The 40,713-nt window shown below is 71.4% G+C and carries 43 protein-coding genes; 19 read left to right on the top strand and 24 right to left on the bottom strand.

What is annotated here, in order from left to right; all coding sequences use genetic code 11:
- Nucleotides 1-249 precede the first annotated feature (249 nt).
- The gene (locus DVH02_RS04570; RefSeq protein WP_114622372.1) at nucleotides 250-1,902 is read right to left on the bottom strand and encodes an HtaA domain-containing protein; all 1,653 of its coding nucleotides are present in this window, start codon (nucleotides 1,900-1,902) and stop codon (nucleotides 250-252) included.
- A 223-nt stretch (nucleotides 1,903-2,125) separates the two neighbouring features.
- Between DVH02_RS04570 and DVH02_RS04565 the strand changes: the two genes are divergently transcribed.
- The 7 genes from DVH02_RS04565 to DVH02_RS04535 all read left to right on the top strand — a co-directional run bounded on the left by DVH02_RS04565 (nucleotide 2,126) and on the right by DVH02_RS04535 (nucleotide 10,054).
- A complete protein-coding gene (locus DVH02_RS04565; RefSeq protein ID WP_114622371.1) occupies nucleotides 2,126-3,196 on the top strand; it encodes a heme/hemin ABC transporter substrate-binding protein in 1,071 nt (356 codons plus the stop codon).
- Nucleotides 3,197-3,476: 280 nt separating this feature from the next.
- Nucleotides 3,477-4,490, top strand: a complete 1,014-nt coding sequence (locus tag DVH02_RS04560) for a FecCD family ABC transporter permease (protein WP_233518036.1) — start codon at nucleotides 3,477-3,479, stop codon at nucleotides 4,488-4,490.
- 50 nt (nucleotides 4,491-4,540) lie between these two features.
- A complete protein-coding gene (locus DVH02_RS04555) occupies nucleotides 4,541-5,395 on the top strand; it encodes a heme ABC transporter ATP-binding protein (protein WP_114622370.1) in 855 nt (284 codons plus the stop codon).
- A gap of 208 nt (nucleotides 5,396-5,603) precedes the next feature.
- Entirely contained in the window at nucleotides 5,604-6,758 is a 1,155-nt protein-coding gene (gene efeO, locus DVH02_RS04550) for an iron uptake system protein EfeO (RefSeq protein WP_114622369.1), read from the top strand.
- 20 nt (nucleotides 6,759-6,778) lie between these two features.
- Nucleotides 6,779-8,155 carry a Dyp-type peroxidase gene (locus DVH02_RS04545; RefSeq protein ID WP_114622368.1) on the top strand — a complete coding sequence of 459 codons (1,377 nt, stop codon included), beginning with the start codon at nucleotides 6,779-6,781 and terminating at the stop codon, nucleotides 8,153-8,155.
- A gap of 47 nt (nucleotides 8,156-8,202) precedes the next feature.
- The gene (efeU, locus tag DVH02_RS04540) at nucleotides 8,203-9,183 is read left to right on the top strand and encodes an iron uptake transporter permease EfeU (protein WP_114622367.1); all 981 of its coding nucleotides are present in this window, start codon (nucleotides 8,203-8,205) and stop codon (nucleotides 9,181-9,183) included.
- Nucleotides 9,101-10,054, top strand: a complete 954-nt coding sequence (locus DVH02_RS04535; RefSeq protein ID WP_114622366.1) for a hypothetical protein — start codon at nucleotides 9,101-9,103, stop codon at nucleotides 10,052-10,054. The genes efeU and DVH02_RS04535 overlap by 83 nt, the downstream gene beginning before the upstream one ends.
- A 164-nt stretch (nucleotides 10,055-10,218) precedes the next feature.
- Here DVH02_RS04535 and DVH02_RS04530 read toward each other — a convergent pair whose 3' ends face one another.
- Nucleotides 10,219-10,974, bottom strand: coding sequence for a bifunctional DNA primase/polymerase (locus DVH02_RS04530; protein ID WP_114622365.1), 756 nt, complete (start codon nucleotides 10,972-10,974; stop codon nucleotides 10,219-10,221).
- Between the two features lie 314 nt (nucleotides 10,975-11,288).
- A complete protein-coding gene (locus DVH02_RS04525; protein ID WP_114622364.1) occupies nucleotides 11,289-11,945 on the bottom strand; it encodes a TetR/AcrR family transcriptional regulator in 657 nt (218 codons plus the stop codon).
- A 148-nt stretch (nucleotides 11,946-12,093) separates the two neighbouring features.
- Here DVH02_RS04525 and DVH02_RS04520 point away from each other — a divergent pair, with 148 nt between their 5' ends.
- Together DVH02_RS04520 and DVH02_RS04515 are read left to right on the top strand one after the other, a co-directional pair.
- Entirely contained in the window at nucleotides 12,094-12,627 is a 534-nt protein-coding gene (locus DVH02_RS04520; protein WP_114622363.1) for a helix-turn-helix domain-containing protein, read from the top strand.
- Nucleotides 12,620-12,991 (top strand): DUF4180 domain-containing protein, encoded by a 372-nt coding sequence (locus DVH02_RS04515; RefSeq protein ID WP_114622362.1) that lies wholly within the window; start codon nucleotides 12,620-12,622, stop codon nucleotides 12,989-12,991. Before DVH02_RS04520 ends, DVH02_RS04515 begins: the two co-directional genes overlap by 8 nt.
- A gap of 21 nt (nucleotides 12,992-13,012) precedes the next feature.
- Here the strand turns inward: DVH02_RS04515 and DVH02_RS04510 are convergent, their stop codons facing one another.
- Genes DVH02_RS04510 through DVH02_RS04495 form a run of 4 tightly spaced genes read right to left on the bottom strand, consistent with a single transcriptional unit; the run spans nucleotide 13,013 to nucleotide 13,860 of the window.
- Nucleotides 13,013-13,273, bottom strand: a complete 261-nt coding sequence (locus tag DVH02_RS04510) for a hypothetical protein (protein ID WP_233518035.1) — start codon at nucleotides 13,271-13,273, stop codon at nucleotides 13,013-13,015.
- Nucleotides 13,270-13,458, bottom strand: coding sequence for a hypothetical protein (locus DVH02_RS04505; RefSeq protein ID WP_114622360.1), 189 nt, complete (start codon nucleotides 13,456-13,458; stop codon nucleotides 13,270-13,272). The genes DVH02_RS04510 and DVH02_RS04505 overlap by 4 nt, the downstream gene beginning before the upstream one ends.
- Nucleotides 13,455-13,676: a hypothetical protein gene (locus DVH02_RS04500; RefSeq protein ID WP_114622359.1), complete on the bottom strand. Its 222-nt coding sequence runs from the start codon at nucleotides 13,674-13,676 to the stop codon at nucleotides 13,455-13,457. Before DVH02_RS04500 ends, DVH02_RS04505 begins: the two co-directional genes overlap by 4 nt.
- 1 nt (nucleotide 13,677) lies before the next feature.
- On the bottom strand, nucleotides 13,678-13,860 hold the full coding sequence (locus tag DVH02_RS04495; protein ID WP_114622358.1) for a hypothetical protein: 183 nt from the start codon (nucleotides 13,858-13,860) through the stop codon (nucleotides 13,678-13,680).
- A 118-nt stretch (nucleotides 13,861-13,978) separates the two neighbouring features.
- On the opposite strand from DVH02_RS04495, the gene DVH02_RS04490 reads away from it, so the two are divergent.
- Both DVH02_RS04490 and DVH02_RS04485 read left to right on the top strand, forming a co-directional pair.
- Nucleotides 13,979-14,818, top strand: coding sequence for a helix-turn-helix domain-containing protein (locus DVH02_RS04490; RefSeq protein ID WP_114622357.1), 840 nt, complete (start codon nucleotides 13,979-13,981; stop codon nucleotides 14,816-14,818).
- On the top strand, nucleotides 14,815-15,018 hold the full coding sequence (locus DVH02_RS04485) for a DUF397 domain-containing protein (RefSeq protein ID WP_114622356.1): 204 nt from the start codon (nucleotides 14,815-14,817) through the stop codon (nucleotides 15,016-15,018). The genes DVH02_RS04490 and DVH02_RS04485 overlap by 4 nt, the downstream gene beginning before the upstream one ends.
- 87 nt (nucleotides 15,019-15,105) lie before the next feature.
- Here DVH02_RS04485 and DVH02_RS04480 read toward each other — a convergent pair whose 3' ends face one another.
- From DVH02_RS04480 to DVH02_RS04470, 4 genes are all read right to left on the bottom strand, one after another.
- Nucleotides 15,106-16,221 (bottom strand): methyltransferase domain-containing protein, encoded by a 1,116-nt coding sequence (locus tag DVH02_RS04480; protein ID WP_114622355.1) that lies wholly within the window; start codon nucleotides 16,219-16,221, stop codon nucleotides 15,106-15,108.
- A 74-nt stretch (nucleotides 16,222-16,295) separates the two neighbouring features.
- On the bottom strand, nucleotides 16,296-16,448 hold the full coding sequence (locus DVH02_RS35500; RefSeq protein WP_199566167.1) for a hypothetical protein: 153 nt from the start codon (nucleotides 16,446-16,448) through the stop codon (nucleotides 16,296-16,298).
- Between the two features lie 214 nt (nucleotides 16,449-16,662).
- The gene (locus DVH02_RS04475) at nucleotides 16,663-17,796 is read right to left on the bottom strand and encodes a Fic family protein (RefSeq protein ID WP_114622354.1); all 1,134 of its coding nucleotides are present in this window, start codon (nucleotides 17,794-17,796) and stop codon (nucleotides 16,663-16,665) included.
- Between the two features lie 98 nt (nucleotides 17,797-17,894).
- Nucleotides 17,895-18,902, bottom strand: a complete 1,008-nt coding sequence (locus tag DVH02_RS04470; protein ID WP_114622376.1) for a small ribosomal subunit Rsm22 family protein — start codon at nucleotides 18,900-18,902, stop codon at nucleotides 17,895-17,897.
- 178 nt (nucleotides 18,903-19,080) lie between these two features.
- Here DVH02_RS04470 and DVH02_RS04465 point away from each other — a divergent pair, with 178 nt between their 5' ends.
- The gene (locus tag DVH02_RS04465) at nucleotides 19,081-20,412 is read left to right on the top strand and encodes a hypothetical protein (protein ID WP_199566166.1); all 1,332 of its coding nucleotides are present in this window, start codon (nucleotides 19,081-19,083) and stop codon (nucleotides 20,410-20,412) included.
- Nucleotides 20,413-20,590: 178 nt separating this feature from the next.
- Here DVH02_RS04465 and DVH02_RS04460 read toward each other — a convergent pair whose 3' ends face one another.
- The 3 genes from DVH02_RS04460 to DVH02_RS04450 form a co-directional block, all read right to left on the bottom strand.
- Nucleotides 20,591-21,760 (bottom strand): hypothetical protein, encoded by a 1,170-nt coding sequence (locus DVH02_RS04460; protein WP_114622353.1) that lies wholly within the window; start codon nucleotides 21,758-21,760, stop codon nucleotides 20,591-20,593.
- A gap of 737 nt (nucleotides 21,761-22,497) precedes the next feature.
- The gene (locus DVH02_RS04455) at nucleotides 22,498-22,758 is read right to left on the bottom strand and encodes a hypothetical protein (RefSeq protein WP_114622352.1); all 261 of its coding nucleotides are present in this window, start codon (nucleotides 22,756-22,758) and stop codon (nucleotides 22,498-22,500) included.
- Nucleotides 22,759-22,963: 205 nt separating this feature from the next.
- The gene (locus DVH02_RS04450) at nucleotides 22,964-23,311 is read right to left on the bottom strand and encodes a helix-turn-helix domain-containing protein (RefSeq protein ID WP_114622374.1); all 348 of its coding nucleotides are present in this window, start codon (nucleotides 23,309-23,311) and stop codon (nucleotides 22,964-22,966) included.
- Nucleotides 23,312-23,535: 224 nt separating this feature from the next.
- Here DVH02_RS04450 and DVH02_RS04445 point away from each other — a divergent pair, with 224 nt between their 5' ends.
- Nucleotides 23,536-24,477: a TIGR01777 family oxidoreductase gene (locus DVH02_RS04445; protein WP_114622351.1), complete on the top strand. Its 942-nt coding sequence runs from the start codon at nucleotides 23,536-23,538 to the stop codon at nucleotides 24,475-24,477.
- Between the two features lie 138 nt (nucleotides 24,478-24,615).
- On the opposite strand, the gene DVH02_RS04440 is transcribed toward DVH02_RS04445, so the two are convergent.
- Nucleotides 24,616-26,082 (bottom strand): multidrug effflux MFS transporter, encoded by a 1,467-nt coding sequence (locus tag DVH02_RS04440; RefSeq protein WP_114622350.1) that lies wholly within the window; start codon nucleotides 26,080-26,082, stop codon nucleotides 24,616-24,618.
- Between the two features lie 82 nt (nucleotides 26,083-26,164).
- Here DVH02_RS04440 and DVH02_RS04435 point away from each other — a divergent pair, with 82 nt between their 5' ends.
- Complete coding sequence (locus DVH02_RS04435; RefSeq protein WP_114622349.1) at nucleotides 26,165-27,184, top strand: Gfo/Idh/MocA family protein; 1,020 nt, start codon at nucleotides 26,165-26,167, stop codon at nucleotides 27,182-27,184.
- Between the two features lie 104 nt (nucleotides 27,185-27,288).
- A complete protein-coding gene (locus DVH02_RS04430) occupies nucleotides 27,289-28,104 on the top strand; it encodes an SDR family oxidoreductase (protein WP_407697588.1) in 816 nt (271 codons plus the stop codon).
- 78 nt (nucleotides 28,105-28,182) lie between these two features.
- On the opposite strand, the gene DVH02_RS04425 is transcribed toward DVH02_RS04430, so the two are convergent.
- Entirely contained in the window at nucleotides 28,183-28,671 is a 489-nt protein-coding gene (locus DVH02_RS04425; protein ID WP_114622347.1) for an FBP domain-containing protein, read from the bottom strand.
- A gap of 71 nt (nucleotides 28,672-28,742) precedes the next feature.
- On the opposite strand from DVH02_RS04425, the gene DVH02_RS04420 reads away from it, so the two are divergent.
- The 4 genes from DVH02_RS04420 (at nucleotide 28,743) to DVH02_RS04400 (ending at nucleotide 32,653) form a co-directional block, all read left to right on the top strand.
- A complete protein-coding gene (locus DVH02_RS04420) occupies nucleotides 28,743-29,324 on the top strand; it encodes a TetR/AcrR family transcriptional regulator (RefSeq protein ID WP_114622346.1) in 582 nt (193 codons plus the stop codon).
- Nucleotides 29,325-29,498: 174 nt separating this feature from the next.
- On the top strand, nucleotides 29,499-30,701 hold the full coding sequence (locus DVH02_RS04410; protein WP_114622345.1) for a GDSL-type esterase/lipase family protein: 1,203 nt from the start codon (nucleotides 29,499-29,501) through the stop codon (nucleotides 30,699-30,701).
- Nucleotides 30,702-30,851: 150 nt separating this feature from the next.
- Nucleotides 30,852-31,244: a hypothetical protein gene (locus tag DVH02_RS04405; RefSeq protein ID WP_147285996.1), complete on the top strand. Its 393-nt coding sequence runs from the start codon at nucleotides 30,852-30,854 to the stop codon at nucleotides 31,242-31,244.
- Between the two features lie 47 nt (nucleotides 31,245-31,291).
- Complete coding sequence (locus DVH02_RS04400; protein ID WP_233518034.1) at nucleotides 31,292-32,653, top strand: M23 family metallopeptidase; 1,362 nt, start codon at nucleotides 31,292-31,294, stop codon at nucleotides 32,651-32,653.
- Nucleotides 32,654-32,731: 78 nt separating this feature from the next.
- On the opposite strand, the gene DVH02_RS04395 is transcribed toward DVH02_RS04400, so the two are convergent.
- The 8 genes from DVH02_RS04395 to DVH02_RS35045 all read right to left on the bottom strand — a co-directional run bounded on the left by DVH02_RS04395 (nucleotide 32,732) and on the right by DVH02_RS35045 (nucleotide 40,661).
- Entirely contained in the window at nucleotides 32,732-34,153 is a 1,422-nt protein-coding gene (locus DVH02_RS04395) for an NADase-type glycan-binding domain-containing protein (protein WP_114622342.1), read from the bottom strand.
- Complete coding sequence (locus DVH02_RS04390; protein WP_114622373.1) at nucleotides 34,150-34,749, bottom strand: phage tail protein; 600 nt, start codon at nucleotides 34,747-34,749, stop codon at nucleotides 34,150-34,152. Before DVH02_RS04390 ends, DVH02_RS04395 begins: the two co-directional genes overlap by 4 nt.
- A 104-nt stretch (nucleotides 34,750-34,853) precedes the next feature.
- On the bottom strand, nucleotides 34,854-36,812 hold the full coding sequence (locus DVH02_RS04385) for a putative baseplate assembly protein (RefSeq protein WP_114622341.1): 1,959 nt from the start codon (nucleotides 36,810-36,812) through the stop codon (nucleotides 34,854-34,856).
- A complete protein-coding gene (locus DVH02_RS04380) occupies nucleotides 36,812-37,255 on the bottom strand; it encodes a GPW/gp25 family protein (protein WP_114622340.1) in 444 nt (147 codons plus the stop codon). The genes DVH02_RS04385 and DVH02_RS04380 overlap by 1 nt, the downstream gene beginning before the upstream one ends.
- Nucleotides 37,255-39,153: a VgrG-related protein gene (locus DVH02_RS04375; protein ID WP_114622339.1), complete on the bottom strand. Its 1,899-nt coding sequence runs from the start codon at nucleotides 39,151-39,153 to the stop codon at nucleotides 37,255-37,257. Before DVH02_RS04375 ends, DVH02_RS04380 begins: the two co-directional genes overlap by 1 nt.
- Complete coding sequence (locus DVH02_RS04370) at nucleotides 39,153-39,875, bottom strand: CIS tube protein (RefSeq protein WP_114622338.1); 723 nt, start codon at nucleotides 39,873-39,875, stop codon at nucleotides 39,153-39,155. The genes DVH02_RS04375 and DVH02_RS04370 overlap by 1 nt, the downstream gene beginning before the upstream one ends.
- 3 nt (nucleotides 39,876-39,878) lie before the next feature.
- Nucleotides 39,879-40,316 (bottom strand): phage tail protein, encoded by a 438-nt coding sequence (locus tag DVH02_RS04365; protein WP_114622337.1) that lies wholly within the window; start codon nucleotides 40,314-40,316, stop codon nucleotides 39,879-39,881.
- A gap of 195 nt (nucleotides 40,317-40,511) precedes the next feature.
- Nucleotides 40,512-40,661, bottom strand: coding sequence for a hypothetical protein (locus DVH02_RS35045; RefSeq protein ID WP_158575839.1), 150 nt, complete (start codon nucleotides 40,659-40,661; stop codon nucleotides 40,512-40,514).
- Nucleotides 40,662-40,713: the final 52 nt, after the last annotated feature.

Here is a 40,713-nt window from a genome sequence, read left to right as displayed (position 1 = left end):
GCCCTTCCCGCGGGCGCGGCGGCACGGGGGGTGCCCGCCGCGAGCGCGGGAAGGGCGAACGCGGTCGCGCCGAGGGTGGCCGCCGTGGCGATGGCGGCGGCGAGAGTTATGGGGCGGCGAGTGGCTGCCATGGTGGGTGTTCTCCTCGTATGCGGATGTCGAGAGGGCTGGATGCACGTGTCGTGGGCCACGGATGGCCGGTGACGTGCGATGCGTGTGGGGGGAGGCTGAACGGAAGGGTCGTACGGTTCAGGTGGTGTCGGTCCCCGTGGCGCCAGGCCCCGCACCCGGTCCCGTGGCACCAGGCCCCGTGCCGCCCGGCCCTGTGGCGCCGCGCCGCCTGCGGATCAGGAAGAACGCGGCCCCGGCGGCTGCCAGCACGCCCGCGCCGATCGCGCCGTACGTGCCGGCGCCCACGGACGACGACGAGGCGGCGGCCTCGGTGGCAGGGGCGGCCGGTCCGGTCGCGGTGGCGGACGGGGCGGCGGAGGGCGACGCGGAGGCCGCAGCGGCCGTGTCGCTGCCGAGGTCCGGAAGGGCGGGCAGCTGGGCCTTCTCGGCGGTGGTGACGGCGAGTGAGACGGGGTCCATCTCCGTCCCGGCCGGGTAGAGCGAACCGAACGCCTTGGCACCCTGCGCGGTCAGCGTGGCCGGGGCCTCGGTGAGGGCTGCCAGCCCGTCCTTCGGCGTGAAGTCCTCGGCGGGGAAGGTGACCAGCGGTACGGCGGCCTCGCCGGAGGCGGTGGCCTTCGCGGCGCCGTCGGCCTTCGCGGAGTCGTCGGCCTTCCCCGCGCCGTCGGCCTTCGCGGCGCCGTCGGCCTTCGCGGAGTCGGTGGCCTTCCCCGCGCCGTCGGCCTTCCCCGCGCTGTCGGCCTTCCCCGCGCCGTCGGCCTTCGCGTCGGTCACCTTCGCGTACAGCGTGCCCTTGTCGTCCTTCACCTTGACGGCGACCTCGCTCAGCGTCAGGTCGAGCCCGGTGCCCGTGAAGCGGATCCGGCCCGCGAACGCGGCGTCGAGCGTGCCCTTCTTGGCGTCGTACGCGCCCTTGCCCTTCGGGAAGCGGAAGAGCGCGCCGCCGTCCTCGGCTCCGCCGGACAGCGTCCACTCCCCCTGCGCGATGGAGCCGGTGACGTACTCGCGGTAGGTACGGCGGACCCCCCAGTCGACGGCCGCGGCCTGGAAGGAGGCCGCCTTCTCCGTCGCCGAGACCGAGGGCGACGGCGCGGACGGCGCCGTGGCGGTGGCCTTCGGCTCGGCCGACCGCGGCGGTTGCTTCGCCGCCTCGACGTCCACGGAGAGACTCACCGGGTCCAGCTCCGTACCCGCCGTGTAGTACCCGGCGAAGGCGGCGGCGCCCTGCGAAGTGAGCGTAGCCGGTACGTTGTTGAGGGCGATGGGGCTGCCGCCGCCCCGCATGTCGATCCCGGACAGATTGAGCGAGGCGAACGCGACCTGGGTGGACGTGGTGACCTTGCCGGTCCCCCGCGCCTTGCTGACCATGTCCGCGTGGAGCGTGCCGCTGCCGCCGGAGATCCGCACGGTCGGGTTGGAGATGGTCAGGTCGAGTTCACTCGTACCGTCGGACTTCTTGTGGCCGGTGAAATGGACCCCGCCGGAGAAGCCGGAGCGGAACGCGCCGCTCGCCGGGTCGTAGGTCCCGCTCGCCGAGTGGAACCGGAATTGGCTGCCGCCGACCGTGGCGGCGCCGCCCGTGAGCGTCCAACTCCCTTGGGCGATAGGCCCGGTGATATAGCTCTGGAACGAGGATTTGATTCCCCAGTCCAGTCGGCCGCCCCGCACCGTACGGTCCGCCGCGTGCGCGCCCGTGGCGGGGAGCAGAGCCACCGGCAGCGCCAGCAGAAGCGCGACGACGAACGCGCGCACGGGTCTGAACGACAGCATGAAAGTCACTCCCACGGTGTGTACGTCTGAACGCGCCCGGCCGAAACGACGAAACGACGTATCGGCGAAACAGCGATGCGGCGATGCGGCGATGCGGCAAAACAGCGACGCAGGGAAAACGGGAATCCGAAAAGACCCCCCGGGCCTGGAAAGCGAGGTAAGGCTAACCTAAGCTACATCCGTCCCCTGCTGGAACCCCCTCCGGCACTGGAAACAGAACAGGATGGTGCGCTCCGTGCGCGGATCACGTCTGGCGGGTGCGCTCCTCTCCGTACTCGCCCTCACCCTGACCGCCTCCGGCTGCGGAGGCGGAGGCGGGGACGGGGGCGGGGGCAGCGGCGGAGGCGGCACGGACGCGGAACGGACGCATCAGGACAAGCGGGCCGGAGCCGCCAGCGGCGCGGGCGCCGACCGGGTGGAGCCGCTGGCGGCCGTCCCGAAGCCCGAGTTGCCGGCCACCGTCGCCTCGGCGGACGGCCGGAAGGTCACCGTCACCTCTGCCGACCGCGTCGTGCCGCTCACCGGATCGCTGAGCGAGATCGTCTTCACGCTCGGTCTCGGGAAGCAGGTGGTGGCGCGCGACATCACCGCCACGTTCGAGCAGGCCGAGAAGTTGCCGGTCATCACCCGCGCCCACGACGTCTCCGCCGAGGGCGTGCTCTCGCTCAGGCCGACGCTCGTCATCGCGGACACCACCACGGGACCGGCCGAGGCCATCGGCCAGATCCGTGACGCGGGCATCCCCCTCGTCGTGGTGGAACCGGCGAAGAGCCTCGCCGACGTCGGGAAGCGGATCGACACGGTCGCCGCCATGCTGGGCGTCAAGGCGGCGGGCGACGAGCTGCGGCGGCGTACGGAGGACCGGATCGCCGCCGTACAGAAGGACATTCCCGAGCCAGAGGCGGGCAAGAGGCCCCGGGTCGCCTTCCTCTACCTGCGCGGGTCGGCCGCCGTCTACCTGCTGGGCGGCGCCCGGTCCGGGGCGAGTTCGCTGCTGGAGGCGGCGGGCGCAGTCGACGCGGGGAAGGAGTCGGGGCTCTCCAAGGACTTCACCCCCATCACCAGCGAGGCCCTGGTCAAGGCGGCGCCCGACGCGATTCTGGTGATGACCAAGGGGCTGGAGTCGGTGGGCGGGATCGACGGCCTGGTGAAGATCCCCGGGGTCGCCGAGACACCGGCCGGAATGGACCGGAAGGTCGTCTCGTACGCGGACGGGGTGCTGCTGAACTACGGCCCGCGCACGGACGAGGTGCTCCGCTCGATCGTCGAGCAGCTGTACGGGAACGGGAAGTGACGTGACGACAACTCCCGTCCCGAAAACCGGGACAGGCAAAGCGGCAGGCACAGGCACAGGGGCAGGCACAGGGGCAGGGACAGACGACGCGGCAGGGGCTGACGCGACGGAGACGGCCGAGAACGCCGAGACGGCTGACGCGGCAAAGACGGCCGAGGCCGCCACAACAGCCGCAACAGCCACAACAGCCACAACAGCCACAACAGCCACAACGTCCGCAACAGCCACAGCGTCCGCGACAGCCGACAAGACCGCCCCCCGGCGCCTCCCCGGCCGGACCGTGCTGCTGACCGCCGGGCTGATCAGCGCGCTGGCCGTGCTCTGCCTGCTCTCCGCGGGCATCGGCGCCTACCACATCCCCCTCGGCGACGTGCTGTCCTCCGTCCAGCACCGCGCCGGTCTCGGCGGGGCGGCGCTGGACCGGGTCGGCGAGAGCGTGCTGTGGAACGTACGGCTGCCCCGCGTCGTCCTCGCCCTGCTCGTCGGCGCCTCGCTGGGCTGCGCGGGCGCGCTCATGCAGGGCGTGTTCGGCAATCCGCTCGCCGAGCCGGGCGTCATCGGGATCTCGGCGGGCGCGGCGGCCGGTGCCGTGGCCGCGATCGGGCTGGGGCTGACCCTGTTCGGCAACTGGACGGTGACGGTCTTCGCGTTCGTCGCCGGGCTGGGGACCGTCCTGCTGGTGTACGCGCTGTCCCGGTCGGGCGGGCGTACGGAAGTGGTGACGCTGATCCTGACCGGCATCGCGGTCAACGCGTTCGCGGGGGCCCTGATCGGCCTCTTCATCTTCTTCGCCGACAACGCGCAGATCACCCAGATCACCTTCTGGCAGCTCGGTTCACTCGCGCAGGCGACCTGGCCGAAGGTGCTCGCGGTGCTGCCGTGTGCGGTGGCGGGGCTGGTCGCCGCCCCCTTCTACGCCCGGAGACTGGACCTGCTGGCGCTCGGCGAACGGCCCGCCAGGCACCTGGGCGTGGACGTGGAGCGGCTGCGTATCGTCCTCGTCCTGGTGGTGGCGCTGCTCACGGCGGCGGCGGTCGCGGTGGCGGGGATCATCTCCTTCGTCGGGCTGCTGGTACCGCATCTGCTGCGGATGGCGAACGGCCCCGGCCACCGCTTCCTGGTGCCGGGCAGCGCGCTGGGCGGCGCGGTGGTGCTGCTCGCGGGCGATCTGGCGGCCCGCACGGTGGCGGCCCCCGCGGAGCTGCCGCTCGGGGTGCTGACGGCCCTGTTCGGGAGTCCGTTCTTCTTCTGGCTGCTGCGCAGGACGCGGCGTAGGCAGGGTGGTTGGGCATGAACCGGCGAGCAGGGTGGTTGGGCATGAACCCGCGACCAGGATGGATGGGCATGAGCCGTACCAGGGCCGCGAGCCTCAGAGGTCTGTTCGCCGCGCGCTCGCGCGCCCTCCCTCCTCCCGTCTCCCCCGGCTGCCCCGTCGCCGAGGCCCACGGCCTCGGTGTGCGGCTCGGCGGGCGCGAGGTGCTCGGCGGGATCGATCTGACCGCGCGCGCCGGTGAGGTGCTCGCGCTCGTCGGCCCGAACGGCGCCGGGAAGTCGACGCTGCTGGCCGCGCTCGCCGCCGATCTACGGCCCGACCAGGGCGAGGTACGGATCGGCGGGCGGCCCGTCGACGCGTGGTCGGCGCCCGAACTCGCCCTGCGCCGCTCCGTGCTGCCGCAGGCCGCGACGCTGTCCTTCCCGTTCCCGGTCGAGGACGTCGTACGGATGGGACGGGCGCCGTGGGCCGGGACGGCGCTGGAGGACGAGGACGGGGCGGCCGTCGCCGAGGCGATGGCGGCCACCGAGGTCACCGCGTTCGCGCCGCGCCCCTTCTCCGCGCTCTCCGGCGGCGAGCGCGCCCGGGTGGCGCTCGCCAGGGTGCTGGCGCAGCGCGCCCCGCTGCTGCTGCTCGACGAGCCGACCGCCGCGCTGGACCTGCGCCACCAGGAGTTGGTGCTGCGGATCTGCCGGGAGCGGGCGCGGGCGGGCGACGCGGTCGTGATCGTGCTGCACGATCTGGGGCTCGCGGCGGCCCACGCGGACCGTACGGCCGTACTGCACGACGGCCGGATCGCGGCCGAGGGGCCGCCCGCCGAAGTCTTCCGCGACGCGTTGCTGAGCCGGGTCTACCGGCAGCCCGTCGAGGTCTTCCCGCACCCCCGCACGGGTGTTCCGCTGGTGGTGCCGAAACGGCTCTCTTGACCTGCGCCTTACCTGGTCGTGGCCCGGTCCGGGAGGTGCTGTGACCGGCCCGTGTCCGGGCCGTGTCCTGAGGCGGCCCGGAGGGCGAATTGAGAGCTGAATCACTGGACGGACGGATATTACTGAGGTAAGCCTCAGTTAAGTTGGGCCGGTTCGCTTCCCCGCCATGTCCGTCTTCTCGCCGTTTCCTTCCATCGTGGAGTCCCGTATGCGACCCGTCCGTCCCGGACCCGCCCGTCTCTCCGTCGTCACCGCCGCCGTCACGGTGGCCGCGCTGACAGCCGTCACCGGCTGCACGGCGAAGAGCGACTCCAAGGCCGGCGGCAGCGCCGTCCAGGTGACGGCGGGGGACGACTCCTGCGAGGTGTCGAAGAACGCGTTCCCCGCGGGCCATGTGGAGCTGGCCATCGAGAACAAGGGCTCGAAGGTCACCGAGGTCTATCTCCTCTTCCCCGACGACCGGATCGTCACCGAGCGCGAGAACATCGGCCCGGGTACGAAGGCCAAGGTGACCGCCGAGGTCAAGGCGGGCAGCTACGAGATCGCCTGCAAGCCCGGCATGAAGGGCAGCGGCATCCGCCAGAAGGTCACCGTCACCGGCGGTACGGCGGCCAAGCGCAGCCCGGAGATGGACGCCGCCGTCGCCGCGTACCGCACCTACGTCCAGGAGCAGGCGGACGAGACGCTGCCGAAGGTGAAGGTCTTCACGGACGCCGTGCGCGCCGGTGATCTGGCGGCGGCCAAGAAGGCGTACGCGCCCTCGCGCATCGGCTGGGAGCGCACCGAGCCGGTCGCCGAGTCGTTCGGCGACATCGACCCGAAGGTCGACACCCGCGCGGACGGCCTGGAGGACGGCCAGAAGTGGACCGGCTGGCACCGGCTGGAGAAGGAGCTGTGGCAGGACGGCACGCTCGGCGCGGACGCCACGTCCCTCGCCGACGAGCTGGACAAGGATCTCCTCGACTGGCAGAAGCGGGTCGGCAAGGCGGAGATCACCCCGACCTCGATGGCCAACGGCGCCAAGGAGCTGCTCGACGAGGTCGCCTCGGGCAAGGTCACCGGCGAGGAGGAGCGCTACAGCCACACCGACCTGGTCGACTTCAAGGCCAACGTCGAGGGCGCGCAGAAGTCGTACGAGCTGCTCAAGCCGGTCGCGGAGAAGAACGACGCGGCGCTGGTGACCGAACTGGACAAGCAGTTCGCCACGTTGAACAAGCTGCTCGACAAGTACCGCGACGGCGCGGACTCCTACGAGTTCACCTCGTACGAGAAGGTCACCAAGGCGCAGCGCAAGGAGCTGTCGGACGGCGTCAACGCACTGGCCGAGCCGCTGTCCAAGCTCGCCGCCGCCGTGGTCAAGTAGGACGAGCGGGTCAGGCAGCGATGCGCGAAGACGAATCGACGGAACGGGGCGCGGCGGACGAGAACCCCGCGCCCTCCCGCCGCGCCCTGCTCGGCTGGGGCGGGGCGGGGCTCGCGCTCGGCGCTGCGGCGGCCGGCGGCGCGGCGGCGGCCCTGCGCGACGGGGACACCACGGCGCGGGCCTCGGACAGCGGCGCGGCGGTGGCCTTCCACGGCGCCCACCAGGCGGGGATCGCCACGCCCGTGCAGGACCGGCTGCACTTCGCCGCGTTCGACGTGACGACGGACGACCGTACGGAGTTGATCCAGCTCCTCAAGGACTGGACGCGGGCCGCCGAGCGGATGACGGCCGGGCACGCGGTCGGCGACGGCGCGTACGGCGGGCTGCCCGAGGCGCCGCCCGACGACACGGGCGAGGCGCTGGGCCTGCCGCCGTCCCGGCTGACGCTGACCGTCGGGTTCGGTCCCGGGCTGTTCACCCAGAACGGCGGTACGAACGGCGTCAAGAGCGGCGGTACGAACGGCGGTACGAACGGCGGCAGGAGTGACGGCAGGAGCGACGGTACGAGCGGCGGCAGGAGCGGCGGGGACCGGTTCGGGCTGGCGTCGCGTCGCCCGGCGGCCCTGGCCGACCTGCCGAAGTTCCCCGGCGACAGCCTCGATCCGGCCCGCGGCGGCGGCGATCTGTGCGTGCAGGCGTGCGCGGACGATCCACAGGTCGCCGTGCACGCGATCCGCAACCTCGCCAGGATCGGCTTCGGGAAGGTCGCGGTGCGCTGGTCGCAGCTCGGCTTCGGCAAGACGTCCTCGACCACCCCGGGCGCCCAGACCCCCCGTAACCTCTTCGGTTTCAAGGACGGCACCAGCAATATCGCCGGTACCGAGTCCGACGCGCTGGACCGGTACGTCTGGGCGGCGGCGAAGGACGGCGCGGAGTGGATGGCCGGTGGCTCGTACCTGGTCGCCCGCCGGATCTCCATGCGGATCGAGAGCTGGGACCGCACCTCGCTCCAGGAGCAGGAGGACGTCTTCGGCCGGGACAAGGGCGAGGGCGCGGCGGTCGGCAGGGCGCGCGAGCACGACAAGCCCAACCTCAAGGCGATGCTGCCGACTTCGCATGTGCGCCTGGCCCATCCCGATGCTCACCACGGGGTGCGGATGCTGCGCCGCGGCTACTCGTTCACCGACGGCACGGACGGTCTCGGCCGGCTCGACGCGGGGCTGTTCTTCCTGGCGTACCAGCGCGACATCCGGGACGCCTTCATCCCCGTACAGCGGTCCCTGGCGCGCTCGGACGCGCTGGGCGAATACATCCAGCACGTGGGTTCAGCGGTCTTCGCGATCCCGCCGGGCGTCCGGGACAAGGGCGACTGGTGGGGCCGGACGCTGCTCTCCTGACCCGCTTCACAGGCTTCACAAGCTACGTTTCGTAAGGAGTTCCGGACGTGTTCGGAAACTATCTGATCGGCCTGCGCGAGGGCCTTGAGGCCAGTCTCGTCGTCTGCATCCTGATCGCGTACCTGGTGAAGACGGAGCGGCGGGACGCGCTGCGCCCCATCTGGATCGGTATCGGGGTCGCGGTCGTGCTGGCGCTGGCGTTCGGCTTCGGGCTGGAGTACGGCTCGCAGGAGCTGACGTTCGAGGCGCAGGAGGCGCTCGGCGGGTCGCTGTCGATCATCGCGGTGGGCCTGGTCACCTGGATGGTCTTCTGGATGCGCCGTACCGCACGGCACTTGCGGGCGGCGCTGGGCGCCAAGCTCGACGCGGCGCTCCAGATGGGTACGGGGGCGCTGGTCGCGACGGCGTTCCTGGCGGTGGGCCGGGAGGGGCTGGAGACGGCGCTGTTCGTCTGGGCCTCGGTACGGGCGTCCTCGGACGGCACGCACGCGCCGCTGATCGGGGTGCTGCTGGGGCTGGCGAGCGCGGTGGTGCTGGGCTGGCTGTTCTACCGGGGCGCGCTGCGGATCAATCTGGCCAAGTTCTTCACCTGGACCGGCGGGATGCTGGTGGTCGTCGCGGCGGGCGTGCTCGCGTACGGCGTCCACGACCTCCAGGAGGCGGGCTTCGTGGGCGGGTTGTCGCACACGGCTTTCGACATCAGCTCGGCGATCCCGCCGGACAGCTGGTACGGCACGCTCCTCAAGGGCGTGTTCAACTTCCAGCCGGACCCGACGGTGGTTCAGGTCATCGTCTGGTTCCTGTATCTGGTCCCGGCGCTCGCGCTGTTCCTCGCCCCGGTAGGGTTCGGACGTCCAGCGGGGGTCCCCGTAGGGGTCAAGGAGCAGAAGGCGACCGATGAGCAGGCTGGGAAGTCCGATTCGGGCAGCGGCGGGGCTCGCGACGGTGACGGTGCTGTCGCTGACGGCGAGCGGATGCGTGACGGTGCACGGGGAGTTGGCGGTGCTTCCGGCGGTGGACCGGAGTGAGGCCGGACAGGCGCTGAAGGATTTCACCGACGCGTACAACGCGGCCGACAAGGCGTACGATCCGGCGCTCGACGCGGACCGGGTGACCGGTCCGCTGGGCGCGATCAACCAGGCGGGCCTGAAGTCCCGGTCGATCACGAGCCCGGGGGGCAATCCGGCGCACCAGGCGCTGGAGCTGTCCGACGCCAAGTTCACGATCCCCAAGAAGGCGGGCTGGCCGCGCTGGTTCGTCGCGGACACCGACAGCAACCGCGACAAGGACGACGGCGGGCCGAACGACACCCGCTGGGTGCTGGTCTTCGTACGGAGCGGGCCGGACGCCGAGTGGCAGGTGCCGTATCTGACCATCCTCCCGGAAAACGGCGTCCCGGCCTTCAAGAAGGACACGGACGGCTTCGCCGAGCCGGTGGAGCCGGACAGCGAGGCGCTGGCGGTGGCGCCCGGGAAGCTGAGCGCGGAGTACGCCTCGTACCTGGGCGACGGAAAGCCGGCGCACTTCGCCGACGGACCGCACACCAGCCAGTGGCGGGAGACGCGCAAGACGAAGGAGCGGCTGCCCGGGATAGCCACCCAGTACCTCGACCAGGCGGCCACGGACGGCGACTTCGCCCCGCTGGGGCTGCGGACGGCGGACGGGGGCGCGCTGGTCTTCTTCGCGACGCGCTACTTCGAGCGCCAGACCGGTGCGAAGGGGGTGCGTCCGAAGGTGAGCGAGGACGTCAGGGCGCTGATGACGGGCGAGGTGACCAACACCCTGACGAAGGAGTGGGTCTCCAGCCAGGTGGTGCTGGTGCCGCGCGCCGACGCGGACACCCCGACGGTGGAGGTCGCGGGGCGGCTCCAGGGCGTCACCGGGGCGAAGGGGTCGTAGGGGTCGTAGGGCGCACGGGACTTGTGGGGTGCGCGGGTTCTCCGGCACGGGCGGGATTTCCGGAGCGCGCGGGACTTGTGGGGCGCGCGGGATTTCCGGAGCGCGCGGGACTGATAGGGCGCGCGCGGGCCCGGAGGGTCCGTACCCCCGGGCCGGGCGTCGGATCAGCGGCCGAGCGGCCAGGCCACGGCGTGCGGATCCAGCTCGCCGTTCTCCCCCGCGTACCGGGCGCAGGCGTCGGTCAGGGTCTCCAGCAGCGTCAGCGGGTCGGGCAGCGGATGCTCGGGGCCGCGCAGCCACCGTACGGACAGCTCGCCGGGCAGCCGAGCAGGCGGTACGAGCACGTAGCTGCCCCGGCAGTGCCAGCGCAGGCCCGGGTGCTCGTCCATCGTCTCGGGGTGGCAGTCCAGCTCACACGGCCACCACTCGTCCTCGTCCTCCGGGGTGCCCCGGGTCGCGGTGAAGAAGAGCATCCGGTCGCCGCCGGAGTCGGCCACCGGGCCGACGTCGATGCCGCGCTCCAGCAGGCGTTCCAGTGCGCTGCCGCCCGCTTCGAGCGGGACGTCCAGGACGTCATGGACCATGCCGGTCGCGGTGATGAAGTTGGCCTCGGGCTGGTTGCGCGCCCAGCGCTCGATCTGCGGCCGGTCGGTGGTCGACTGGGTCTGCCACGCGAAGGAGAGGGGGTGCCTGGCCGGGGTGGGACAGCCGATCCGGTCGCAGGAACATCGGTAGCCGACCGGGTGGGCCGCGGGCGAGATGGGCATACCGGCGTCGGCGACAGCGAACAGCAGCGCCTCACGACCCGCCGCGTCTCCCTCGCCGAACGCGGAATCACCGGCGTTCTTCTTGGGGCGCCTGCGCAGCCACTGGGGAATCCTGCTCTCCGTGCCGCGGTAGCGGCCGAAATCGTCGCCCATCTATCCCCTCACATCTCCTGCCGGTGCCGCTGCCGCACTCTGCCATGGTCGCACCATCCTGCTCCTCGTGTGGCCGTGAGCCCCAACCGGGGTAGGAGGGCCCATCCCTCGCACCGGAATCTATTGCGGCTTATGAGGCGATATACGGCGCCGTTCGGGGGCGCTGGAGCCGGTGGCGTTCACCACACCCGCCCCATGTGCCTCCACGCGCCCCCGCGCGCCCCCCTCGGGGTTACGGCTGCGGGGCCCGCGCGAGGTTACGGCTGCGGGACCCGCTCAGGGCGGCGACGCGTCCCGCCCTGAGCCCGTCCCGGTCAGGGGCGCGGGGCCAGACCGTACAGGGCGTACTCCACGACGGCGTCGGTGTACTCGTGTGTCAGCGGCGCCGTCCGCAGCATCCAGCGGTGAGTCACGGGACCCACCAGCAGCTCCAAGGCGATCCGCGGATCAACGCCCCGCCGCACGCCCCCCGCCTCCGTTGCCTGGGCGGCGGTGAGGCGCCGTACGTACAGCTGGAGCTGCGGCTCCAACAACTTCCGGACGAACTCCGTCCCCAGCTCCAGGTTGACGATCCCCTCGGCGGCCAGCGCGCGGGACGGCACATCGAACCGTGGGTCGTTCATCTGGTCGACCGTGGCCCGCAGGACCAGTTTGAGGTCCGCCTCCAGATCGCCGGTGTCCGGGATCGCGTACGCCTCCGACTCCGACTCCCCTTCTCCTCCGACCTCTCCGGCCCCTGCGGCCTCTCCGGTGAGGTCGAGGAACGCCTCCAGCAGCACGGCCGCCTTGGAGGGCCACCAGCGGTAGATGGTCTGCTTGCCGACCCCGGCACGGGCCGCGATGCCCTCGATCGTCGTCTTCGCGTACCCCACCTCCCCGATCAGCGCGAGGGCCGCTTCGTGGATCGCGCGGCGCGAGCGCTCGCTGCGCCGGGAGGAGTCGGGGATCTTTCGCTGCGCACGTTCGGCCATGGCGCCCAATCTACCGACCGGACAGGACGGTACGTATCGTCTCGAACGGGACCGGACCACGGAACCCGACCCCCTACCACTCCGTATCACTCCTCATCACTCCCTATCTGCCCCCTGAAAGAAGTTCTTTAAGGTAATATTCAGCGTCATGGAGAGCCCTGAGCGTGATCTGTACTCGGTCGGCGAGGTGGCCGAGCTGCTCGGGCTGCACGTACGGACCGTCCGCAACTACGTCCGCGACGGTCGGCTCAAGGCCGTCAGGATCGGCAAGCAGTACCGCGTCAGCCGGGCCGATTTCGAGGCGCTGACCAGCCTCCCGGACCCGGACGCGGCGCCGGGGACCCCGGCGGCCACCACCCCGCGCGGGCACGTCGAGGTGTCGAGCATCGTGCAGATCGACGCGATCGGCCCGGACGCGGCGAGCCGGTTGAGCACCCTCGTCACGGCCGCCGCGCAGGCCGAGCGGGATGCGCCGGATCCACTCCGTATCCAGACCGTCTACGACAAGGAGCGAGCCCGCATGAAGATCGTGATCCTCGGCGACCCCGCCACCACCGCCGCCCTGCTGAACCTGGTCGACGGTGTGCTGGCACCGGGCAACGGCATGCTCACGACCGAAACCCGGACCGGTGCCGGTGCCGGGGCTGGTGCTGGTGCCGGGGAGGCGTCGGACCATGCCTGACCTCCTGGTGGAGCACCACGGCGTCCCCGTACTCGTCTGCGCCGCCGACGGCCCGCCGATCGCCTCCGCGCAGGACGCGCTCGACCATCTGGTCGGCGCGGCCTTCGACCAGGCGGAGGTGGTCGCGGTCCCGGCGGAACGGCTCGACGACACCTTCTTCGACCTCAGCACCGGCGTCGCGGGCGAGATACTCCAGAAGCTGGTGAACTACCGGCTCCGCCTGGTGGTCGTCGGCGACATCTCCCGCCATCTGGCGGCCAGTTCCTCCCTCCCCGGCCTCGTCCGCGAATCGAACCGGGGACGGCAGGTCTGGTTCGTACCCGATCTGGCCGCCCTCGCGGACCGCTTCAAGCGGCCGGAGTAGCGACCAACAGGGCGGGGTCGATCAGCGGCCTTTCAGACGGGTGCGGTGGAGAGCCGCGAGTGCGGCGAGTTGACGCTCCTCGTACGGAGTCGCCGGGCGGAGCGAGACCCGGTGCGTCTGCCAGTGGAGCCCCGTCGGGCGTACGACGCGGACCATCGGGCCGGCGAAGCCGACGATCTCGGCGGCCAGGTCGCACTGCCGGTCGAACACGACCATCCCGAGGCGGAGTTCACCCGGAGCCGGGCGGGACGCCCGGAGCGGCGCACGGGGGCTGGTACTCACGCCGGTCCCGCCGCCTTCCAGTCGCCCGAGCGTCGGTGCGGGTGGTTACGGAGTTCGTCGTTCCAGTCCCGTACCACCCGTACGTTCCCGGCCGCCCGCGCTTCCTCGCGCTGGCGGCAGAGCGCGGCGCAGACGCCGCAGTCCACCGCCGGTACGGCGTCCGGGTCCGCTGACCGGCCAGTCACGTGGCGCCCCCACTGCCGCCGCCCCCGGGCCCGGGTTCCGTGGCCACGTCGGCGGGTTCGAAGTCCGGGCAGATCCTGCTGCCACAGCGGCACGGCGGCCACTTCAGCGCGTCCCCGGGCGGGGGCTCGCCGCCCTCGGGCCACGGCCCGTACTTCGGCACGACGAGCGTCCCGTCCACCCCGAACGCCTCGATCACCATCGAGAGCCGCCTCCGCATCTCACTGCCCTCCATCGACCAGCCCCCGCAATCCACGCGCGACGCGCGCCGTCAGCTCGGGCGTCGGCTCCGCGAAGTGCCGGGGCACGCTCTCGGGAACCAGCCGGTGGTACAGGTCGGAGGCCGAAGGATCGGCCAACTCGCTCTCGTCGGCGGCGATGACCGCCGCTTCCCCGGTCGTCACAGATGCGCCCCTCCGTCGTTGAGTCATTACGGTCTGTGTTCAAGGATCGGCATGTGCGCCTAGGCTGAAAAGGGCTGCACACACGTCAACGGGCTCGGGGTGAAGGAGAGGTACACGCATGACGCACGACCAGAACAGGCCGGTGGGACCGGTCAGCGGAGCCGCCTACTTCGGTAATGAGGTACGGGAGTGGCGAGTTGAGCGGGGTCTGAGCCAACGAGAGGTGGGGGCGCCCGCGCGGTACGGGCAGCAGTACGTGGCGAAGGTCGAGGCCGGGGAGCGGATGGCGAGCCCGGAGTTCGCGGCGGGCTGCGACCAAGTCTTCGGTACGCCGGAGATGTTCGCGCGGCTACGGGACCGGTGCGCGCAGAAGGGTGGGTATCCGGACTGGTTCGAGCCGTACCGGATGCTGGAGGAGAAGGCTTCGGCGGTCCTGGATTACAGCTCGGGTTTGATCATGGGCCTGCTACAGACGGAGGCGTACGCCGAAGCGATCTTCAGGAAGGTATGCCCGAGCGACACCGTGGAACAGACCGCCGCGAAGGTCGGGAGGCGATTGAAGCGCCGCCAGATCCTCAAGAGCGCGCAGCCGCCGCTTGTTTGGGTCGTCGTGGACGAGTCATGTCTACGCCGCCGGATCGGCACGCCGGCAGTCATGGCCGCACAGTTGGCGTATCTGATCAGGGAGGCACAGTCCCCCAGCTTCACCATCCAGGTGCTCCCGTTCGATTCCGGGGCCCCCGCCTGGCCGTTGTCCTTCACACTGCTGAGGTTCGATGACAACGACGATGAGCCGGACATCCTCTACCAGGAGACCCCGAACTCAGGTCATGTGAACGACTCCCGGACTGTCGTGGCGGATGCGACCGTGCTTTACGATCGGCTACGTGCCGACGCGCTTTCCCCGGAAGCGTCGCTCGACTTTATGCACAAGGCGATGGAGGAATGGACCCAATGAACACACCCGATCTCTCCGCCGCGCACTGGGAGAAGTCCAGCTACAGCAACGGCCAGGAAGGCCAGTGCGTCGAGTTCGCCCGTAACCTCGCCGCCACCTCCGGCATCGTCCCCGTCCGCGACAGCAAAACCCCCACCGGCCCGGTCCTCACCCCCACCCCCGCCGCCTGGACCGACTTCGTCGCCTTCGCCGCCCGGTAACAGCACGGACAACGGCACGGATGGCCCCGCCCACGCGTCCACGCACGCACGGGCGGGGCCACGAGTACGGCTACGCGGCCTGTCCGCTCACCACGCCGCCACGGGGTTGTCCGGCGAGTCCAGCCACGCCCGTTCGCCGTCCGCGTCCACGGTCAGGCCGAAGCGGGGGAAGTCTGGGCTCCCCTGCTCCACCCACCACTTGTGCGCGGCTTCCACTTCGTCCCAGAGACGTCGGGGGCCCGACTGGTACACCTTGGATTCCGCGCGGTCGTCACGGAAGACCACCACCGCCCACGACCTGTCCGACAGTCCGTAGAACCACACGGCACGCTTTCCGTCGCGCTTGCGGTCGGCGATGTGGGTGACGGCGGGCACGCGCAGGCCCAGCGCGAATCCGATCACGTCGAAATTACCCGTGCCGCGCAGTTCCGCCTCGGTGACCGACGTGAACGACGTGGCGGCGGCGTCCATCGCGCCCTCCGGTACGTACGCGTCATGCCGGGGCCACGCGAACCGCTGGGAGCGCATGCGCATAAACGCCACGGGACGCGAGAACGGCCCTGACGCACTCCGGCAGTCGTCGGCGACCACCAACCGGCTTGTGGCCTCGCCTGGTCCGTAATAGGTCCCCCAGGGAACGAGGATCACGCCTCCGGGGCTGGACTGCTCCACCCATGCGAAAGGGACCTTTCGCAGACCGCACGTGGCGATGATCCGGTCGTACGGGGCCCGTTTCGCGTACCCGAGGAAGCCGTCTCCGTGCACCACCTCCACCGGCAGCCCGCAACGGTCCAACGCCTCCTGTGCCGCTGACGCGACGGCGCCGTCCACTTCTGTGGTGACGACGTTCGCGGCGCCGAGACGGTGGGCCAGAAGACCGGCGTTCCATCCCGTGCCGGCGCCGATCTCCAACACACGCTGCCCCGGCCGCACCGCGAGGTCGGCCAGCATCGAGAAGACCAGGCTCGGCATGGACGACGACGAACTGAACGACGTGCCCGGCTCCTGGCCGTCGTGAGCGCCGTCGTCCCACTGGGTGACGATGGGGTCGTCCGAGTCGGCGTACCTCTGCCACGCCTGCGGGTCCCGCCTCTTGTCGACCGCGACATTTCGGCCGGTGGCCATGGAATGCGGCCACATCAGATCCGGCAGGAAGCGGGAGCGGGGCACGGCCTCATAGGCTTCGGCCCAGTCGGGCGCCATGGAACCCGAGTCCAGGAGGCGGCGGCCCAACTCCTCATGAGTGGGCCGCCCCGCGTGCTCGGTGGAACTCGACACTATTTGTGCGTCCCCTCGCCGGGCGGCGTCGAACCGTCGGGGGTGGGCTCGTCGGTCGGCGACCACGGCTGACCGGGGTGCCCGTCTCCTTCGCCCTCGTCCTTGCCGTGCCCGCCACCTTGTGCGGTGTGGGCGATCAATCGAACGCTCATCGATTCACCTCATCCATCCAGCCCGCTACCTTATGTCACCGCATCATCACTCCCCGAGGTCGACAGCGTCAAGAGGGCCGAAAAGTCACGCCCGCGACAGCACAGCCCCCGCCGGCCCGCCGACTCCCGGCGCGCCCGGGTGAGCGCCTCCCGCACCTCCCGTGGAATCCCGCGCCTCCCGCACCTCCCACACCTCCCACACCTCCCGCGCCGGTCAGGCGTCGTACGGGTCCCGCAACGGCTGGGGTGACCGCGTCAGCCGGACGGACTCGGGAAGGCCCTTGCCCGCCGTGTAGTAACGGCCCTGGGCCTGCCCACGGGCTGTCAGCCACTCGGCGTTGACCAGTTCCCGCAGGTCGCGTTGGGCCTGCTGTTCGCTCAGCTCGGCGTCGACCTCATAGGTGGCGCGGCGTACGCGGCCGGCCATGACGGCCGGATAGAGGGCGTGCAGCATGCGATCGGGCCAGCCCCGACCGGCGACGGCCTCGTCCAGCGCGGTCCAGACGGCCGCGGTGGTCTCGACCTGACGCCGTACGGTCTGCGCCTGTTGGTGATGGGCGCGCAGGCAGAACCGCACCCAGGCGTGGGTGTCACGGTCGGGAGTCCAGACGGGACCGCCGACGTCAGCGAGGACGTCGTAGTAGCGGTAGGTGTTACGCGCGCGGCCGAGCCATTCCTCGATGCTGGAGAACTCCGGCGCCAGGATGCCCTCCCGCGCCAGCATCAAGGTCTGAAGGGCGCGGGACATACGTCCGTTGCCATCGGACCAGGGGTGGATGGCGACAAGGTTCAGATGCGCCATCGCGGCCCGCACCAGCGCGGGGGCCTGCGGATCACCGTCGTTCAGCCACGCGACCAGCTCCGCCGTCAGAGACGGCACGTCAGTAGCGGCCGGTGCGGTATAGGCCGCGGTGGCGGGATCCTCGGGCGACGTCACGTACACCGCGCCGGTACGCCACCAGCCAGGTCTCTTGAGGAGGTGGTGCCCCTGCATCATGAAATGCAGGGCGTTGAGCAGCTCCTTGCTGTAGCGGAAGTCCTCCCCGGCGTCAGCCAGACGCTGGATGTAGGTCATGGCCTGCCGGTAGCCCTCGATCTCTGCGGATACCGCGCGCCCAGCGTCAACCGGAGCCTCGCCGAGCATGATGTCCTCGACATCGGCGACGCTGGCCGCGTATCCCTCGATCGTGTTCGAGCCCGCGATCGCTCGCGCGGTCAGGTTCCGGCGCAGTTGCCCCTCCCACTGGCGCGGGGCACGCAGGTGAATCCGCAGGGCCTCCCGTATCACTTCGATCTCGTCGAGGACGCGGTGATCGTGGCGATCCAGAGAAGGCAGCGCATACAACATGAAGCAATGACACCATCATCCCATCAAGGCGTCAAACTGGAGCCCGCCGGGCGGCTTCCGCCGGAGCGGCCCGGCTCCGCCGGAGCGGTTCGCCCCCGTCAGGTCGCCCGGCCCTCACCCCACGCCTCGCCCCACGCCACGTCCCTGGCCTCCCGGTACAGCGCGCCTTGCCGCTTGGTGACCGTCTCGCGGCGCAGCCCGTCGTCCACCGTGCACAGCTCCAGCAGCACCTGGCCCTTGCGGATCTGCGGCTTGCGGGTCACCCGCGCGGGCACCGGTCGCGCGTCGAACCGTACCGCCGCGACGTAGCTGAACTTCTCGTCCTCGTACGGCAGTGAGCCGCCCTTGACCTGCCGGTGGAGGGAGGAGCGGCTGACCCGGGCCGCGAAGTGGCACCAGTCCGTGCCGGGCTCGATCGGGCAGGCGCCGTCGTGCGGGCAGGGGGCGGCGACGCGCAGGCCCGCCGCGATCAGGCGGTCCCTGGCCTCGATGATCCGCAGATAGCCGTCCGGGGTGCCCGGCTCCACGATCACCACGGCCCGCGCCGCCCGCGCGGCCTCGGTGACGAGCGCGGCGCGGTCGGGGGCGGTGAGTTCCTTCAGTACGTACGAGACGGTGACGAGGTCACTCTCCGGCAGCTTCAGCTGCGCGCCGATCCTGGCCCGCTGCCAGTCGGCGGCCCGCAGCGCGGGCACCCCGGAGGCGGCGGCCAGTTCGCGGCCGAGGGCGAGCGCGGGTTCGGCCCAGTCCAGCACGGTGGTGGTACGGGGGGCGGCGGGCCGGTCCCAGACCGCGTCCGCCGCCCATACCGCCGCCCCGGTGCCGCCGCCCACGTCGAGATGGCTTCCGGGCTCCCAGTCGGGGGCGGCGCCCGCGAGGGCGGCCAGGGCGGCCCGTACGGCCTCGTAGGTGGCCGGCATCCGGTAGGCGGCGTAGGCGGCCACGTCGGACCTGTCCCGCAGGACGGGCGCGTCGGTGGGGGTGGTGCCCCGGTAGTTGGCGATCAGCCGCTCGACGGCCTGGGCGGCCTGCTTGGGCGGCAGCCCGTCGAGCAGGCCCGCGAGCGCGGACCGCAGGGCTTCCGAGGTGGGGAGGGTGGCGTTCACCGACAAATCGTAGACGCGGATTCCGTGGCTCCGAACCGGTACGTGGGCGGGAAACGGCCGCGGGCGAAGACAAACGGACAGGGCCGTTCCGCGGGGGCGGACGGAACCGCGGAGGCCCTGAAAGCAGTTGCTACGCTACGGCTCTCGGCTGTCCAGCCGCCGCTCTCCCGGGGGGACCATGAGACAGAGGGTCGTACGGATCACCCTGGTGGTCGGGGTGATCGTGCTGGCGCTGCTCCTCCTGCTCGCCACCTGTGGCGGCAAGCAAACCACCAAGTCCAAAGCCAAGGGCACGGACGTGCCCAGGACGACGATGTCGAACGATGTCGCCGCCCGCGCGCCCCGGCTCACCGTTCCCGCCGCGTTCGACACGAAGCACGGCTGGGACATCCCGGACGGCTCCACCGAGTACGCGATCGCCGAGGCCACCAACCGCATCGCGTATCTGGAGCGGGTCGGCAACGAACTGTTCCGGCTGCGGACGCTGAACCCGGCGACCGGGAAGTACGGCTGGGAGGGCGAGGCGTGGCGGCCGTTGTTCACCGGCGACCGCTTCCCCCGGCTGCTCTCCGTCTCCAAGGACGGCCAGGACTACTTCGTCACGTGGTCGTACGGGAAGCTCAGCCCGCAGGCGCTGAAGGCCGCCGAGTCGATCGTCTCCCTCGACGTGTACGACGCGGCCTCCGGCCAGGTCTCCCGGGTCGAGGTCCCCTGGACGGACGCGCCGGTCGTGACGGCGGACGGCCCCGGGATCGTGATCAGCGACGGCAAGGCGACCAGCGCGGTCGTCGACCCGGCGACCGCCGAGGTGGTCAAGGTCCCGCCCGGCTCGCTCGGCTATCCCAAGGGGTGCGGGGACTGCCGCAAGCTGACCCAGGTGCGGGCCATGACCGACAAGGGGTTGCTGATCAGCGGCGCCCGGGAGTTCTGGGTGCGCGGCGGCTGGTACAGCAGGAAGGTCGCGCCGAAGGAGGCCGACCCGGCGTCCGGGATCCCGGCCTCGATGGCGGGCGGCTACCTCCTGGCCAAGTGGCAGCCGAAGAAGGGCTCCAAGGAGGCCGGGACCCATGATCTGTGGGTGCTGCACGATGTGGCGAAGGGCAAGGCCGTCATCCAGGTGCGCTGCCGCAAACCGGCGATCAAGCCGGTCGACGACCCGCGTCTGGTCACCTCCCCCGGCGGCCAGTTCCTGATCGCCGGGCGGCTCGCCTTCGACCTGGACGAGAAGCTGGGGTACTGCTTCGAGGAGTCGGACGGCACCGAGCCGCTGACCCTGACGACCGTGTCGGACGACGGTACGGCGTACGGCGCGATCAGCGCCCGCAGTACGGCGGACGCGATGGCGGGCGGCGGCAGGCCGGTCCGGGTGGATCTGAAGAACGCGGCGCCCGCGCCGCTGGCGGCCAACGTCCGGCTGCCCAGCTCCGAGACCATGGGGGTCGGCGTCTTCCGCTGGACGGACGGCACGTTCAGGACACACCTGATCGGATACCCGCGTCTCGAAGACTGAGCGCGTCGGACAGACCGGGACTGAGCGCGTCGGACGGACCGAGCGCACGGGGGCGCGTCGGACGGACCGCCGCACGAGGGCGCATCGGACGGACCGAGCGCGCGGGGCGGGCCCGGCCGCATCGGGAACGCGAGACGGTCCGCCGTCTCCGTCGGCGGACCGTCGGGAGGTTTCCCGGTCAGAACTTGCCGTAGAGGGCGGTCAGATCGGCTTCGGGGCAGGCGACCGAACCGACCAGGCAGCTGGCGTTCGCGTACTTGCGGGTGTAGACGTTGGTGACATCGCCACCGTCGTAGATGTAGATGTGGTGGTTGGGCATCAGCCGGTGCTTACCGGACCGGATGGTGTAGTTCCCGCTCGTGGTCAGGTTGATGGTGAAGGCCCCGTCGATGGCCCCCTTGACGCTGCCCAGCCCCTTGCAGAAGGGATTGGTGGCGTGCATGGTCATCCGCACGTCCACGTAACTTCCCCCGGAACCGAGCTTCTTGGCCACCATGTTCTTGCTGGAGGCGGTCTTGGTGGCGACCTTCTCGCCGGTCTTCTTCACGTAGACGCTGGTGGAGTGGACATCCTTGTTGCCCACCACCTTCTTGCCCTTCCATGTGACCGTGGCGTGCAGGGCGGTGCGGTACTTGCTCGACTTCCAGTCGAACTTGCTGCGTCCGTCACCGCCGAACTGGAATTTGCTGCCGTAGTCACAGCCCGCCGCGGGAGCGTTGACCTTCTTCTGCGGGATGAAGGTCACCCAGGAGAGTGTGGACGTCTTGGCGACGCCTGCGGCGGTTGCCCGGGAGACCGCCTGCTCACGCAGAGCCGTCAGCGACCCGGAGGCCGGGACGGACACCTTCATGCCCCACAGCCGTGTTCCCGGGGCGCCCTTCTCCGGCAGCACCGGCGCGACCTGGTAGTGGTAGTCGGCCCCCGGTGCCACGTTCGTGTCGCGGAAGGAGGTGACCCCGGCCGCCAGCCGGGCCACCTCGGCACCGTCGCGGGTGACGACGTAGCGGGCGTCCTTCGCGTACCCCTTCCACGACAGTTCCACGAAGGACTTGCCGACCGCGGCGGTTATCCCCTCGCGGGCGGAGGAACGGTCGACGACAGCGTTCTCTCCCGAAGCCGCCCGCATGACGCCGAACCCCTGCTCCGCCAGCATCCGGCCCTCGACGCTGTCCGTGCCGACGCCGGACACGTCGTCGAGCCGGCCGGAGGACAGGGCGGACAGGGAGAACGACGGACCGGCCGGGCTCGGAGTCGTGTCGGGGGCGGCGGACGCCTGGAAACCCGGCACGGCAAGGGCGAGCGGGGCCAGGGACAGCGCTGCGACCCTGACGGAACGTGAAAGCTGCATGGATCTGGCCTTTCGTCTTCTTCGATGTCACTGCTGATCCGCGGGAGCGGGCCAACCCGCTCCGTTCTGCCGGACATCTGCCGACAACGTCGCCGCCGGCCCGGCCCGCAGGCCGGTGCACGGATCGCCCCGCACCGGCGCCGGTCGCGTCCGGTCCGGTGAGAGCGGCGAGTTGGAGGAGCACGGAGCGGAAGGGCTCCGCGCGGGGCCCGTCGGTCTGCCGGACCCCCCGGCTGGAAACCCGTCACGGCCGCACCTGCCGCTGCTGGCCGGTCCGCGCGGCGTCGGCCGGTAGCGGCCGGAGCGCCCCTGCGAGCCACGCCTTCTCCGTCAGACCCCTCAGGAGAGACCGATGACCGCTCTTCCCCTTCGGCAGTGGATGTGCCAACGACTTTAGGAAGGAGGCGGGTTGCGGGTAAGTGTCTCCTTGGGCAGCGCCCTGATGGACACTGCCCTTCAGGGCAAGTTTCATCATGCGCATGACAATCAAGGGGGCGGGCGGCGGACGGCACGGAGAGCCGGAAGAGTGCGGGGCGCGCCACGCGTACCCGGGGTCGGGGAAGGCCGGACGCGTCGCGGAGTCGGGACCGAAGCCCCGCCCCGCGAGTCACCGTCGCTGCCGCAGCCGCAGTCTCGGCCGCAGGCGCAGCCTCGGTCTCGGTAGCAGAAGCAGCCGCAGCCGCAGCCGCAGTCTCGGTAGCAGTCGCAGGAGGGGCCGTGGGGGCGGACGGAGTACGTCAGACGCCCAGAACGGTGACGAGGAAGACGGGGTAGAGCACGCCCAGAGCCCCCAGGGCGAGGCCGGTGACGCACTGACCCCGGTTGAGGCGGCGGGCCAGGCCGAGGAGCGCGAAGGTGACGGCGAGGCTGCCGAACAGAAGCGGGATCGCCATCCCGACGAAGCCCGCGAACACCGCGGCGATCACGGCGACCGCGCCGAAAGTGAGCGAGGCGGGCCCGTAGAGAGTCGCGGGGCTGTCTGCGGATCCGGCGGCCATGCTGTGCTCCTCACTGTGGCGCGTCGGCCTCCCCGACACGCAGGTATGAGATCCATGCGGCTCCATCATGGCACCTCCGGCCGCGCTCCCCGGACCCGCGCTCCGACGGGCGACGTCCACGAGATCAAGCTCACGCCCCAGCGGGGAGCCCACCCGGCGGGCCGCGCCCGGCCCCCGTTTCACCGAGACCGGGCGCGGCCCTCACTCACGCGACCGACATCCTCGGAGCGCCGGGCGACAGCGCGGAGTGCCGACACGGACAGGACGGATCACCGCAGAGCACAGCGTGGGAGAGCACGGACACCACCGCGACCTGTAGCCGCGTCTCCTGCCCCAGCTTGTTCGCTATGCGGGCGATATGCGCCTTCACCGTCCGTTCCGCGATGCCCAGCTCACTCGCCAGCCGCCGGTTGCCCAGCCCCGTACCCAGCAGGAGAAGCACTTCTCTCTCCCGATCCGTCAGCGCCTTGAGTCCTCCGGCCTCGCCCACCGGGACGATTCCCGTTCGCCGGTAGGCACAGGCCGTATCCGTCACATCGGACCGTTCAGACATCCTGGTCCCCTTCTGATGCCGCTGTTCCCAGCAGAGCCCCGTGCCCCGGGTGCGGCGATCGCGCCTCAATCTAGCCTCCGCCACTGGCAGGAGCACGCCAGAATCCCGCGAACCCTCAGGCTGGCGCCCCGAAACGCCGTTCCGGTCGATCCGGCCGGCGACCCCAGGATTTGAGCGCGTTCAATTTTGGGATACGGTACGTCGCGGCGAATCGGGAGGACTGCGTGAAGATCGTGATTCCTGGGGGAACCGGGCAGGTGGGTTCGGTCCTCAAACGTGCGCTGACCGCGGCCGGGCACGAGGTCGTGGTGCTGACCAGACGGCCCGTGAGGCCCGGTGAAGTCCACTGGGACGGCAGGACCTCGGGCCCGTGGGCCGAGACGATCGACGGCAGCGATGTCGTGATCAACCTGGCCGGCCGCAGCGTGAGCTGCCGCTACACCCCCGCCAATCTCCAGGCGATGATGGAGTCGAGAGTGCTCTCCACCCGCGTCGTGGGCGAGGCGATCAACGCCGCGGCACATCCTCCGCGCGTCTGGCTCCAGATGAGCACCGCCACCATCTACGCACACCGCTTCGACGCGCCCAACGACGAGGCCACCGGGGTGATGGGCGGAGCGGAGAGCGGCGTTCCGCGCTACTGGTCCTCCAGCGTGGACATCGCGAAGGCATGGGAGCGGGAACAGGAACAGGCCGGGACTCCGCGCACCCGCAAGGTGGCCCTGCGCGCCGCCATGGTGATGAGCCCCGACCGGGGCGGCGTTTTCGACGTCCTGTCGTGGTTGGCCCGCCTCGGTCTCGGTGGCCCGGTCGCGGGCGGCGCGCAGTACGTGTCGTGGATCCACGACCACGACTTCGTCCGCGCGGTCGAGTTTCTTTCCGAGCGGGACGATGTGGCCGGGCCGGTGAACCTGGCCGCCCCCGAGCCCCTGCCGCACCGCGCGTTCATGCGCGGGCTGCGGGCCGCGTGGCGTGTGCCGGTGGGCCTGCCCGCGATGCGCTGGATGACGGAAGTGGGCGCCTTCGCGCTGCGCTCGGACACCGAACTGCTGCTGAAGAGCAGGCGTGTTGTGCCCGGCCGGTTGCTCGAAGAGGGCTTCACCTTCGCCTACCCGAGGTGGCCGGAGGCGGCCCACGAGCTGGCGCGACGGCGGCGGGGCGCCTGAGCCCCGTCCGGTCGGCCGGGTCTGACCGGCCCGCGGGTATCGCGGAGGTCTCCTGCCGGGACGTGCGGATTCCGGCCGCGTACGGCGGAGCCCCGTCACCTGTGTGACGGGGCTCGGGTGCGCGGTGTGCCGGGTGGCTCAGCCGACCGGGCGCCGCTCCATCGGGCGCTGCGGCTGCCACGGCCGTACGAGGCCGAGGAAGCAGCCCAGCGCGCCGAGCGCGGACACCAGTTGGACGACGGCCATGGGCACCGCGGTGTGCTCGCCCGCGATCCCGACGAGCGGCGAGGCGATGGCCCCGATCAGGAACGACGCCGTACCGATGAGGGCCGAGGCCGAGCCCGCCGCGTGCGGGGTGCGCATCAGCGCCGACGCGTTGGTGTTGGGCATCGCCAGGCCCATCGCCGACATCAGCACGAACAGCGCGGCGGCCACCGGGAAGAGGCCGACGGAGCCGAAGACTCCGCTGGTCATCAGCAGCAGCGCCAGCGCGGCGAGCGCGATGACGGCCAGCCCGAAGAACAGCACGCGGTCCATGGCGACCCGGCCGACGAGGATCTTGCCGTTGATCTGGCCGACGGCGATCAGCCCGATGGAGTTGACGCCGAAGAGCAGGCTGAAGGTCTGCGGCGACGCTCCGTAGATCTCCTGCACGACGAACGGCGATGCCGAGATGTACGCGAACAGCGCGGCGAAGGCGAGCCCGCCCGCCAGCATGTATCCGGTGAAGATCCGGTCGGCGACCAGCCCGCGCATGGTGCGCAGCGCATGGCCGACGCCGCCGCTGTGGCGCCGCTCCGGCGGCAGGGTCTCGTGCAGCCACTTCCAGACGACGAAGGTCAGCGCGATACCGATGACGGTGAGGACGAGGAAGATGCCGCGCCAGTCGGTGACGCGCAGGACCTGTCCGCCGATCACGGGCGCGATGACCGGCGCGACGCCGGAAATCAGCATCAGGGTGGAGAAGAAGCGGGCCATCTCCACGCCGTCGTAGAGATCACGGACCACCGCGCGGGCGATGACGATACCGGCCGCGCCCGCGAGGCCCTGGAGGAGCCGGAACGCGATGAGCAGTTCCGCGGTGGGGGCCAGCGCGCAGATGGCGGTGGCGAAGATGTAGACGAACATGCCGAACAGCAGCGGCCTGCGCCGCCCCCACCGGTCGCTCATCGGCCCGACGACGATCTGGCCGAGTGCCATGCCGGCGAGGCAGGCGGTGAGGGTGATCTGGACGGTCGCGGCCGGTGAGTTCAGCGAGCGGGTGACCTCGGGCAGGGCCGGGAGGTACATGTCCATCGAGAGCGGGGGCAGTGCGGTGAGCCCGCCCAGGACGAGGGTGACGAGCAGACCGGCGCGGCGCGCGGCGGTGGGGGCCGGGGCGGTCGCGGCCGGGGTCGCGGCGGTGGTGGTGGCCGCCGGGGCGGTGGTGGTGGCCGCTGTGGACGGCGAGGGGCCGGTCTGCTGCCCGGCCTGCTGCTGGTTCGGTACGGGTGACTGGTTCGGATTCGGGGGGTCCGCCGGACGGCGCTGTCCTGGCTTCCGCCCCGTCTCTATCTGTGCTCCGCGTGGTGCGTGTCCTTCGGTGGTTCGGCCGCCGTCCGGCATCCATATCTCCATGAGTCGTTGAATCCGCACCTATGCTCTCAGCTCAGCCGGACACGTCCAGACCATTTCCGATGGAGGAGCCATGACGGTGAAGCGGACAGCGGGGCGAGTGGCCGGAGACGGTCCCGTGCGCTGGGGGGTGCTGGCGACGGGCGGAATAGCCGAGCGGTTCACGGCCGATGTACGGGAGCTGCCGGACGCGGAGATCGTGGCGGTGGCCTCGCGGAGCGAGGCGTCCGCGAAGGAGTTCGCGGAACGGTTCGGGATCCCGCGCGCGTACGGGGAGTGGGCCGGGCTCATGGCCGACGAGGAGGTGGACGTCGTGTACGTGGCGACTCCGCACTCCGCGCACCGGGCCGCCGCCGGGCTGGCGCTCGCGGCCGGGAAGCCGGTGCTCTGCGAGAAGGCGTTCACGCTCAACGCGCGGGAGGCCGGGGAGCTGGTGGCGCTGGCGCGGGAGCGGGACCTGTTCCTGATGGAGGCCATGTGGATGTACTGCAACCCGGTCGTGCTGCGGCTGGCGGAGCTGGTGCGGGACGGGGCGATCGGTGAGATCCGTACCGTTCAGGCGGACTTCGGCCTCCAGGGCCCCTTCGACGCCGGGCACCGGCTGCGCGACCCGGCCCTGGGCGGCGGCGCCGTACTGGACCTCGGCGTCTATCCGGTCTCCTTCGCCCACCTGCTGCTGGGCGAGCCGGACCGCGTACAGGCCGAGGCGCTGCTGTCGCCGGAGGGCGTCGACCTGAACACCGGCATGCTGCTGGGCTGGGACTCCGGCGCGACCGCGCTGCTGACCTGCTCGGTGACGGCGGGCACCCCGGTGACGGCGACCGTGACGGGCACGAAGGGCCGGATCGACGTCCCGTCGGGGTTCTTCGGCACGGAGCGCTTCGTACTGCGCCGGGAGGGCGCCGAGCCCGAGGAGTACACGGCGGACGGCGGTCTGCGGGGGCTCCAGTACGAGGCGGCCGAGGTGATGCGCTGTCTGCGGGCCGGGGAGACGGAGTCCGCGCTCGTGCCGCTGGAGGGGACGCTCGCGGTGATGCGGACGCTCGACGCGGTGCGCGAGCGCGTCGGGGTGCGGTACCCGGTGGACGGCTGACCGGGCCTGCCACGCCGGGCCTGTCGCGCCGGGCGTCGGCCGCGCCGGGCCTGTCGCGCCGCGTCTGTCGCGCCGGGCCGTCGCTGCCCGTACGCTGCGGGGCCATGAACGCCATGCGGAAGATCGATTCCACCGACCAGGAACGCCGTCCCGCGCCGGGAGTCGCGCTGGTGACCGGCGCGGGCTCGGGCATCGGCCGCGCCGTCGCCCTGGCCCTGACCGGCGCGGGCTGGACGGTGGTCCTGGCCGGGCGGAGCCCGGGGACGCTCGACGAGACGGCGGCACGGGCGGCTGCGGACGGCGCCCCCGGTACGGCGGCGGCGCCGCTGCCCGTACCGACCGACGTGTCCGACCCGCAGGCGGTGGACGCCCTGTTCGCGGCGGTGCGCGAGCGCTACGGCCGCCTCGACCTGCTCTTCAACAACGCGGGCACCTTCGGACCCGGCGGCGTCCCCCTGGAGGAACTGCCGTACGCGGCCTGGCGCAAGGTCCTGGAAACCAACCTGACGGGCAGCTTCCTGTGCGCCCAGGCCGCGTTCCGGCTGATGAAGGAGCAGGACCCGCAGGGCGGCCGCATCATCAACAACGGCTCCATCTCGGCGCACGCCCCCCGCCCCGACTCCGTCGCCTACACCACCACCAAGCACGGCATGACCGGCCTCACCAAATCCCTCTCCCTGGACGGCCGCCCGTACCGCATCGCCTGCGGTCAGATCGACATCGGCAACGCCTCCACCGACATGACCGGGCAGATGGCGCGCGGGGTGCCGCAGGCGAACGGGGAGCGGATGGCGGAGCCGGTCATGGACGTCGCGGACGTGGCCAGGACCGTACTGCACATGGCGGAGCTGCCGCTGGAGGCGAACATTCAGTTCGCGACGGTGATGGCCACGGGGATGCCGTACATCGGCCGAGGCTGAGGCCGGGGCCGGGCCGGGGGCTGGGACTGGGGTCGGGGCTCTGGAGCGAGACAGCTCAGATCACGCGGGTCACGCGGGTCACGCGGTCACCTTGTCGACGAACGCGGCGACGTTCGTCATCGTCCGCGCGATCTTCTCCTCCAGGGTGAGCGACTCGTGCAGCCGCGCGCCGGGGCCCGCGGCCTTCTTGCCGCGCACGTACAGCGAACAGGCCAGGTCGCCGCAGATGTAGGCGCCGACCGAGTTGCCCTGCTGCCCGGCCTTCCCCGCCTTCGGCGCGACCATCAGGGAGACGCCGCCGGGGTGAGTGGTCAGACACATCGAGCACATGCCGCTCCGCGCCCCCGAGGCCGCGGAGCCCGCGCGCAGCGCGAGGCCGCGCGGCCTGCCGTCCAGGACGGCGACGAGGTAGGCCCGGCCGGGGGACTGCGGATCCCGCCAGCCCAGGTAGTCCAGGTCGTCCCACGGCTGGTCGGCCAGGTCGCGCGGGACGGCCAGCCGCTTGGCCGCGCCCTTCGTGCAGTTCACGAACGCGGCACGAATCTCTCGTTCACTCAACGGGTTCATACAGGGCACGCTAATTTGCCTAAAGGTCTTAGGCAAATTAATAATCGGTTCTGTCGAAAGAGGTGACGGTTATGGCATATGCAGGACTGACCACGGAACGGCTGACCCTGGCGGGGGCGGAGCTGGCCGACGAGGTCGGCTTCGACCAGGTGACGGTCTCGGAGCTGGCCAGACGCTTCGATGTGAAGGTCGCGAGCCTCTACTCACATCTGAAGAACTCCCAGGACCTCAAGACGAGGATCGCGCTGCTCGCCCTGGAGGAACTCGCCGACCGGGGCGCCGCCGCGCTGGCCGGGCGGGCCGCCAAGGACGCCCTGACCGCCTTCGCCAACGTCTACCGCGACTACGCCCGCGAGCATCCGGGCCGCTACGCCGCGGCTCAGCTCCGGCTCGATCCGCAGACGGCGGCGGCCGGCGCCGGTCGCAGGCACTCGCAGATGACGCGGGCGATCCTGCGCGGTTACGACCTGGCGGAGCCCGACCAGACGCACGCCGTCCGGCTGCTGGGCAGCGTCTTCCACGGGTACGCCAGCCTGGAGGCGCAGGGAGGGTTCAGCCACAGCGCGCCGGACTCGGAGGTGTCGTGGTCCAGGATCCTGGACGCTCTCGACGCCCTGCTGCGGAACTGGCCCGACCCCGAGCCCGGGGCCTGAGCCGGGGCCTGAGCCCGGAGCCCGAGCCCGGAGCCCGAGCCCGGAGCCCGAGCCCGGCCCCTGAGCCCGGCCCCTGAGCGAGGTGCCGCCCGCCCCCGCCCCCTCTCGCGCCCGTCCGAACAATCGAACACCTGAACACCTGAACACCCGAACACCGACGAACAGGCCAGGACCATGCACTCCTCCCCGCCCGACTGGATCACCACACCCCTCACAGAAGACCTCCTGCGCGGTGCCCTCGACCTCGAACACACCGCACACGGTGTCCTGCCGCACCGGCTGCCCGCGCGCGCCCGCGCCCAGTGCGCCGACCCGCAGCTCGCCATGGCGGAGTCACAGCCCTCCGGCGTACGGCTGGTCTTCCGGACCCGGGCCGGTGCCGTCGAACTCGACACGCTGCCCACCAAGCGGGTCTACGCGGGTGCCCCGCCCCGCCCGGACGGGGTGTACGACCTGCTCGTCGACGGCCGGCTGACGGACCAGGCACGTGTGCGCGGCGGCAACACCGTGACCATCGACATGGCCGCCGGCACCGCCGAGAGCAGGCCGGGACCGGTCGGCACCCTGCGCTTCACCGGTCTGCCGGAAGGCGTCAAGGACGTCGAGATCTGGCTGCCGCACAACGAGACCACCGAACTCGTCGCCCTGCGCACCGACGCCCCCGTCGAGCCCGTACCGGACCGGGGCCGCAAGGTCTGGCTGCACCACGGCAGTTCGATCAGCCACGGCTCGGACGCGGCTTCCCCCACCACCACCTGGCCCGCGCTCGCCGCCGCGCTCGGCGGCGTCGAGCTGATCAACCTGGGGCTGGGCGGCAGCGCCCTCCTCGACCCGTTCACCGCCCGCGCGCTGCGGGACACCCCCGCCGACCTGATCAGCGTCAAGATCGGCATCAATCTGATCAACTCCGATCTGATGCGGCTGCGCGCCTTCGGCCCGGCCGTGCACGGCTTCCTCGACACCATCCGCGAGGGCCACCCCACCACACCGCTGCTGGTCGTCTCGCCCATCCTGTGCCCCATCCACGAGGACACACCGGGACCCAGCGCCCCGGACCTCACCGCTCTGAGCGCCGGACGGCTGAGCTTCCGGGCAACGGGTGACCCGGCGGAGCGCGCGAGCGGCAAGCTGACCCTGGGCGTCATCCGGGACGAGCTGGCCCGCATCGTGCGGGAGCGGGCGGCCGAGGACCCGAACCTCCACCACCTGGACGGCCGGGAACTCTACGGTCAGGCCGACTCCGCCGAACTCCCCCTCCCCGATCAGCTCCACCCGGACGCCGCCACCCACCGCCGCATCGGCGAGCGCTTCGCCGCGCGGGCCTTCGCCGCCGACGGCCCCCTCGGAACTCCCCCGCGACCGGCAGTGTGCGGGTAAGTCCAACGACATCAACGCGCCCGGCGACACCTCCGGCCAGACCCTGGCCGGTGTCGCCGCCTCGGAGGACGTACCGGCGGCCGTACGCGGGAGGATGACCGCCGGGCGGTTCTTCGAGCGGGCAACGTCGCCCGCCACGACCAGGTGGCGGTGGTCGGCGACCAGGCGGCGCGGCTGCTCGGCATCAGCCGGGTGGAGGACGCCCCGGCGGTCTTCTCCAAGGGCCAGTCGTACACGGTCGTCGGCGTCCTCGGCGGCATGCGGCGCGAACAGCGGCTGTCCACCGCCGAGTTGCCGCCGTCCACGACGGCAGGTGACCGCCTCGGGCTGCGGAACGTCACCCACGTACTGATCAACACCTCGCTCGGCGCGGCCCAGCAGGTGGCCCGCCAGGCGCCGATCGCGCCGGCCCCCGGGCATCAGGACTCGCTCACGGTCGTGACGCCCGCCGATCTGTCCAAGCCGCATGGAACCGGTGGACGCCCTGCGCGCGCCTTCGTGACGAGTGCACGGGGCGTGCTCGGGCCTCCCCGGCGCGGATGACATAGTAAGCCTCACCGCGATGGTCGAGTAGGGGGAGTGTCGGACCTGTGAAGATCCCTCGCTGGATGGTGCCGGTCATCGCCGGAGCCGTCATCACGCCCCTGTCGATCGGGCTGGGAGCCGTCCTGCTCGGGACCTTCGACGACAGCGAGGCGGCCGACGGGAACGTCCCCGCCCCGGTGGGAACCGAGTTGAAGGCGGGCGACGTCGGTGTGCCTGTCATATACGCGAAGCTCATACGCGACGCCGCTGCCGACTGTACGGACAAGCTGCTCACCGCGCCCCTGCTGGCGGCGCAGTTGAAGCAGGCGAGCAACTTCAATCCGAGGGCCCGGTCGGTTCCGCTGGACGAGCCGGGCGGGTCGGCCGACGGATCGACGGACGGAGCGGCGGACGGATCGGCGGACGGCGAGGGCTCGTTGACGGACCCGCGGAGCAAGGACCAGCGGGCAGCGGACAACACGACGGACGGCGAGCCGGGCGGAGAGCCGGACGGGGAATCGGACGGGGAATCGGGCGGAGAGACGGGCGGAGAGACGGGCGGAGAGACGGGCGGAGAGACCGGCGGAGAGACCGCCTCCGGCGGGAGCCCCGCCTCCGAACTCCCCTCCGAGGACAGCCCGTCGGGCGCGGAGCTGCCCGACGGGACACGGACCCAGCGGCCCGTCACCCGGGGCATCGCGCAGTTCTCCGACGCCGACTGGGCGACCGAGGGCATCGACGGCAACAACGACGGCGTCGCGGACATCCTGGACCCGGCGGACGCCATACCGTCACTGGGCAAGCGGATGTGCGGTCTCCTGCGGACCGCGAAGGAGCACCCCGGCTACCGGGGCACCCCGCTGGAACTGGCCCTGGCCGGGCACCACACGGGCTGGCAGACGGTGGAGAAGTACGGCGGTGTGCCGCGCGCGAGCGGGGCGGACGGGGAGACGTACGAGTACGTCAAGGCCATCATGAAGTCCTCCCCGCAGATGGTCGTCCCGGCGGGCGGCAGTGTGTCCGGCGGCTGGACCCTGCCCGTCAAGGCACCGGCCGGCACCCCGTACCACCAGCGGGGCTCCTCCTGGTCCACCGGCCTGCACACCGGCGTCGACTTCGTGGTCCCCACCGGAACGCCGGTCGCGGCCATCGGCCCGGGGGAGGTCGTCACGGCGGGTCCCGGCGGCGACTACGGCAATCAGGTCGTCATCCGCCACGAGGACGGCATGTACAGCCAGTACGCCCATCTCTCCGAGGTGAAGGCCGTCGTCGGCCAGAGCGTCCAGGGCGGCACGCTCATCGGCTGGTCCGGCGCGACCGGCAACGTCACGGGGCCGCACCTGCACTTCGAGATGCGCACGGGGCCCGCGTTCGGTTCCGACATCTCCCCCGTCCCGTATCTGCGGGACAAGGGTCTGATCAGCTGAGAAACCCGGCCGCCTCCCCAACACGGCCTGTGGAAAGGCCGGTTGGGGAGGCGGACGGGGTCGGAGCGGCGGTGGGTCCTACGTGCCGTTCGTCGTGGCGCGGGTGAAGAACTCGATCTCGGCCATCGAGACCTGCTTGTCGGAGCCCACGTTGTAGGCCGAGCGCAGGACGAACCGTACGCTGACCACGTTCTGCGCCCGGAACTTCCGCTGCTGGGGGCCGCTGATCTGGTCCAGCGTGATCTGGCGCGTGGCCTTCTTGCCGTCGGACGTGGTGACGATCGCGTCCATCCGGCGCGGCAGCGCGGCCTCGGTGAGGTCGGACGCCTTGGTGGAGATGCCGGACGTGACGAGGATGTCCAGCAGCCGGGTGGGTTCCGCGAAACGCGCCTCGACCCACTCGCCGTTGGCGTCACCCGAGATGCCGGGGCCCCACCAGCTGTTGCTGATCTTGTCGAAGAGCAGCTTCGGCGGGTGCTTGCCGAAGGAGCGGGACGCCTCGTAGGAGTCCGGGGTGACCTGGGCCCGCTTCGAGAAGTGGTCGCGTGCCGCGTTCCACGCCGTACCCACGTTGAATGCCGCGTAGATCACCAGTCCGAGCGCGAGACCGTACCCGATCCAGCTGAAGATCCGGCCGATCCCCCGGCGCAGCCTGGGGCGTTCGCCCGCCCACGGCGTGGGGCCGTCGCCGAAGTTCCACATCCGGCGCCACCAGGGCGCGCGCGCCTCGGGGACGCCGGGGCGCTCCGCGAGGGACATGCCGCAGCGTCGGCAGAAGTGCCGGTCGGGGCGGTTGCCGACCTCGCACCAGGGGCACGGGGGGCCGGTCTCCTCGGCCGGTTCGCCCGCCGGGGACTGGACCCGGGGGCGGGCCGCGGCGGGCATGCCGGGGAGGACCGGGGCGACGTCCGGTGCCGGTGCGGCGGCGCGCTGTTCGGCGACCGGTACGAGCAGCGCCCTGGCCCGCGCGCTCGCGTCGGAGTCCGGGGTGGCGGCGGCCGGAGGAGCCGGAGCATCGGCCGGGAAGGCGGCCGGGGGAGCGGACGGCGCGGCGCGGGTCACGGGGATCGTGGGCAGCGTGTCGTCGTCCTCGTCCGGCGGCATCGGCGAATCGGCGCGTGTGTGCTCGTGGAAGGGCCCCTGGGCCGGCTCGCGCAGCGGCTCGTGGAAGGGCCCCGGAATCGGCTCGCGCAGCGGGTCCTGGGCCGGTGCGCGCACCGGATACGGGCTGCCGGAGTCGGCTGCGTCGGCTGCGTCAGCGTCAGCGTCGGCGGGCGTATCCGGGCCCGCGGCAGACGCGTCGCGCGGCCCGCCCGACGTGCGCGCACCCTGCTCCCGGGTGTCCGGGGTCCAGCTCAGTACCGCGCCGCAGCCGTCGCAGAAGGACTGCCCCGGAGTCGGCCGCGTGCCGCACTCGGCACAGTGGCGTGGCTTGTTCCCCGTGTCGCCGCCGACCTCGGAAGAAGGTGGCTTGGAGGGGGAAGCCTGCTGACTGGTCACCTGTCGGAAGTCCTTTCGGCTGCGGTCACCTGGACCGTGTAAGGCATATGGGCGGGGCGAGCTGCCGCTACGAGGCGCTCCAGCCGGTGCTCGGCGGCGGGGCCCGGCTCCGGCAGCCGTACGGTGACGTGCAGGCGCGGGCGGCCCTCGCCGGGGACCGGGCCCAGGGGCCTGGCGTCCCAGGTGGCCGCGCCGCTCTCGGTGATCTCGGGCTCCACGCCGAAGGCGAGCCGTACCGCCTCGGACAGTCCGCGCCGGGTGCCGCGGATGCGGTGCAGCCGTACGGCGGCGGTCACCGCGGCGCGCAGCGCGGCCGTCGCCTCGGTGTCCTGCGGGTGGCCGGTGGCCGGTGCGGCGAGCGGGGCCTCGGTGAGGTCCCGGTCGGCGGTTCCCTCGGTGCGCCCGGCCGCGTCGGACCCTTCGGTCTCCGCGCCCACCCAGCCGCCGAGCCAGCGGGTGAAGTCCGCGGGCGCGAGTGACGGCGTGAAGTAGGCGTCCAGGCAGTCGAGCACGTTGTGGAGCGGTGCGAGGGCCTCGTCGATGCCCGCCACGAAGCGCTGGGCGAGATCGTCGTCGGCGAACACCGCGGGCAGCATCACGCCCAGCGGGGCCGAGGAGCCGAGTCCGTCGACGGCGCCGCGCCTGCTCGCGCTCACCCCCGCGCCCACGCCCACGCCCCCGCTCGCGCCGTCGCTCGTACTCACGACGCGTCCCCTATCACCCGGACGCGGTGGTCGAACGAGAAGACCAGCGCGGGGGGTTCGAGATCGATGCGCTCCGTGGGGTCGCCGCGCTTGCCGCTGAGCGGGTCGGCGGGGTGCAGCAGCACCTCGTCCACCAGCTCGACGCCCGGCACCCGTTGCAGCACGGCGAACACCTCGCCCGCCTGCACCGGGCGGCCGAAGGGCCAGCCCGTGCCGTGCGCTCCCCCGGTCAGCGGGTCGAGGTGGCGGTACAGGGCGTCGTGCGCCTGCCGCCTGACCCGGTCGGTGTCGGTGCCGCGGAAGGCGTGCACGGTCGCGACGACGGTCACGCCCTGGTAGAACGGCGGCCCGACGGCCAGCCGGGTCCCGATCAGGCGCCGTTCGTCCAGGTACCGGGTGATGCGGCCCAACAGGTCGTCTCCCGGGACGAGTTGCTCGAAGCGCAGTCGGCCGCCCGGGTCGGACACCGCCTGCGGGACGACCAGCACCCGCACGGCGTGCGCGCCGTGCTCGTCCGGCTCGGCCGCGAGGCAGGTGATGCGGGCGGTCTCGGGCGCCGCGCGCCGGGCCAGCTCCTCGTAGTCCCGCAGGGTCACGGCACGGTCCTGGGCGCTCAGCGCGATGGGTGCCCTGAGCTTCGCCTCCTCGACGGTCTCGCCGTCGACACCGCCGCGCGCGGCCTCACGGTTGATGACGTCGGAGACGTACGGTATGGAGTCGCGCAGCACCTGGATGGCGCCCCTGGCGACGTTGCCGGCCTTTCCGCCGCCCGTACGGTAGCGGCGGGCCCGGATGGGCGCGCCCTTGGGCGCTACGGCGCCGTACTGGCGCAGTGTGCCGTCCGGTTCGCGTACGGAAGGGCCGAAGGCGATCTCGCCGGTGGTCGCGTCCAGGGTGATGTGCCGGTCGGTGGGGCCCGAGGCGGCGAAGTGGCCGACGGTCTCCCAGTCGATCCAGCCGTCGCGCTCGGCGACCTGGAGGAGCAGCGGCTCCGCGCCGCCGACGACGGGGCTGTGCGCCAGCCGCAGCCGGTGTCCCGGCAGCCCGGTGGACTCCCCCAGCGCCTCGTCCCGCACCGTCTCGGCGTGCACGACGCCGGTCGTGCCGCCGATGCTGAACGCCTCGGCGGAGCGGATGGTGGGCGAGGTGGTGTAGAAGGGCTGGTCGTGCTCCGGCTCGGTGACCCGGCAGCGCAGCCAGCCCGCCTCGCGGCGGCCGGTGCGCGAGAGCGCGTGGCCGCCGGGGACGTGCAGCACGACCTCGCCGGGGCGGTTGAGCCCGCCGGTGGTGTCGCGCTCGACGTCGCAGCCCACCCAGCCGTCGGCGGTCCACGCCTCCCAGGTCAGCGGCGGCTGCCGGGGGTCGACACCGACACCGTCCACCTGGCTGTCCAGCTCCAGGACGACCACGCACTCCGGTACGGCGGCGCTGAGTCCGAACAGCATGCGGTCGCCGGGGCGCGGGGCCTCCGTGAAGCAGTGCACGTCCTTGGACTCGGCGAGGTCCGAGGTGCGGTCGACCGCTTCCTCGTCGGCCCGCTGGACCACCAGGTACGACAACTCGCAGGGGATGACGGTGAGTTCGCGCTCGGTGGCGAAGACCACCGCGTCCTCGGTCTGGGTGCGGACCGTGGCGACCTCGGTGCCCGTCGCCAGCACGACGGGCTGCTGTTGCGGCGCCGACAGCCAGAACGTGACGTCGGCGCGCGCGGCGGACGGCGGGAAGAGGGTGATCCCGATGAGGTCCAGGAACGCGAGGTGGTTCTTCTCGGGCACCCGGTTGAGCCGGTACACGATCTGGTCGGCCATGTGGGCGACCGTCTCGACCAGGGTCACGCCCGGGTCGGAGACGTTGTGGTCGGTCCACTCGGGGGCGCGCTGCTGGATGTAGCGCTTGGCGTCGTCGACGAACTGCTGAAAGCGCCGGTCGTCGAGGTTGGGGGAGGGCAGGGCCATCAGCGGTCGCTTCCAAGGTGCTCGTCGGACATGCCGGACCCCTCGGGCCCGTCGTGGGAGGGGATCACGTAGAACGGGAAGACCAGACTGCGCGGGTTGTTGGTGCCGGTGATCGAGTAGCGGACGTCGATGAAGAGCACGCCCTGTTCCGCGCCGGCGGTCACCGTCACCTCGTCCACCTCGATGCGCGGTTCCCAGCGGTCCAGGCAGGAGTGCACCTCGTGCTGGATCCGGCCCGCGGTGGCCTCGTTGACGGGGGCGAAGACCATGTCGTGGATGGCGCAGCCGAATTCGGGCCGCATCGGCCGCTCACCGGGCGCCGTGGACAGGACGAGCCGGATGGCCTCCTCGACCTCGCGTTCCCCGCTGACCATGGCGATACCGCCGGTGGGGCTGATACGCAGCGGGAACGCCCAGCCGGAGCCGACGAACTGTTCCGCCATCAGAGACCTCCTACCGTCAGTACCGGCTTCATGTTGGACGTGAGGAGGCCGGTGGACTTGATCGTGGCCGCCTGGAGGCCGATGTTGATGGCCGCGGTGATCTGCAGGGAGACACCCGAGGTCAGCGACATGGCCGCGCCGGTCGTCATGTTGAGCGCACCGCCGGAGGTCACGGAGGTGACACCGCCCGTCTTGATGGACAGGGCGCTCGCCGCGTTGATGCTCATCGGCCCGCCGCTGCGGATCGTCAGGGAACCCACCGCGTTCAGCGAGAGATTGCCGCCCGCGTTGATGGCCACCGCACCGGAGCCTCTGATGGAGACCTTCCCCTTGCTGTCCACGACGATCTCGGTCTTCGTCCGGTCCAGGTTGATGGTGAGCCGGTTGTCGCCGGTGGAGAGCCGCACCCCGCGCTTGAGGCCGACACTCTGGTCGAGCAGGTCGATCCGGTTGTTGCTGCGGTCGGACAGCGTACGCCGGGTGACCTTGCCGCGCGTCGGATCGTACACCGGTACGTCGACGGGGTCCGGCTTGTCGACGCCGTTGTAGAGACCGCCGATGACGTACGGGTGGTCCAGGGCGCCGCGGTCGAAGGCGACCAGCACCTCGTCGTCGACGTCCGGGGAGATCATACTGCCGCCCTTGACCCCGCCGAGCTGGACGGTACGGGTCCAGTCGCTGACGTACATGTCGTCCAGCCACGGGAACTTCAGCTTGACCCTGCCCTGCCGCAGCGGGTCCTTGATGTCGGTGACCAGGGCGTTGGCGACGCTCGGCAGCCTGGCCGGGCCCGCCCCGCCGCCGCCTGAGGTGAGCCCGAACAGCGAACGCCACTGCCGCCCGCTGACGTTCAGGAACGTCTGGTAGTGCTCCTGGTCGCCGAAGGTGTGACGGGCGGCGGTGACCGTGTACTTGCCCTGGAACGGCTTGCCCACGTCCTTGAGGGTCACGGCGACGCCGGGGCGCAGCTCGGTGTTGCCGCGCGCCGTGATCTCCACCTCGGCGAAGGAGGACGTCACATCGTCCGCGAGGGCGTCGGCCGCGTGCTTGACCTCGTCCAGCTTGTCGTAGGGCGTCTCCGTCTCGACGAGTTCCGCCTTGCCGAAGGTCTTGGACACCTCGGACGGCGTCGTACCGATGGCGAAGCCCGAGTTGTCCAGCGCGGGCGCCTTGGAGACGAGGGGCTGCTTGGTGGTGACGTTCCAGCCGCGCGCCTCGACGGCGCTCACCTGGTCGGCCGAGGTGACCGCCGCGCGGCAGCGCATGATCTCCTCGCCGCCCTTCAGCAGGAGCGGGCTCTTGTCGCTCGGCAGGCTCTCCGGGGGTGCGAGGGCGGCGTGCTGCCGCTTGACGAACTGGAATCTGCCCATCGAGTTGATGGACATCACCATCTCGTTCTCGTCCGCGAGCCGCTGGACGAAGTCCCAGTCGGTGACGTTGGCCTGGCTGATGAACTCGTACTGCCCCTTGGTCCGCTGGGTCTTCCCCATCGGAATGCCGTTCTTGCGCGCCAGTTCGACGGCGATCTCGGTGGCCGTCTTGTTCTTGTACGCCGCCACCCTGCGCTGCCGCAGCATGCGGTGGCCCTTGTCGTAGCCGCGGATGACGGTGAAGGTACCGGTGCGGTCGTAGTCCGTCTCCAGCGCGGTGACCTCACCGGTGATCAGCGGTGTGCCCTTGCCGTCCGACAGGGGCGCGATGACGACGGGCACGCCGATCTCGACGCCCAGCTTGACGAGGATGTCCTTCTTCTCGTCACGGAAGGTGAGCTGGAACGCGCCGGGCACCCCCGCGCCGAAGTCGACCTGGCCGCCCACCAGTTTCTTGTCCTCGGGGGACTTGAGCTTCCGGCCGGCGATCTGCACCGTCAGGATGTTGGAGAAACCGATATCGGACATCAGGGGCCGACCTCTTCAGCGGCGGGAAGCATCAGTTCGACGCCGGGTGTCAGCACCTTGGGGTCGTCGATGTCGTTGGCCTCGGCGATCGTGCGCCACGCGGTGGCGTCCCCGTACTCCCGCCAGGCGAGCAGCTGCAGCGAGTCGCCCGCCACGACCCGGTGCACCCGGCGGGTGGTGAGCGCGCCGGAGGTGGGGTTCTGGCCGAGCGTGCTGCTCGGGATCTCGTGCAGATTCACCTGGCAGGCGGCGCGGATCGGCATCCCATTGGTGTTGAACAGGGTGTACTGCGCCTCCACGGAGCTGACGTAGGCGTTGAAGCGCGCCGTGGAGAAGGCGCCCCACTCGAAGACCACCCACGGGGTCGACGGCTGGTTCGCGGCGATGCTCGCCGTGGTCGTCTCGCAGCAGGAGAAGAGGGCTTCCACCTTCTTGCGCACGTCGTTGCTGTCCGGGTCGTCGGAGCGGTCGAGGAAGATCTCCACCGTCATCTCCCGGGGCTCGGGCCCCATGAACTCCGGGACCGCGCCGTCGCGCACCGCGGCGGTGGGCGTGGTCTTCCACTGTGCCCTGCGGGTCAGCGACAGCTGGGAGGGGTTGAAGTCGAAGTTGAACGTCTTCATGAGCGCGCCGGGGCTGGTGCTGCTGCCGATCGGCGGCTGGTGGATGGCGAGCGTCGCCCGTACCAGGCTGTCGCCGATGCCGAAGCTGGAGAGGCTCATCGGCTACGCCTCCCCCGCGTCCGTGAAGCCGTGATGGGCGATCTCCAGGACCTCGGTGGCCACGGCGGGGCTCGCCGGGTCGAAGGAGGGACCGCGCCAGCTCACCGGGAGTACGTCGATCAGCCCCCACTGGGCGACCATCGAACCGTCGGCGCGCAGCGCGGCGATCTGCCCGGTGGGCCGGGTCACCCCCGTGGTGACGGAGGAGATCCACTGCGCCACCTTCGCGGTGTCCTCGGTGAGGGGCCGGGTCAGTGTGATGTTGGAGAAGGTGACACGGGAGGGCAGTTGCCAGACGAATCCGTTGTTGCCGCCCTCCTGCCGCTGCTCGATCTCGACCTGGGAGGAGAGCCCTTCACAACCGTTGAAGTTGCCCAGGCTCTCACCGTCGATGGTGAGGTTGAAGAAGATGGTGGAGCCTGCGTCGAGTTCCTGGGGCATCGGGTGGGGCCTTCCTGCGGTTCCACGTGCGGTTGGTTCGGGGGTCCGGCCGGGTCGGGGGCCCGCGCGGATCGTGGCTTACGGGCTACGGGCTACGGGTCAACGGGCCGCGGGTGCGCGGCCCGTGAGTTCGCGGCCCGCGGATTCACGGCCGGATCGCGCGGCGTGGCGCGGGCCGCGGGCCGTCGGGCCCGGTCAATGGCGTGGGTCGCGCAGCTTGCCGATCCGCTCCCGGTCGAGCCGCAGCTCGGTACGGAGCAACCGGGTCATCGGCCCGATCAGCCGGTTGACCAGCTCGGCCATCTGGTCCTCCTTCAACTCACGCGGTTTGAACTGGCTCGTCACGGAGGGAGCGGGCCTGTCCGCACCCCCACCCCCGCTCCCTCCGTGACGAGCC

This window comes from Streptomyces corynorhini (assembly GCF_003346515.1).
Lineage (GTDB): Bacteria > Actinomycetota > Actinomycetes > Streptomycetales > Streptomycetaceae > Streptomyces > Streptomyces corynorhini.
Note: the sequence above shows the minus strand (reverse complement) of the source record. Positions and strands in the feature narration are given on the sequence as shown.

Excerpts from the sequence above, each read along its gene's own strand:
- DVH02_RS04570 (WP_114622372.1), bottom strand. The coding sequence starts at position 1,902 with ATGCTGTCGTTCAGACCCGTGCGCGCGTTCGTCGTCGCGCTTCTGCTG.
- DVH02_RS04565 (WP_114622371.1), top strand. The coding sequence starts at position 2,126 with ATGGTGCGCTCCGTGCGCGGATCACGTCTGGCGGGTGCGCTCCTCTCC.
- DVH02_RS04555 (WP_114622370.1), top strand. The coding sequence starts at position 4,541 with ATGAGCCGTACCAGGGCCGCGAGCCTCAGAGGTCTGTTCGCCGCGCGC.
- efeO (WP_114622369.1), top strand. The coding sequence starts at position 5,604 with ATGCGACCCGTCCGTCCCGGACCCGCCCGTCTCTCCGTCGTCACCGCC.
- DVH02_RS04545 (WP_114622368.1), top strand. The coding sequence starts at position 6,779 with ATGCGCGAAGACGAATCGACGGAACGGGGCGCGGCGGACGAGAACCCC.
- DVH02_RS04530 (WP_114622365.1), bottom strand. The coding sequence starts at position 10,974 with ATGGGCGACGATTTCGGCCGCTACCGCGGCACGGAGAGCAGGATTCCC.
- DVH02_RS04525 (WP_114622364.1), bottom strand. The coding sequence starts at position 11,945 with ATGGCCGAACGTGCGCAGCGAAAGATCCCCGACTCCTCCCGGCGCAGC.
- DVH02_RS04520 (WP_114622363.1), top strand. The coding sequence starts at position 12,094 with ATGGAGAGCCCTGAGCGTGATCTGTACTCGGTCGGCGAGGTGGCCGAG.
- DVH02_RS04515 (WP_114622362.1), top strand. The coding sequence starts at position 12,620 with ATGCCTGACCTCCTGGTGGAGCACCACGGCGTCCCCGTACTCGTCTGC.
- DVH02_RS04500 (WP_114622359.1), bottom strand. The coding sequence starts at position 13,676 with ATGCGGAGGCGGCTCTCGATGGTGATCGAGGCGTTCGGGGTGGACGGG.
- DVH02_RS04490 (WP_114622357.1), top strand. The coding sequence starts at position 13,979 with ATGACGCACGACCAGAACAGGCCGGTGGGACCGGTCAGCGGAGCCGCC.
- DVH02_RS04485 (WP_114622356.1), top strand. The coding sequence starts at position 14,815 with ATGAACACACCCGATCTCTCCGCCGCGCACTGGGAGAAGTCCAGCTAC.
- DVH02_RS04480 (WP_114622355.1), bottom strand. The coding sequence starts at position 16,221 with ATGGCGCCCGACTGGGCCGAAGCCTATGAGGCCGTGCCCCGCTCCCGC.
- DVH02_RS35500 (WP_199566167.1), bottom strand. The coding sequence starts at position 16,448 with ATGAGCGTTCGATTGATCGCCCACACCGCACAAGGTGGCGGGCACGGC.
- DVH02_RS04475 (WP_114622354.1), bottom strand. The coding sequence starts at position 17,796 with ATGTTGTATGCGCTGCCTTCTCTGGATCGCCACGATCACCGCGTCCTC.
- DVH02_RS04465 (WP_199566166.1), top strand. The coding sequence starts at position 19,081 with ATGAGACAGAGGGTCGTACGGATCACCCTGGTGGTCGGGGTGATCGTG.
- DVH02_RS04460 (WP_114622353.1), bottom strand. The coding sequence starts at position 21,760 with ATGCAGCTTTCACGTTCCGTCAGGGTCGCAGCGCTGTCCCTGGCCCCG.
- DVH02_RS04455 (WP_114622352.1), bottom strand. The coding sequence starts at position 22,758 with ATGGCCGCCGGATCCGCAGACAGCCCCGCGACTCTCTACGGGCCCGCC.
- DVH02_RS04450 (WP_114622374.1), bottom strand. The coding sequence starts at position 23,311 with ATGTCTGAACGGTCCGATGTGACGGATACGGCCTGTGCCTACCGGCGA.
- DVH02_RS04440 (WP_114622350.1), bottom strand. The coding sequence starts at position 26,082 with ATGCCGGACGGCGGCCGAACCACCGAAGGACACGCACCACGCGGAGCA.
- DVH02_RS04435 (WP_114622349.1), top strand. The coding sequence starts at position 26,165 with ATGACGGTGAAGCGGACAGCGGGGCGAGTGGCCGGAGACGGTCCCGTG.
- DVH02_RS04430 (WP_407697588.1), top strand. The coding sequence starts at position 27,289 with ATGAACGCCATGCGGAAGATCGATTCCACCGACCAGGAACGCCGTCCC.
- DVH02_RS04425 (WP_114622347.1), bottom strand. The coding sequence starts at position 28,671 with ATGAACCCGTTGAGTGAACGAGAGATTCGTGCCGCGTTCGTGAACTGC.
- DVH02_RS04420 (WP_114622346.1), top strand. The coding sequence starts at position 28,743 with ATGGCATATGCAGGACTGACCACGGAACGGCTGACCCTGGCGGGGGCG.
- DVH02_RS04410 (WP_114622345.1), top strand. The coding sequence starts at position 29,499 with ATGCACTCCTCCCCGCCCGACTGGATCACCACACCCCTCACAGAAGAC.
- DVH02_RS04390 (WP_114622373.1), bottom strand. The coding sequence starts at position 34,749 with ATGCTGCCCGCGGTGTTCGCCGACGACGATCTCGCCCAGCGCTTCGTG.
- DVH02_RS04385 (WP_114622341.1), bottom strand. The coding sequence starts at position 36,812 with ATGGCCCTGCCCTCCCCCAACCTCGACGACCGGCGCTTTCAGCAGTTC.
- DVH02_RS04380 (WP_114622340.1), bottom strand. The coding sequence starts at position 37,255 with ATGGCGGAACAGTTCGTCGGCTCCGGCTGGGCGTTCCCGCTGCGTATC.
- DVH02_RS04375 (WP_114622339.1), bottom strand. The coding sequence starts at position 39,153 with ATGTCCGATATCGGTTTCTCCAACATCCTGACGGTGCAGATCGCCGGC.
- DVH02_RS04370 (WP_114622338.1), bottom strand. The coding sequence starts at position 39,875 with ATGAGCCTCTCCAGCTTCGGCATCGGCGACAGCCTGGTACGGGCGACG.
- DVH02_RS04365 (WP_114622337.1), bottom strand. The coding sequence starts at position 40,316 with ATGCCCCAGGAACTCGACGCAGGCTCCACCATCTTCTTCAACCTCACC.